The following is a 57,671-nucleotide window of genomic DNA, read 5'->3' as shown; positions in this document are numbered from 1 at the left end:
ATGGCCTCTTCTTTTGTCTATCCAATGCCTTACGCAACATTTGCTTGTTGAGTGCGAACAGCTTCTCTTGCCCGGGGACGATGATGAAGAATGTAGTAACCTCCGGCGCAAATAACAGCTATAATACCCGCCACGAGGTACATCATCCGGTAATCCGTCAAGGAAGCGATCATCCCCATGAAATACGAGCCGAGCCCGTAGCCAAGGTCAAACATGAGGAAAAACGTGCCGTTGGCGCTGCCCCGCCGGTGCTCCGGCGACAGCTTGATCGCAAGCGTCTGGAAACACGGCAGCAAGGCGCCGTAGCCGATTCCCATAATGACGCCGGCGAACAATACCATTGCCGCGGAATGCGCTTGGCTCAGCAGAAACATGCCCACCGCAAACAGGCCAATGCCCGGATAATACAGATAATGCTCCTTGTAACGGTCGAACACTTTGCCGATAACCGGCCGGAAAACGACGATCATCACGGCAAACACCATAAAGAAGGTGCCCGTTACCTGCGACTGGTGAATCTCATCCGTAAACGAGGCCATAAAGCTGGATAAAGAGCTATAGGCAAATGAAAGAATAAAGCCGACAAGCGAGATCGGCAGTGCCGCAGGCTCGAGGAAATGGTTTAGGCGCCAGCCTTTTTTCTCCGGCTGTTCTTGGGCAATCGGCTCAGCGGCTGCGGCAGGAATGGCCGATGTCCTCAGCCCTTTTTCGCCCGGCATCTTCAACACAAAAGCAAAGCCAAGCGACAATGCCGCGATGATGCATATCGCAAGCAGCAGCACGTTAATATTCTGGTCCTTCCACAGGAACAGTCCCAGAGCCGGGCCGACAACCATCGCGATACTCATAAACATCGTATAATAGCCCATTCCTTCACCCTGCCGGGATACGGGAACGATCGTTGCCGCAACCGTGCTCATCGCCGTTGAAGCAACCGCGTAGCTCATGCCGTGAATGAAGCGGACAATAAGGAACAGAATAATGCCTTTTGTGCCGAAATAACTAAGGCAGGCGAGCAGGAAAATAACCATTCCGATAATCGCCATTTTCCGTTTGCCGAAGCGGTCGACCCACTGGCCGGAGAATGGCCGGATCAACACGCCGCCAATCACATAAATCGTAATGACAAGACCCATCTGCTGCTGGCCGCCGTGCAGACTATCCCGTACATACAGCGGAAAAGCCGTCGTCAGGACGTAAAAGGTCAGGAACATAAAAAAACTGCTCACGCAAATAGTGACGAAGTTTCTCGTCCAGATTTTATCTCTTAGCAAGGTCAACGCTCTCCAATCCCTGTTTGAAACTTTCTGTATATGCTGAATCATTATAAAATCTCAAATTTATAAAGTATAATACTTATTTTATAATGAAATCATCACATGAAAGTTATATAAGGAGAGTGACCCGCTTGGAGTTTCTCCAGTTAAAATATTTTCAAGCCGTCGCCCGGCATGAGCATATTACGAAAGCCGCCAAGGAACTCAACGTCTCGCAGCCGTCGCTCAGCAACTCCATCAACCGGTTGGAGAAGCGGCTCGGCGTGCCGCTCTTTGAACGGCAAGGCAGGCATGTGAAGCTGAATGCCTTCGGCAAAACCTATCTCAATCGCGTCGAACGGGCTTTTCTTGAGCTTGAAGAAGGCGAACGCGAAATTACGGATATGGCCGGGCTCGAGTACGGCACCGTTTCGATTTCCGTTACACTGCCCTATGTGCTGCCCCTGATGCTAAAGGAGTTTCTGACGATGCATCCGCATATTCGAATTATCCAACAGCAGTTAGGCTCCGTCTCGGAGATGAGAAGCGAGCTGGAGAATGCCGACATCGATTTTTGCATCTCCACGACTCACATTAACGGGCCGGACATCGTGTGGTTGACTCTTGCGGAGGAAGAGCTTTGCTTGACCGTGCCGAAGGGACATCGCTTTGCCGCGCGGGAGAGCATCTCCTTGATTGAAGCGGCGGACGAGCCGTTTATCGCGCTTTCCTCCCGCTCCAACTTCCGTGAAATAACGGACGGCTTCTGCCGACAGGCCGGCTTCGAGCCACGGGTCGCCTTTGAACTGGAGGAGGCCAGCTCCATTCAGACGCTTGTCGAGATGGGCCTTGGCATTACCTTCACGCTTCCGCTGTCGCTGGGCAATCGGGCATCCAGCCCGGGAACCGTGCAGCTCAAGATCACGGATCCGGTCTGCCGCCGCACCTTCGGCATCGCCTGGAACCGCAAGCATTACCTGTCGCAGGCGGCTGTTCATTTCCGCGACTTTGTGATCGGCTTCTTCGGGAAAATGTAGCTGGCTTAAGACATCCCCACTTGCACCAATTTCGCATGAAATAAGACCCTGCGGGATCTCTATCCAGCTATCTGTTGGCTTTTTGAGTTGGATAAGACCCTGGCAGGGTCTTATCGTTTAAAGTGGTATGGTTAGGGTCCCTTAGGGACCTTATCCTCCTACCTAGCCAGCTATTTCGCTAGGTTAGGGTCCCTTAGGGACCTTAACGACCCTGTAGCGGCCGAATATCGGCAGGTTTTGCTGTTTCGGCGGACTTTAAGGTACCTAAGGGGCCTTATCCTCTTATCTAGCCAGCTATTTCGCTAGGTTAAGGTCCCTTAAGGACCTTAACCTAGCAACCAGCGACACCACGCCGCAGCGTACGTTGGAATCTCTCCAGTAATATTGGGCTGTACCGCTGCTACGAAGACTCTATGCTGGATTCATTCCAGCGTAATCAACCAAAAGCGAGGTTACTGGGCGATATAATCGAATTTTACTGTACGGAATCCACTGTAGACGGGGCAGCGATAAGTTTTACCCACGCTACGCTGGATGAAATCCAGCGTAGCGTGGAATGACCATTCGGCATAGGACATTCTCCGGTCCACTGCAGTCCACCGCAGTTCACTACCCTTCTCTATAACAAAAGCAAGTCCCTTTGCGATCCGCCCGCAGGACGGCGTTATCTTCCCCGTATCTGGCAGGGCTTCTGCTTTAACGAAAGCAAATGTATGCGAATACATTAATGTATGATCTACGCATAGGAAGGGGTTGTCCCCGTGAAAATTGCCGTTGCTGTCATACATGGGATCGGTCAAAGCAGGGAGAATTTCCACGCCGAGCTGGCCAACAATCTATGTACCCAGATGGCTATTGTGAATCCGAGCGTAAAGCTGCATGTGGAAGGCATCTATTGGGGAGATATCGTAAGCCGGCTGGAGGAGCGGTTATGGAGCCGGATTCGCGGCAAGCCGCTGCGCTGGGCCAAATGGATGCGGTTAAGACCCTTCTTCGTTAACCAGCTGGGCGAAGCCATTGCCTACCAGGCTGTCCCCCGCGACAATGATCCCTCCCCGGACGATTATATTTATGACGAAATTCACCGGCGTTTTGCCGTATGCCTGCAGCGCCTTTCCGATCTAGCGGGACAAGATGCGCCGCTCTGCATGATCTCTCACAGTCTCGGGTCTATCATATCGAGCAACTTCTTTCACGACTTGCAAACGAACCGGCTGACGCCCAAAGTCTCGGAGGTTATCGGAGCAAGCAAGTCCAAGCTGGTGCATGGCGAGACGTTGACTCACTTCTATACGCTTGGCAGTCCTCTTGCCGTATGGGCTTTGCGCTTTAAAGACTTTGGCATGCCGATTGCGGTTCCCGCGCCCCCACTGCAGGGACTAGGCATTGGCGAGTGGGTGAACTTCTACGACACCGACGATGTCATCGCCTATCCCATCAAGCCCTTAAACGACCGCTATAAAAAAGTCGTCACCGCGGATATCGAGGTAGAATGCCCGGGTCTGCTAAGCTGGACGCCCTTATCTCATCGCAAATATTTTCAAACGCAAGCCGTCATCGACCGGATCGTTCACTCTCTAAGCACGCTGCAGGTCTATTACGAAGAATAAGCCCGGCCGTAGGAGGCAGGGCTTCTTCTTTTATATAGAAAAGGCTAGAGCTTAAATTTGCCTACCGCGGCTTCCAAGCCTGCGCTGCGGCTTTTCAACTGCTCGGTTGTGTCGGCAATCCGCTTGGCCGCTTCCAGCTGATGCTTCGACATCCCCTCCAGCGTGGCCGAGCTTTCCGCGGTTGTGCGGGAAATCTGGGCGATCTGTTCCACCGAAGCGGCTACTTCCTCCGAGCCGGCCAGCACTTCTTCGGCAGCTGCCGAGATCTCCTGAATCTTGCTGTTTACGTCAATGAACTGATCCATCGTCCTGTCGAACAAAGCTTCTACCCGGCCCGACAGCTCCGTGCCTTTGGCCATCTCCATGCTGCCCGCCTGCATTCTCTCTCCGATATTGGCGGACTCCTGTCCAATCTGCTCGAGTAAAGAGGTTACCTGGGAGGCAGAGACAGCAGACGCTTCAGCCAGCTTGCGCACTTCCGCGGCTACAATGGCAAAGCCCGAGCCGTGCTCGCCTGCGCGGGCCGCTTCGATGGAAGCGTTCAGCGCAAGCAGCTTCGTCTGGTCCGAAATGCTTGCAATCGACTGAAGCACCGGCTCAATCTGCTGCATATAAGTCTGAAGAAGCTCCACCGAGTCTGCCGTCTGCTGGGCTACCGACGCCATCAGCTCGACCTGCTGCCGCAGCCCGTGAATCGATTCCCTTCCATGCTCGGCCGACTCCAACGCCTCATGGGATACGCTCGAAACCTGCATGGAAGCCTCGGATACGCGCTGGATCGCCTGCGTGATATCCTCCATCGAGCTGGCGCTCTCCTCCGCTCCAATTCGTTGATGACGCGCGCCATCGGCCATCGTCGTTACGGAATGCTCAAGCTGCTCGTTCATCGCTACCATCTGTGCCGCTTCGGTTCCGAACTGCTCCGTGGAATGAACAATGCTTTGCGTTGTTAACGCCATATCGCGGACGACATCCTCAAGCGTAACGCCAAGCCGCGCGATCATCTGCGTCATGGCCGAATAGACCTGCCCAATCTCGTCCTTCGACTTCACCTTCATCAGTTGAAGCTGATGACGCGCCTCCGCAAGATTGCCGTGGGCAATCGCTTCGGCTCCTCTTACGATAACCCCCAGCGGTCTTAGCGTACGTGCCAGGAAGAAAGCAATAAACAGGAATACGAGCAGAGTGAGCACTCCCATAATGATAAAGAGAGGCACGCTGTCCCCGATAACGTCCTTATAGATCGTTTTCGATACCGATACGTCGGTATCGATGCCAAGCACGCCGATCATCGTCCCGCCTGCATCGCGCAGAGGGGCGTAGGAAGAAATATAGTCCCCATACTCCTCATTGCGGATGATGCCGGATTTGGCGGTCTCTCCGTTTTTCAGCTTCCCGATAGCGTCCACCGGAATATCCGTTACTTCGCCAATCGGCGAAGCGGAATCCGAATCCTTCGGCTGCCCGTCGATTAGCAGAATGGGCTCTCCCTTATCATTGATTTGCACCGTATAAACGTACATCGCCCCGATACGTTCCCGGTACGCATTCATCTGCTCCCGGATTGCCCAATACAGATCGGTTTCCTTCTGGTCCTTCAAAAAATCCGCATAAGCGCTTACATCAAACTGCCCGGCATAAGCCTCCGCCATATGAATATTGAAATTGCCGATCGCTTCCTCGCTTGCCTTCTTGGTGTTCTGAATCTGCATGTAAATCAAGGCGGATGAGAGGAGAACAAGGATCGCCAATATCATCACAGATAACTTCAGTATTAACCGGCTTCGAAACATATACATGCTGTCTTTACCCCTTCGACTAGTTATTCCAAATGCTATCCTACAAATTTCCCTAATTTCCCTTAGATTTCGACATAGGCCTGACATTTTCCTCCATTAGACATAACTCTTTCTTAACAAGCTATTTCCGAATCTATATAAATAAGTAAAAATCGGGTAATAAACAGTTCATCTTAACGAGATGTAATTAATTACTATATAAATACTGTAACTAAAAGGTATTTATGTATTTAATTAAGTGGCTATCTTCTTCAAAAATCATATTATTAATTGAATATTTTTAGGGGGATAAAAGAAAATGAAAGTTTGTCAAACATGTGGCCATAAAAATGTGGACACGCATAACTTCTGCGAGAACTGTGCAGCTCCATTAGGAGTAGCCGGAGAGACACCAGCACCGACGCCAAAATGGCTGACAGCTCAAGCACAAGAAGAAACCTTAGCCCGATTGAAAAAAAAGAAAAAGAAAAAAGGCCAGTATATTGCGATTTTTATTGTAGTAGCATTTATGATTCTAATAGGTATTATTGGAGCCAACTCTTCGCCATCTACTGAAACCAATGCATCCAAGACTATTGAAAAAACCAAAACCGCTGCCCAAACAGTAGCCAAGAAAAAAAATGAAGTACGCGAACAAGACAAAATCGTTTGGGAATACTTCAATCACATTGTGGATGCCCATAACAAACTAATGGATGCTTTGAACTCATATTCTGATGACAAAATGACAAAACTGAACTTCTATAATTACGCGAAAGAAATCGAAAAATATCAGGGCAATATGAGTGTTTCGCCGCCAGGCAACGTTCCTGCGATTGCAAAAGAATATACACGATCCGTTGCAGACATGGCCTTATTCTCGCAAACCGCAGCTCAGAAGCTCAAAAAATACCTCGACAGCGGAAAAACATCCGATCTTTCAGCCGCACAAAGCGCTATCCAGCAAGTAACAGGCTCCATCAACGTTATTGCCAATAATCGTGTTAAAGTGTTGAGCGATGCGGGTTTTACCCAAGCCGAAATTAAAAAAATTACTTCAGAGAATTAGCTTAAACAAAAATAACAGCCACGTCCGAACTATATGGACGTGGCTGTTTTCTTGAAGTACAATTCTTATCTTTTAAAGGCTATGAAAGCCATGATGGGCTTAGTTTATATCTCAACATGATTATTCCTCTTAGCTTGTATTACAAAACCAAGTATTGGATCAGGTCAAACAATAGCATCAACCCCGCCATCTCTGCTGGCTTGAGTAACTTTACCTCTGCTCCGTTTTTAGAATTAAGCTCCGCAGCACTTCTTGTATTTTTTCCCGCTTCCGCATGGACAAGGCTCATTCCTGCCAACCTTGGCCGATCCGGCACGCTGTTGCATCGGCACGACGTTGTTGACAGGCGCCACTCCTGCGCCGGACGAATCCAGTTCGTTAGGCTTAAAGCCGCCATTCGACCACATCCGGGTATTGTTGTATACATTGATAACCAGATGAACAACCATCTCCAGCTGTTCTCTGGACGGAATCTCGATTCCGCGGGCCTCGAAGCCCATCATGATCTCTTCGAGCGGTTTTGCCATGGAGCAGTCGAATTGAATCTCCGAGATGAGATCCCGGACAACCCCTGTCTCCGGGCACAAATATTGGAGAACATATTTCTCGAGTCCGGCCAATTGAGGGGTTACCTCATAATAGCCATAGTCCGCATAGCGGAGAAACTCTTGTCTGTCCGGGGTATAGTAAGGCTTGCCGGCAACGCTCGCCAGCAGCTCCTCCAGCTCCTCCTGATTGTCCTCGTCAAAATAATCCGCAAGCAGTCTGTTGCCCTCCACATGCCAGCTCTGCTCCCGGCGGGTCAGCAATTGGCAGATGCGGTCAAGCTCCGCTTCATTCAGCTGATCCTTGTTCTGCGCATTATGGATCTCGATCAATAAATTAAACGAGCATGCGCCGTATAAATTCGTGGCCGCAAGGATGTAGTCGAAAACCCGCCGGCAGCGCTCGCGCTCCTTCAGCAAGGCCGGATTCACAACCTTCGCGTAGGTCTCCTTCACTTCCTCGGGCAGCACGTAATACAGTTTGTCCTCTTCGTAGAACGAGTAGACAAGTCCTGCGTTCATCAGAAAAATATACGCTCCGGGAGCCAAAGCATCATCCTGCAGCGACGGAACAGGCAGAAGCCTCTGCAGAAGCTCCCACTCCTGGGAAGTGGCCATCAAGAGAGCCATGCTTAATTCTTCAGAAGCCATGATCGATGCTTGAACCGCATCCGCCAGCTCCTGCTTCTTTAGCTTGGAACGTCCCTTAATCTCGTAATTGCCGGCCAGCAGATTCAGCTTGTCCTTGGTCAGAAGCTGCAAAATCTCCGCAAGCCTAGTCTTAACCTCGCCTTTAATCGCATACTGGATGTTCATCTGCTGCAATTCTTTTATTAATAATTCCAAGACTTCACACCATTCCTTTGTACGATATCGGTAAAAATCCCTTATCTGCTGCTTCTACCATACACGGACAGCTCACGAATTTCAAATAAAGCCGTAAAAAAGAGATGCCCCAAGGCATCCCTTTCGCATACGTACAAACGGTAATTATTCCTGCACGAACTCAATCCGGTCAATCTGCATGCCCGGCTTCACGAAATCAAGCTTAAGCTCATATAGGCCTGCCGCAAGCTCCACCTTCACCAGCTTCTGGCGGATCCAGGCGCCTTCCGTGCCGTTCGTCTGAACGGTCGTCATCAGCTCGCCGTTGATCAGCACGTTGCATGCGCTTTGCGCCCACGCGAACTCGGTCGACATTAGATGCACCGTAATCCGGTAAACGCCGCTTTGCTCGACCTTCATCACGGCCGGCTCCCCCGCCGTAAACGTCACTTGAGCGCCGTCGGTCAGCGACTGCGCTTGCGGCGCGGACAGCTCCGCGCTAGCGCTAGGCTCGAACCGGGCTGCCTTCTCTTCCGTCACCAGCTCTCTTCCGAATACCGGCGCTTTCATAATAAAATCGCAAATATTCATGGCGCTGCGCTGCAGCTCGCCGCGGGTTAACGTTCCGTTCTCCAGCGATTCCAGCGTATTGTCTCCCCATACGTTGGATTCCGCGCCGTAGTTGGACACCACCATGTACAAATCGTTCTGGGAGCGGACCATCCAGTTCGTGAACCTGCGGTCAGCCGGGCCGCCAAGGACAACATCGTTCATAACCGCCCACCAGTCGGTCATGACGATACCCTTGAAGCCCCATTCGCCGCGCAGAATCGTTGTGTTCAGATCATAGTTCGAGGCTGCCCAATGGCCGTTAATCGGATTATAGGAGGTCATGATCGAATTGGCTCCGCCTTCTTTGACCGCAATCTCGAACCCTTTCAGGTATATCTCGCGAAGCGCGCGCTCCGATACAACCGCGTTTACGCGGTGACGGTATTGCTCCTGGTTATTGCAGGCGAAATGCTTCAGCGTCGCATTCGAGCCGCCTCTCATGATCCCGCGCGTGCATGCTGCCGCGAACGCCCCGGATACCAGCGGATCCTCGGAGAAGTATTCGAAGTTGCGTCCGTTGAGCGGACTGCGGCGGATATTAAGGCCGGGTCCAAGAAGGGCATCGATATCATTGCCGAGCAGCTCCTTCCCTTCCAGCACATACAGCTCTTCTACTAGCTCCGTATTCCAGGTAGCCGCAAGCAAGGTGCCGATTGCAACCTGCGTCGCTTGATGCCCGCTGTCCATGCGGATACCCGATGGACCGTCCGCCGTACAAGCTACCGGAATGCCGTAGCCAAGCAGATTTTCGCTGACGCCGCCGAAAGCCGATGCCGTGCCGGCCGTCACCTTCGGGCTGGACATGCCTTCGCCCCGGACGATAGCTGCCAGATCCTCATCGCTTAGCTGCGCGATGAAGGCTTCCATGCTTATTTTGCCGTCCGCTACATCCTGCAGCTTGTAGCCTTGGTCACCGGTCTGCGCGAGGCTTGCCGGCAGGTTCTTCTCTATGCGTTCCGCCAGCAACGTTTTGCGGACCGGCACCTCCGCGGAAGTCGGCTCGTAAGTACCGTCTTCCCTGCGGGCACCAGGCTTCAGCCGCGTGAAGCTGACCGTTGGAGCCATCGCTTCCTCCAGCTGCTGCACCACTTGAAGGGATTCTGCGGCAAAGCCTTCTTTCCCGTCCACGGAAACCGCAGAAGCATTCCGCACGCTATTCCCAACATAAATACGGTACGTCCCCGCTTCCAAGACGTAAGCGGAAGGATGACCCGTTACGCCTGCATCATCATAAGAAGCCATCGCATGAACGGGGAAACTTAAGAGAAGCTTCTGCGATTCGCCCGGCTTAAGCTCCTTTGTCTTGGCGAATGCCGCCAGCGCTTTCGCAGGCTTGCCGAGCTGGCCTTGCGGTGCCTCGTAATAGACCTGCACCGTTTCTTTGCCCGCATAGACCGTACCGGTATTGGTAACCGTTATGCCAAGCTCGATATATTCCTTCCCGTCTCTGACAGCTACCTGTGCTTGCTCCGGCACAATGGTAAAGGCCGTATAAGACAGGCCGTAACCAAATTCGAACTGAACCTTCTCCGGCGCAAACGTCTCGAAATAGCGGTAGCCGACATAAATATCTTCCTCGTACAGGTTGTTCAGCTCATTGCCGTAGTTGCGCGTCGACGGATAATCGTCAATCGAATAAGCAATCGTATCGGTTAATTTGCCGCTTGGCGTTACGTCTCCAACCAGCACATCGGCAATCGCGTTTCCTCCCTCCATACCGCCTTGCCATGCATAGATAACGGATGGAATCGATTTCATTTCGCTTCTGTTTAACCAGCTCATATCGATAATGTTGGATACGTTCAGCACAACGGCCGTTTGCTCGAATTGCGCAGTAACGGCTTGCAGCATAGCGATCTCTTCATCCGTAAGCAGATAGCTGCCCGGCTTCGCCGCATTGTCCTGATCTTCGCCGGCCGTGCGTCCAATCACAACAATCGCCTTATCCGATTGGCTTCTCGCTTGCGATACAAGCTCTGCCGAGAGCGGCATTTCCTTCTGATGCCAAGGCTCCGCAGCCCAGCCGCCTCCGCCGTTGTCGAAAGGATTTTGCTCAATCCATTTCTCGTAAACAGCTGCCAGCTGTTCGTTAACTTTAATCTTTTGCTTGCTTCGCATGCCGTCCAGCAGATTCGTCGTATGGGTAACGTTAACGCTGCCGCCCGACCCCGTACCGCTGCGATAGTAATTGACCTGCGTCCGGCCAAAGATTGCAACGCTTTCACCGGTGCGAACCGGAAGCACTTGTCCATCGTTCTTAAGCAGTACCGCGCCTTCCGCCGCTACCTTCCTGCTAAACGCCGCAAAACCTTCTAATGGAATGCCATGTGTATTCATTATGTGATCTCCTAACTAGTTTCTACATGCACTAAGTATTATCATAACAAATTCTATATCGCGACAACATAATAAACATTCAACTATTTTCCCTTGTTCCTTGCATATTACATCCCGTTTGTAAGGCGAAAAAGAAAAAACACATATATAAAATGTGTTTTATTCCGAAGACAACCGGAGCAGCCTTATAATCTTTCTATAATCTGCTTGATATATTGGGGCAAAACAAAGCTTGTCTTAAAGATCTCAGGATTGATATATTTGGCGTTCTGCCACTGCAGGCGATTGAGGTCGGCGGCCAAGGGATCCCATGTTTTCGATGCGACCACAAAACTCCAGATACCTCCGGGAAACGAAGGAATGGAACATAAATAGGCGTGTACAATCGGGAAGTATTTCCCTAAATTGTTGATGGTTTTGCTTAGGCTGCCCAAATTGTAATATGGGGAACCGGACTGGAAAACGGCGATACCGTCCTTCGCCAGGCTTTCGTACACATTCTGATAGAACTGCGGCTTATACAGACTGACAGCCGGTCCATAAGGGTCCGAACGGTCGACCAGCAGGACGTCCCATTTCTTTTTTTGCCCCTGAATCCATGTTGCTCCATCCTTATGGGTCATCCGGATTTTGTCCGAATCCGGCTCTTTGGTCATCCAGGCCTTGCAGACCTCCGTAACCCGCTCATCAATCTCCACAACCTCAACCTGCTGCACGCTGCCGTACTTTACCGCTTCGCGGGCCGGGCCGCAATCTCCGCCTCCGATCATTGCTACGTACTTGGGCTCGGGATGAGTCGTCATCGCAATATGCGTAATCATCTCGTTATATATAAAGCCGTCCTTCGAGGACACCTGGGGAGTCCCGTCCAATACGAGCATACGCCCAAAGCCTTTTGTCTCGACAATGCTGATCTCCTGAAAGGGGGATTGCTCGTAGTGCAGCAGTGCTTTCACCTTATAGCCGACCTCCATCTCCAGTTCGGGCAGATCATCCCACAACCAGACATCCTCATTACTTTCTATTTGAAATCCTGTTAACGATTTTCTTTTCATTGCTTGTTCTCCCCACCCTTATATTTTCTTGAGCCGGTCGAGCAGAAGCCCGTCCGTTCCGCTGTTCTCGCCTGTCACAAAATGCTTCATATAATAGGACAGGTACTGTCCGTAACCGGAATCCGTCTGCAGCAGCAGCTCGTCTACGAAATAAACGCCATCCGGAATGTCATCCAGCAGAAGGGTCGATAGCGCGCCGTAAATACCGCAGGCTACCTGAAAATAAGTGGCGTTTGTTCTATACTCGTCAAACACTTCTTTATTGCTCATGACATTGTACATATACCGCTCTTTATCTTTATAAACGAGCAGTACGCCAACCAGATCCGACCCTGTCAGCTCGCCGTCAAGCGGGTCAAGCACCTGATGCTTCCAATTCCATAGATCATTGGCGTTAGCCAGATTCGCCTTGATCGTATCCGTCGTATGGTCATTCACCCGGTAAATGAAGCCAAGCTCCATATCAAATGCTTTGCCAAGCGTAATGACCTCTTCATGCGGCATCAGGCAGCCGTAAAACTGCTTCCCGCCTAGCGACACCTTGAACTCAAGCTCGTACACCTCATGGTATAGAAACATCGGCATATGCTGCTTCATAAACATCGGGTAATTTAGAATCGCTTCATCCAGAAAACATTCCGGAGACCATGTCGAATACACCGTCTTCTTCTTAGCCTTCGAGGGATCCGCATAAAAGGAATCATCCTGCTCCACAATAAAGCAACCTAGCGGAAGCTCGTCCGGCACTTGCTTCATCATCTCCAGTACCATCCATTGCACGACGCCGGGATTCATTCCCGAGCCGATAATCGCTTTCGTATGCGTAAAGCGTCCTCTGTTTTCCTCGAAAATGCGGTACCGCTCAAGCAGTGTAAAGCCTTCGAGCTCTTCTTTTTCGTCAACCATCGCGTTCTCCAGGGCCGTATTGATATACATAACCCCAAGCTCGTCGCAGCATTGCAGCATCTCTACCGTATCCGCCCATGACACATCAATGACGACCTTGGTCTTGGTGTCTTTCAAATACCGGCGGAACCGGTCCAAATCCCCCAAATCAAGCTGATGTAATAGAAAGCCGACACTAGGAATAAACTGCTCGTAATAGGTCTTGTCCTTCTGCTTCTTGTCCACCAAATGGAGCTCCACCTGACGGATGCCTGCATAAATCGGATTATTTGGATCCTGGACCGCTTTGTTTAATAACGAAAGAACCGACTTTGCCACACCGCCTCCGCTTCCTAAAATCGTGAGAACTAACTTGTTATCCACTTGAACCTCAACTCCTTTACATCAAGGTATTCAAGCGGGATTTGGATGAACTATATCATAACCTAGACAATCTATTATTTTATGAACCCATAACTTTCCCGGTGTTTGTTAACGATCCAATAACAATTGGGATATATACTGGAGCCGTGCAGCAGAATATAAACTACCTCATTCCAAGAAAGGAATTCAGCTTATGGGAATTCATACGTACTTTCAGTCGTTAACCGACCTAGAGAGGATTATTCGCTGCCCGGGGAAATTCAAATTTCAGGCGCATAGCGTAGCCGAGCATTCCTGGAAGGTCGTGCAATATGCGAAGACCTTGGCGGATATTGAAGAAATGAACGGCGTTGCCGTGGATTGGAAGAAGCTCTATGAAATTACGAGCAGCCATGACTATGGCGAAATTTTCATCGGAGACATTAAGACCCCCGTCAAGCATTATTCCATGGAGCTGCGCTCAATGCTGCTGCAGGTGGAAGAAGGAATGGTCGCGCATTTTATCGACGATCATATTCCGGAGGAGTTCAAGCCAACCTTCCGCAGACAGCTGCGCGAAGGAAAGGATCAGTCCGTGGAGGGCCAAATTCTTGAGGTGGCGGATAAGCTGGATCAGATTTACGAGGCTTTTATCGAGCTGCAGCTTGGCAATACCGAGAAGGAATTTATCGTGATGTACCGGTCGGCGCTGATCAAAATCAAAGAAATAAAGCTTCATTGCGTCGATTACTTCCTCGCGCATATTCTCCCCGACCTCGTCGCGCAGGGCGTTAAATCCCCGATTGACATCGAAAGGATTACGAAAGAGGCTTTAGCCGAGTAATCTCCGCTCTCTTTACCCAAACGCACAAAAGCCAGCCTCCTGCGGCTGGCTTTTTGATATTCAGTTCCAATTCAGCTCCAATGGAGCAGCAAGAACCCGGTGGCCTGGCCGCAGTCGATGTAGTATCATAAAAGCAACGCTGGACAACCGAAAGGAGAAGCTTTATGTGCCGAAATATTAAGACGCTGTATAATTTCGATCCGCCGGCATCCGATGAGGAAATTCAGGCGGCAGCGCTCCAGTTCGTCCGCAAGTTGTCTGGATTCAACACGCCGTCTAAGGCGAATGAGGAAGTGTTCCATCTGGCGATCGGGGAGGTCACGGAGGCGGCGCGCAAGCTGCTCGGCTCGCTGGTCACGAATGCCGAGCCGCGCAATCGCGAGGTTGAGATCGAGCGCGCGCGGATTCGAAACGCGAAGCGCTTTGGCACCGCTTCCGAGTAGATGCGTCTCCGAAGGGCAGCCGCAGCCATGTTCCATGCGATGCTTAGGCTGCCTCTTCTGAATCGGCACCAGCCAGATAGGTTTTCATTCGATTGCCGTTATATGATTACCTTTACGGTCTCCCCGGGATTCACTTTAATCCTTTTCCACTGTACGTATCCGCATGGTCCAAGCGGCTGTGCGGCTTCCTCCTCCGTTTCCGCCAGCAGCTTCACTTCCGCCGGTAAGGCCGACGTATTCGTTATACGGAGCTGCCCCTCCTCCAGAAGACACTCGACTTGGTCGATCGCCGTCAGGCTGCCGGTCGTCTTATTGACATAGATACCCGGAAGCTCCGCGTAGGACAGCATAAGCGACACTTCGCACCAGCAGGAATAAGGGATCACCTCGCCAACGTTGGCTTGCCCTTCCCAATCGCTCATATTCACGCGTTCGCTCATGTAGCCGGGCGGCATATCCCAGCCCTCCCAGCCTCTGACCGGACGGTCAGCCCTGGACAAATATTGCGGCAGATTGCCGGCGATTTCCCGCAGCAGCCCGAGGTATCGCTGATTGCTCGTTGCCCGGTACAGCTTCAATAACGAATCTCCGGATAACGTACAGATTCCGGGCGCGCTATGCTTATTTTGCACATTCGCGATCACCGAGCCGGTGGTCCTTATGCCAAGCTGAGCGAACGTAGACCCTTCCGGAAAACGGAAGTCGTAGGACACGCACCAAGTCATCGCCTGCAGCGCCGCTTCTTCCGCCATGGCAAGCCATTGCCCGTCTCCGCTAGTTTCATAAAGCACAATATAGGATTCGAGCAGGGCGAACGCGGATTCGCTGTCCGGACCTTGCAAAATCTCGCCCGGCCCGCCTGTCGTGATGCCTTTTGCGGTGAACTGCTCGTAATAATACCTCGCGGACCGCCCGGCAATGGCTGTATAGCTGCTCTCGTTGAAATATTTTCCGCATAACGCGAGCCCTGCCGGAGCTATTCCTCCGCCTGCCGAACCGCCGATAATAATATCTCCGGTTGCGGTGTGAACCCACTGCCCGAACTGGCCGTACTTGTGCCATAACCGGACGAAAGCATTCGCAAGCCTTCTCGTCCCGTCCAGCCATGCATCGGGAATAGCAAACGCCGGGCGCACCTCCTGGAGGACAAACAGATGCTTCATAATAAAATACAAGGCGTCCGCGCTTTTGCGGAGAATATGCCACTGTTCGGGATACAAGCGATCCGGCGCATCATTAAACTCGTCGCCATACCACTGACCCTTGTAGCACACCCCGCGGAAAAAGCCCGACTCCGCTTGGCTGCTGAACAGGAACCCCAGCGTTTGCAGTGCCCGGCTTACGGACACCTCGCTGCCTTCTAGAAGCATTGCAAGACTCGACATGCCTCCGCCTACCCAGCCAACCTGCCAGTCCTGATGCTTCATATCGATCGTGCCTACGGCATAATAACCCAGCTCCGCGTTCCAGTTCATCGCATTGTATTTCCGCTCCTGGATCTGCCATGCTGCGGAGAACGGAAGGCTTCGCGCCAGTTCCACCGGGGACAGCCCCGCCTGCCGGACAGCCGCAAACCGCTCGAATAGGGTCTGGACGCTGGGACAAGGGAACCGATAAATTCGACAGCTTAGCTCAACCGTATCTCCCGGTTTAAAGTCATGGCCTCGGTCCGTACTGGGTACCTTGGTCGTTGTCATCTCATATTTCACGGACGGCCGGACTCCCGGTGCCTGGAACGAGATACGCGCCGAGCTTCGGTCATCGTTTTCCGCAACGTGAATGGAGCCGTCGCCAAGCGCCGTGCCCTGCTGCGTAACAAACAGCCAGCCTGTTGCCGACGCTGCATCGATAATCCCTACGGCAGGCGTAGCAGCATCTCCGGTCAACAGATGAAGGGCGGACGGAACCCCTTCCTGCAAGGAAAGCCGGGGGACATCCGTAATCAGCTGAGGCACGTCAGGCCCGATATCCGAAAGCCTCGACCAGCATGGGGCGTAAGACAGCTGCCGCACTTCAAACCGGTTACCCGCATAGATCGCGCCCGGCACCAGAACGTAATTGTGAGCCGACCATTCGTTCCACAGAAAAGATATCGCAACGGCGGATTCATCCGAGATGCCATGCGACCGGAATTGCACGTCCATGAGCTGGCCATCCGGATGGTCAACGCTGCCTGCAATGTTTACTTGTGCTGACCAATCCCGGCTGAGAACCGTTTGATTGCTTGCTTCGCGGTGAAGCGGAATATCGAAGGTCTCGAGAATTTCGCTGCCTCGATATCGGGTTACGCTGCCGGCATAAGCGACTAAGGACTCCATAGGTACGCCCCTTCCACTGCTTGTTGAAGGTACGTTAACACGCTGCCGGCAGGCCGGTCTATTGTGAAATATCCGAATCACTGTACAATGTCCGATGCCTCGTTTACAGCATTAATATAGAAAGAAGACATCTGCCCAAACGGCAGATGTCTTTCTTTTTTACAGCACGCCTAGCGCAATGAGTACCCAGCCCGCAATAAAGGACAAGCCGCCAAGCGGCGTAACCGGGCCAAGCATTCGCACTCTTTTTAGGCTGAGCACGTACAAGCTTCCGGAGAATAAGACAATCCCCACCGCCAGGAGCCAGCCTCCCGTTACGATGATGCCGGAATCCGGATAACGGTCCGCGAGAAGACCAACGCCAATTAATCCGAGCGCGTGAATGATGTGATACTGCACGCCGGTCTCATACACCTTCAGCTTGTCCGGCTCGACTCGGCTCTTCAGCGCATGCGCGCCAAACGCGCCAATGGCTACCGCCACGGCCATCAAAATACAACCCAGCACAACAAACGTCTGCATTCTGTTCCCTCATCTCTTCGGTTTTCTTCCTTTAGCATATCATGATCCTCAATAATTTCCGATTGCTTTACGGACCGACCGGTAGTATCGTAGTTGGTTGGAATAGCGTCAGGAGGCACCTACATCATGAAATTCATTCACTCTACCACAGCGGAATGGAGAGGCTGGTCCCGCAACATCCGTCTCTTCTTCCTGTCGAACATGTTATATCAATTCGGTACGGGCTTGTTCTCGGTACTCTACAACTTATATATCCACGAGCTGGGCTACCCCGACGCGATGAGCGGAACGGTCGTCAGCATGCAGTCGCTCGCTACGGCGATCTGCTTCATTCCGATCGGCCTGTTCGGCGACCGCATCAGCCGCAAGCGGCTGCTAGTTATCGGCGCCTTATGCAGCGGCATCATTCTCGCTGGCCGTTCACTGTTCGAGTCGGAGAGCAGTCTGGTGACGATGGCTGTTCTGACCGGCATTTTCGCGACCGTATTTCAGGTGCTGGCCATCCCTTTCCTCGCCGACAACGTGGATAAAAAAGACCGGCTGCGCATCTTCAGCATCTACTCCGCGTTTGTCCTGGCGGCCCAGGTGGCCGGCAGTCTTGGCGGCGGTGTCATCTCGGATGTGCTGCAGGATGCCGGGTTAAGCACACTGCTCTCGTTCAAGCTTGTCCTGCTGGCAGGCGGTATCGCGACCATCGGAGCGTTCGTGCCGTTGCAGGCGATGCGGGAAAGCAACCGGCAGGCAAGCACGGTTGAGGAACCGCGGCAACAGCCTGCCGCATCTCCACCCGTTCCGGTTAACAAAGAGCTCCGCTTCATCGCTGCCTTTGCCGCTGTAGAGCTGCTGATCGGCATTGGTTCCGGGCTTGTGATCCCCTACTTGAACCTGTATTTCACGAACCGCTTCGAAATTTCGCTCAGCGGCATGAGCTTCCTGCTCTCGCTTGGGCAAGTGATGACGATCTTCTCCATGCTGATTGGTCCAACGCTGGCCAGCCGGGTCGGACAGGTGAAGGCGATCGTCATCTTCCAGACGTTGTCGCTGCCGTTCCTGCTTATTACCGGCTTTACGAATATGCTGCTTGTCGCTTCGGTCAGCTTCCTCTTCCGCCAAGCGCTGATGAACGCGGCAAACCCGCTTCTGTCCGCGACGCTTATGAACCGGGTCTCCGCCCGCAGTCAGAGCTTAGCCAACTCGGTCATGCAGACCGCTTTTATGATGGGCTGGGCCACCATGGGCCCGGTGCAATCGCATATTATCGCGTCCCACGGCTACTATTGGGGCTATGCGATTACGTTCAGCATCACGGGATGCTTGTACGTGACGGCTTCGCTGCTCTTCTTGGTGCTTTTCCGCGAAAAGCGGAAGAAGCTAGCCCGTTAAAAGGCGGGATGCCATGTGCCGCATCACGCCTCGGCAGTCTTAACGATGCGGCGCATCGTTAAGGGCAACTCCTCCGGCCGCTGTGGCGTCCTTAACGATGCCGCGCATCGTTAAGGCTTCTGCTCGAGCACGAATTACCTCCAAAAACGCCTTTTCCTCATGGCTTTACGATACCGCGCATCGTTAAGGACCTTGCTCGAGCACGAAGTACCTCACACGCCTTCACTCATTGCTTATGTGTCCGACTACCTCCCCAACTTCAACTGCTCTGCCCCGCGGCCCCCTTTTTTACACGAAATGTTAAATAAGTACAGTAAGTCATTTAGTTCTTATAGTAACTCCAAGTTTAATAAAAGCTATAATCTCTCTAGGAAAGGAGGGGCCACTACAACGTTGTTTTGTAAGCGCTTAATAAAAATTCTTTTCGAAGGGGAATGCAATACATGATGAGTAGATCCTTGAAAAAGTTCGTCTCGATCCTGCTCGCGGCAGCCCTGCTGATTCCGATTGGCAGACTGGCACCGGTTGCGGAAGCTGCGGCAACGGAAACGACCGTTTATCATGAAGATTTTGCCGGCGGAGCAGGCATTGCCGCACAATCCGGCAGCGCCAGCTTGACTCCGGTCACAGGCAAGGTCTTTGCCGGCAATGATGATGGAAGCGCTTTATCCGTAACAAACCGTACGAATGATTACGACGCGGCTGACTTCAGCTATGCCGATCTCGGCCTCGAGAACGGTAAAACCTATACCGTCACCGTACAAGGCTATGTGGATGCGGACGCAACCATTCCTGCCGCTGCGCAGGCTTATCTGCAGACCATCAGCAGCTACGGCGTTGTAGCAAGCGCCGATTACGTGGCCGGAGCAGCCTTCACCTTAACCAACTCCTTTACGGTGGATACCAGCAAAGATACCAAGCTGCGAGTTCAATCGAACACAAGTGGCAAAACCGTTCCTTTCTACATTGGAGACATTCTCATCACGACCCCGCAAACCACAACGACAACAACGATTTATCATGAAGACTTTGCTAACGGCAAAGGAATCGCCGCGCAATCCGGCGGCGCCAGCCTGACGCCCGTAACCGGCAAAGCATTTGAAGGCAACGAGGATGGTAACGCATTGACCGTCACCAACCGCGCGAATGATTATGACGCGGCTGACTTCAGCTATGCCGATCTCGGCCTCGAGAATGGCAAGACCTATACCGTCACCGTAAAAGGCTATGTGGATGCGGATACAACCATCCCTGCCGGCGCGCAGGCGTATCTGCAGACCATCAGCAGCTACGGCGTTGTTGCCAGCGCCGATTACGCGGCCGGAGCTGCTTTCACCTTATCGAACTCCTTTACGGTGGATACCAGCAAAGATACCAAGCTGCGCGTTCAATCGAACGCAGCAGGCAAAAACGTTCCGTTCTACATCGGAGATATCTTGATCACCGAGACCGTAAGCTCGGGCGGCGGACAAGAAGAGCCTCCTAGACCGCCAGCCTTGCCTTTCAATACCCTTACGTTTGAGGATCAAACAACCGGGGGCTTTACGGGCCGTGCAGGTACCGAGACTCTGACGGTTACGAACGAAGCTAACCATACGGCAGACGGTTCTTACTCTCTCAAGGTAGAAGGCAGAACAACAAGCTGGCATGGCCCATCCTTGCGCGTTGAGCAATACGTCAATAAAGGCTATGAATATAAAGTAACCGCTTGGGTGAAGCTGCTGTCTCCCGAAACCAGCACCAAGCTCGAGCTTGCCTCCCAGGTGGGAGACGGCGGAAGCGCCAACTACCCAAGTCTGGCAAGCAAAACGATTACCGCAGCCGACGGCTGGGTTCAGCTGCAAGGCACTTACCGCTATAACAGCGTAGGCGGCGAATATCTGACCATTTACGTGCAAAGCTCCAATGCAACGGCATCCTACTATATCGACGATATCAGCTTTGAAAGCACGGGCTCCGGTCCTGTCGGCATTCAGAAGGATCTGGCTCCGCTTAAAGACGTATATGAAAACGACTTCCTGATCGGCAACGCCATCTCCGCCGAAGATCTGGAAGGAACACGTCTTGAGCTGCTGAAAATGCATCATGATGTCGTAACCGCGGGCAATGCGATGAAGCCGGATGCCCTGCAGCCAACGAAGGGCAACTTTACCTTCACGGCAGCAGACGCCATGGTCAACAAAGTACTAGCGGAAGGCATGAAAATGCACGGTCACGTCCTCGTCTGGCACCAGCAGTCGCCAGCATGGTTAAATACGACAACCGATTCCTCGAACAACACGGTACCCCTCGGACGCGATGAGGCGTTGGTTAACCTGAGAACGCATATTCAGACCGTTATGGAGCATTTCGGCAACAAGGTTATCTCGTGGGATGTTGTCAACGAAGCGATGAACGACAATCCGTCCAATCCGACGAACTATAAGGCTTCGCTGCGTCAGACTCCTTGGTATCAGGCCATCGGGCCGGACTACGTGGAGCAGGCGTTCCTCGCCGCAAGAGAAGTGCTTGACGAAAATCCTAGCTGGAACATCAAGCTGTATTACAACGATTACAACGAAGACAACCAGAATAAAGCGACAGCCATCTACAACATGGTGAAAGATATTAACGACCGCTACGCAGCTGCCCACAACGGCAAGCTTCTGATCGACGGCGTTGGGATGCAGGGCCATTACAATATCAACACAAATCCGGAAAACGTAAAGCTGTCGCTGGAGAAATTTATTTCTCTTGGCGTTGAAGTCAGCGTAAGCGAGCTTGACGTTACGGCCGGCAATAACTACACCCTTCCTGAAAATCTGGCTGTCGGGCAAGCTTATCTGTACGCCCAGTTGTTCAAGCTCTATCAGGAGCATGCGGATCATATCGCACGCGTAACGTTCTGGGGCATGGACGACAACACGAGCTGGAGAGCCGAGAACAACCCGCTCCTGTTCGATAAGAACCTGCAGGCTAAACCGGCCTACTACGGCGTTATCGATCCTGAAAAATATATCGAGGAACATGCGCCTGAGTCCAAAGATGCCAACCAGGCAACTGCTCAATACGGTACGCCGGTTATTGACGGCACCGTAGATTCAGTCTGGAGCGGAGCACAGGCCATGTCCGTCAACCGTTACCAAATGGCTTGGCAGGGAGCAAGCGGTACGGCCAAAGCGCTGTGGGACGATCAGTACCTGTATGTACTCGTACAGGTCAGCGACACTCAGCTCAACAAGGCTAACGCCAATGCATGGGAACAGGATTCCGTTGAGGTCTTCCTGGACCAAAACAATGGAAAAACGGCCTTCTACCAAAGCGATGACGGGCAATACCGGGTTAATTTCGACAACGAGACTTCCTTTAGTCCCGCAAGCATTGCAGCAGGCTTCGAATCTCAAACCAAGAAAACGGCTAACAGCTACACCGTTGAGCTAAAAATTCCGCTCACGGCCGTAACGCCTGCCAATCAGAAAAAGCTTGGCTTTGACGTACAAATCAATGACGCAACGGACGGTGCGCGCACCAGCGTTGCCGCATGGAACGATACGACCGGCAACGGCTACCAGGATACTTCGGTATACGGCGAGCTTACGCTCACTGGCAAAAGCACAGGCGGAACCGGCAATGTCGGTACCACCGTACCGCAAACCGGCAATATGGTGAAGAATCCGGATGGCTCCACAACGCTGAAGCCTGAGGTCAAAACCACTAACGGCAATGCCGTTGGCACGATTACCGGAGACGATCTAAAAAAAGCGCTCGAGCAAGCAACTCCGGCAGCAGGCGGCAAGAAGCAAGTCATCATTGACGTGCCGCTGCAGGCTAATGCCGCTACGTATGCCGTCCAACTGCCGACGCAAAGCTTAAAGAGCCAAGACGGCTACCAGCTGACGGCGAAAATCGCCAACGCTTTTATTCAAGTCCCAAGCAATATGCTGGCGAATACGAACGTGACGACGGATCAAGTATCCATTCGGGTAGCGAAAGCATCTCTGGATAACGTTGATGCCGCTACTCGCGAGCTGATCGGCAGCCGTCCGGTTATCGATCTGAGCCTTGTTGCAGGCGGCAATGTGATTGCATGGAACAACCCAACTGCGCCTGTAACGGTTGCTGTTCCTTATGCGCCAACCGCGGAAGAGCTCAAGCATCCGGAGCATATCGTGATCTGGTATATCGATGGCAACGGCAAGGCAACTCCGGTTCCTAACAGCCGCTATGACGCAGCGCTTGGAGCCGTCGTTTTCCAAACGACGCATTTCAGCACTTATGCAGCCGTATCCGTCTTCACAACGTTTGGAGATCTGGCAAAAGTACCTTGGGCCAAAGAAGCGATTGACGCTATGGCCTCCCGCGGCGTGATCAAAGGCACCGGAGAGAACACCTTCTCCCCTGCGGCTTCGATTAAGCGGGCTGATTTTATCGCTCTTCTGGTAAGAGCGCTTGAGCTCCATGGTACCGGAACCACGAATGCCGCCATGTTCAGCGATGTACCGGCAAACGCTTATTACTATAATGAACTGGCTGTTGCGAAGCAGCTTGGCATCGCGACCGGCTTTGAAGACAACACCTTCAAACCGGACAGCAGCATCTCCCGTCAAGACATGATGGTGCTGACTACGCGCGCACTTGCCGTAATCGGCAAGCAGCTGCCGGCAGGCGGTTCGCTGAACGCATTCTCCGACGCGGCAAGCGTTGCTGGCTATGCGCAAGACAGCGTAGCAGCGCTTGTGAAAGCCGGCGTTGTTCAAGGCAGCGGCAGCAAGCTTGCTCCGCAAGACCAACTGACCCGCGCGGAAGCAGCCGTTATTCTGTACCGCATCTGGAAGCTGTAATACGAAAAGGGCTAGCCGCAAGTCAACAAGTTGACTCGGGCTAGCCCCTTTTTCCGTTAAGGCCTTTTTTGGGCCTTATTCGCCTGGCGTATTGCTCTCGTAAGCAGGTTAAGGTCCCCAAAGGAACTTAACCACTCGCACATGGATGAAACTACGCATTTCTACAGCCACTTCTGCCTGGTTAAGTCCCTGGAGGACTTTAACCGGCTCTTTTACCATCTACCTTAACACGTTAAGGTCCCTAAGGGGTCTTAACCCCCTCGCTCCCTACTTCACCCAATCCGCAATCAGCGCTTCCGCATCGGCATTTAATACGGCTTTGGCTTGCGCTTTCAGGTCGCCGCTTTTCGCCTTATCCAGCTGCTTGATGAAGTCCTGCATCTGCTTGATCGCCTGATCCCGATGTCCTTTGTCCAGGTGATGCTGCGCCTGCTTCAGACTCGCCGAAAGCTGGGATGCCAGAGACTTGCCGACCTCACCCGAGGCCTTGTACCGGTCAACCAGCTTGCTCATGCTTCCGGTACTCGTCTTCACCTGAATGCGAACCGTCTTCTGCAGCTTGTTTCCTGCAGCATCCTCGACGGCTATAACAACCGCCTTCGCTCCCAAATGACCGGCGAGCTCAATGCTAAGCTTGGTTCCGTCATACGTTTTGCCGTCAAAAGCAAGGCTGGCCGAACGGATCGCCGTCTTGCCGTCCCCGGCCTGAAAGCTCAAGAAAGCATCATCCTCAAGCACGGCGCCTTCCTCAAGCTTCGATCCGTTAGCTGTCAGAGAATAGACTGGCACCGCCGGGATCTCCACCGTAATACCCGCCGACACGTTGCCCGACTTATCCGCAGCGCTAATGACAAGCGTATAGCTTTGGTCCGCTTCGATTCCGCTTAGCACAGCCGACTGAATACCCCGCTTCACTTCAGCGGCGTCGCCAACCTGCTGGCCATTGTGAAGCAGCTTAAGCCGCACCACATCTCCATCCACCGCGTAAGGACCATCCCAATGCACGGTCAGCTTGCTATTATCGCGCGTGAACCGGACATTCTCGACCTCTCCCGGCGGAACCCCGTCATCTACCGGATCTGGCGGCAGGGTTGGCGCGGTGAAGACGGAGGAGTCGCCAAAGGTAAACTTGTCGAAGTTGTACAGCCAGTCATTCCCCTTGAACAAAAGGTAGACCAGATGCTTGCCCGTAACCGGAGCCGCAGCCTTAATCGTTCCGTCAAACACCTGGAACGTCTGCCATCCGCCCGTGCCGCTTACCTCAGCTGTAGCAATGACAGGCCCGTTAATGCCGTCAATTCTGGCCTCAATGGTTCCGCCGCTTGTTGCGCTTGCCGCCTGAACGTGGAACTGCGTTGGGCCGGCATCGCCAAAATCAACATAATTGTACATCGCGTATGGATTATTCGGGCCGTATACGCCAGCCAGATAAGTCTGGTTGCCGCCGTTTTCCGTACCCACGTTGACGCTGTTCGTGAAATTTTCAGCCTCCAGCTTGCCGTAGGCATCTCTAGCCGTGCCTTTGATCTGCGAGAAGGTGAACCAATCAAGGTTGCAAGGATAGTCGCTGCCATCCGCCCCATGGAAAATAAGGTACACATCGTGAACGCCAACAGCCAGCGAATCATCGATGATGGAGGTTACGTCCACCCAATTATTCCAGCTGCCCATGGCAGGAACCTCGATCATGCCGGCCGTCGGACCGTCAAGGCTGTCCAGCTTCACTTCAATGGATCCGCCTTTATTGCCGCTCGCGACATGTACCGTAACGCCGGCGGCTCCCGAGCCAAAATCAATGTCCTTATAAGACGCGAAAGCATTATTATGAATGCCGTCCGCAAATTGTCCGGAGGAATTAACGCTGAGTCCGTCGCTGCTTGCAAAATTCTCGGCCTGCAATTTCGCGTAAGCATCCGTCTTCGTTGGATCGGTCTTCGTAAACTTGAACCAGTTCAGGTTAAACAGATACGAGTCATTGGTTTTCTTAAACAACAGATATACATCGTGTTTGCCGGTCACATGGCTCGTATTCCCCTGGTCATCCTTCAGCAGCGTAACGGCATCCATAAAGTTATTCCAGCCTCCGGTGCCCTCAACGTTCAAGGTTCCTGCCTTCGGACCGTCCAAAGCATCCAGCCTAACCTCGATCCGACCGCCGCCCGTGCCGCTTGATGCCCTCGCAATGAAACCGCTTGCACCTTGTCCCGAGCCAAAATCCACGTTTTTGTAAGCCGCATAATAGCCGTCCTGAATACCGCCTAATTGCAGCGAGCCTTCGATGCTGCCCTCCATGCCCGGCCCGTTTACGATATTGAAGCTTTCCGCCTCGACCTTGTTATACGGATTTTTAACGGCATACTCCAGGTGCTCCGCATCCAGCGGCTCCAAAGAGGTCAGCGCTTGCACGGCCGCTGCCGAGCTCCACGACTCGAAGGTACCGGATAACTGCTGGCCCGCCCAGTTGCTGTCGACCAGATTGGCCGCATTGCGATTGTTCCACGCCATATCCGTATTAAACGCCAGCCACTCGTTATAGCCTTCAGCGAAGGTCTTGTACTTGCTCTCGCTGCTGGCATTCACTGCCTTCTGCAGGTAGCCGAGGTTACGGACGAGAATGGTCTTGCCGCCCTTCAAGTCTCCGTTGGGACCTTCGTAACGCAGCAGTCCGTTCGAATCCACCAGCTGCTCCTTGGTAAAGGTTGCCCCCTTGAGCGCATCGTCCAAATAAACCTCGTCTCCCGTAATCTGATAGAGACCCACGGCCGCCCCGATAAACGTGCCCTGATTATAGTGAGTCGCGCCTTGGATCGGGCCGTTTTGCGTTTCAATCCGGTCGAATACTTTGCCGTTGCCGTCCGTGAGCATCGTTTTGCCCCAACGGTAGATCTTTGAAGCGGCATCCAGGTAGTCGGCATTCCCGGTCGCGTTATACAGGAATACCGCGGCTTCGGCAGCCGGGAAGTTTATGCAGGCGTTTTTCGTCGTGCGGTCATCGCTCTTCCACCAGATGCCGCCGCCCGCAAATTCATCATCCCATTGCGTATCATAGACGTAATTAAAGTAATATTCCGCCCGTTCGAGGTACTTCGCATCATTCGTAATCTGGTAGGCTCTTGTGCTCGCCATCGCCCACCACATAATGTCGTCGTTAAACGTATTATTCGTCCAGTCCTGGCCATACTTCGCTACCGCCCCGTCGAACACATCGTCAATCTGAGTGCGCAGCTTCGCCTTCAGCTCCGGATCCGTTGCCTCCTGGTAAGCATCCATCACCAGCTCCCACAGCTCGGCCTCCACCCAAAAGTCCTGATACCCGTCATGCTTGGAGGTTTTCCAGAAGTACTTCGCACTAGCATCCCAGAACGCGTTATTGTAGGCTTCGATCGCGGTCTTCGCATCCGCTGCCTCAAAGGCATGGGCACGGGGTGTTCCGTTTGGAATCAAGGGACTAACAGAGAGAGCTAGAGCAATTGGCAATACGATAAGCTTTGACCTTCTTCTTGTCTTACCGGTCACAAACATCCCTCCTGAAAAAATATGAATTGGCAAAAGAAAAGCCGATTCGCATGCGGGTATACGATCGGCTTCAGTCACCTATTAATATAAAGTCATACTAATATTATGTCAATATATCATATTTAATTAAATCCTTTAGACTACTTATAAATAATATAACATGTCATAACATTTGTGAAGGAAGAACTACTTACCAGCGAATTTGTCGAATCAAGGAGAGCATCTCTTTCCGCTCGTTTTCGCCTAACGGCCACCCCTTCATCTCGTTTTGCAGACGCTCCAGATTGAGGAACCCCTTCGCCACTCCGTTCAGCCTTGCGGCCAAAGTGGATCTCTCCAGCTCCTCCTCTGACGGATAAAGAGACATGAGCTTCTCCACGGCATCCGGGAACCTCTTCAAATAATATTTTTGATGCCGGGATTCAGCGGGATAAAAAGCCCGGAAAGGCGCCAGCTCCGTATCCAAAATGCTCTTCCCGTCCTCCATACGGCTCTTTATCCGCCGGAAAGCCTCCGCCTGTTCGTTATCCCGATAGAGCAGCAGGGACTGATATTGCCTATCCTTATAACCGTTTATGTTATAGGGATTATGGTTGTTCCAGAAAAGCTCCAGCAGCTCGTCATAGGAAACAAGGGCAGGGTCGAACTGCAGCTCAACCGTTTCGGTATGATCGCCCATGCTCCGGTAGGACGGTTCTTCCGTTGTCCCTCCGGCAAAACCGACGCGTGTCCGGATCACGCCGGGAACCGCGCCAAACAAGGCTTCCGGGCTCCAGTAGCAGCCCATGCCAAGCGTAATCGTTTTCTCCGCGTTATTCTCTTTCATCTTGTCCCTCCGCTGCCTAAGGAATGGTTTCGATACATTATAATTTCCGTAAACGGTTTATCTCAAGCAGGAACGGCAACGCTATGGGAAGAAAAAGTTAGGAAGTCCAAATTTGGGAGGGTTATCATGGGAAGAGTCGTTCATTTCGAAGTTCATGTCGACGACATGGAGCGTGCAAAGAAGTTTTACGGTGAGGTATTCGGCTGGACATTCGAGGATTGGAGCGAATACGCAGGCGTGCCTTATTTCGGAGCTACGACGGGCGATGCCAATGCGATGGGGATCAACGGGGCGCTGATGAAGCGCATGGGTCCTCCCCCGCAGCCGGGACAACCGGTAAGCGGCTTTGCATGCACGATGGGCGTGGAAGATTACGATGCGACGGAAGCCAAAATCCTTCGTCTTGGCGGCCAGGTAGCCCTGCCGAAATACGCGCTGCCGGGCATGGCTTGGCAAGGCTATTACATCGATACCGAAGGCAATGTAATCGGCATCCATCAGCCGGACGAGAACGCGAAATAAGCTTACGCCTAACTAAAGGCCCAACCGCGCATGGTTGGGCTTTCCAGCGTAAACAGCTAGCTCAAGAGAGCCCTGTTACGCCTTTATCCTGATGCACGCTACTCCACCCCGTAAGCCCCGATAGCACCTGATGCTTCGGATTTACTTCTCCCCTCCCCCGATAAATATCGTTCTTCCCGTCGATCAGACCGTTCCTCTGTTGAGGAATGATTTGCGTGGCCAATAATAACAACAAGAAAAAGTGAGGGATATGATGTCCGATTTTCCGGTTAAGGGAGTTTTGTTTGATAAGGATGGAACCTTGATTCAATTCCATTCGTTCTGGGTTCCGATCGCGGAGGAATTAACGGATCACTTGTTATCTAATATGAATGTGAATGAGCCAACATCCGGTTTAAAGGCAAGACTGCTCGAGTCGATTGGTCTCGGCGAGAACGGGAAGGTAGATTCGACGGGGTATCTGGCTGGGGGTACAACCGCGGATATTTCCGGGGCTTACTTGAAGGTTCTTGCGGCGTATGGTTTCGGGCCGGAACAAACCGCAGGGCTTCATGAATGGATGACGGACGAAATTTACCGGCTTACCCAAGCTCATCGCGACCAGCTTCTGCCTACGGCGGATTTGGCAACCCTGCTGCCGCGGCTGAAGGATAAAGGGTTGAAGCTGGGAATCGCTACGGCCGATGACCATGAATCGACCCTCTTCTTCCTGAACAAATATGGGATTGCGCACTACTTTGATTTCATTGGCACCTCGGACCGTTACGAGAAAAAGCCAAGTCCCGTCATGATGAACGAATTTTGCGCCTTAACCGGATTGCACCCGAGCGAAGTCGCCGTTGCCGGCGATACGTTAACCGATATGAGGTTCGCCCAAAACTCGGAGGCCGGACTTGCCATTGGCGTTCTATCCGGCACAAGCGAGCGGGAAGAGCTCGCTCCTTACGCCGGACTCATCCTGCCATCCGTTGGCGACCTGATTGATGAGCAAGACCAATTGGCCTGGCATGCAGCCCGCCAGGAATAGCCTGGGAACAACAAGTAGACCCTTAAGCCACATGCTTGGGGGTCTTCTTAATGATGCTTATGCGAGGAACAGAGCGGTGCTTGCGATATCATCAACCGATAACGGCATGCTTGGACATCGTGTAAGCCGCGCCGCAGGTCTTTATCCGGCAGCATTACGGAAAATTCAGCTAAAAAACTGGATAAACACCGTAATTGAGCTGTCAACCTTTTTGTTATATGATAAGAGAGGTTTAGGCGGCTTAAGCCCGCTAAAGGACACATTGTGATCGCGATAAGAGAGGAATATTACCTAATATGAATCCTAAACAATTGAACTATACAATGCCGGCCGAATGGACGGCGCATGAACGCACCTTTATCTCCTGGCCGGTACAAGCCTCGATGGTCTATCCGGAGCATTACGAGCAGGTAAGCGCGGGTTATGCCGAGCTTGTTACCGCGATCGCGGAATTCGAACCGATTACGGTTGTAGTGAACCCGGCGGACCTGGAGAAGGTCAGCGCCCTGTTCGCAGGCAACGATGCCGTGGAATGCCTGCCCATCGAGCATAACGATGCTTGGCTGCGCGACAACGGCCCAACGTTTGTCGTGAATCCGGACGGCGAGCTGGCCGGCGTGAACTGGAAGTTCAACGCTTGGGGCGGCAAATATTCGCCATGGGACTTGGACGATGCCGTCGCGCCGCAAATTTTGAAGCATGTTGACGTGAAGCAATTCGATGCCCCGCTCGTCATGGAAGGCGGATCTATCCATACGGACGGCGAAGGCACGCTTCTGACCACCGAGGAATGCCTGCTTAACACGAACCGCAATCCGGAGCTCAGCCGCGAGCAAATCGAAGGCTACGTCAAAGAATTCGTTAACGTGGATACGATCGTATGGCTGAAGCGCGGCCTGAGCGGCGACGAGACCGACGGCCACGTCGACAACATCGCTTGCTTCGCGGCGCCGGGCAAGGTGATTCTCCAGGTTTGCGACGATCCTTCCGACGAGAACTACGCGATCACAGAGGAAAATCGCCGTATTCTAAGCGAAGCGGTGGATGCAAAAGGGCGCAAGCTCGAGATTATCGAGATTGGTCAGCCTCCTTACGCGGCATACGAGGACACTCGTTTGACGCTGAGCTACCTGAACTTCTATTTCGTGAACGGCGGCATTATTTTGCCGGTATTCGGCGGCGCGGCTGAGGAAGCCGACCGCAAAGCAATTGAAACCCTGCAGGCTGCGTTCCCTGATCGCCGCATTCGTCCGATCGACGGCATGGCGGTTATCCGCGAAGGCGGCAACGTACACTGCACAACGCAACAGATGCCTGCTCGCCGGGCTTAATATACGCTATTACTAAAGCTTACGAAGCAGGTTTTGCTTCGCAAAACTTTTAAGGAGGCATGCAAATCCATGAGAACGGTCAAAGTAGCAGCCACGCAGATGAGCTGCACATCGAATATAGAAGAGAACATCCGTAAAGCCGAGGCACTAGTGCGAGAAGCGGCAGCGCAAGGCGCGCAAATTATTCTGCTTCAGGAGCTGTTCGAGACGCCATACTTCTGCCAGAAGGAAAAAGCGGACTACTACGTCTACGCAACCGAGCTGGAGGAGAACAAAGCGGTCAACCACTTCCGCGGCATCGCCAAGGAGCTTGGCGTCGTGCTTCCAATCAGCTTCTACGAGAAGAAGAACTGGGCACGCTACAACTCCCTTGCCGTTATTGACGCCGACGGTGAAGTGCTCGGCAAATACCGCAAGAGCCATATTCCCGACGGTCCCGGTTATGAGGAGAAATTCTACTTTAATCCGGGCGATACGGGCTTTAAAGTATGGAAAACGAAATACGCCAAGATTGGCGTTGGCGTATGCTGGGATCAATGGTATCCGGAAGCGGCGCGCAGCATGGCGCTGATGGGCGCGGAACTGCTCTTCTACCCGACCGCTATCGGTTCGGAGCCGCAAGATGGCAGCATCGACTCGAAGGATCATTGGCAAATGTGCATGAGAGGCCACGCGGCCTGCAATCTGATGCCGGTTATCGCGTCCAACCGTATCGGCGAAGAGGTCGACGAAGACTCGTCGATTACCTTCTACGGCTCGTCGTTCATTGCCGGTCCTCAAGGCAATCTGATTGCCGAAGCCGGCCGCGACGAGCATGGCGTGCTCGTTGCCGAATTCGATCTCGACCAGCTGGAATCGCAGCGCATCGAGTGGGGCATCTTCCGCGACCGCCGTCCGGATCTGTATGGCGTTATCGCATCGTATGACGGAGAAACCCGGATTAAATAAGCCGTAATAACAGAAGGACCCTCGGGCTAAACTAAATGAGCCTGAGGGTCCTTCTGTTGTTATAAAGCAGCCCGATTCGCTACGATCTGATCGATTTCACTCTTTAATAACAGGTATCTATGAACATTTCTCATGATGGGAACTTTGGTTAACTGGTTTTTATCCACGAAAACTTTCATTTGATCTTTGGAGAGACCTAGTAACTTGCCTGCTTCCGCGACAGTAAATACAACGAGATTGCTCGTTGCGTTAAAATCTCTTTTTAATTTCTGGTTCCAGTCTTCAAATGCATTCATATGCCGTTTCCTCTCTCGCTTCTTAATTGATCGGATACTTCATTATAACACGTCTTCAGACAAACACTTCAGTTCGAACCGATTCCTTCAAAAACATTTGTCACGAGCTGCTTTACATAAGAATCGTCCAACGTGCCGCCCGTCATCAGCAAGCGATAAAAGATCGGCCCGTAAATCATGTCAATTCCTAAAGAGATATCCTGCTTATTATTTAATTCGCCGCGCTCCACTCCCCTCGCGAGCAGGGTTCCTGCCTCTTGACGGCGGGGCTCAACATACCGGGTGCGAATAGCCTCTGACAGTCCTGCATCAAATTGTCCGCCGCCGATTAAATCCTTAATAATTCTTCCCTCAGGACTTGTTAGGAAACGCACCAAATCTGAAGCATGGATAACTATATCATTGAACGCGACGCCCGTGTCGGGTACGGGAAGCCTTGCTGCGGCAGCAAACAGGAACCCGTCCATGACTACGGCCGCCTTGTTCGGCCACCATTTATAAATCGTAGCTTTGCTTACCTTCGCTCGTTCAGCGATTTTCTCTACGGTGACCGTTTCGAAGCCGCTTTCCAATAATAGATCATATGAAGCGGTAAGGATCGCCTTGTGCGTTTCCATATTACGCGGCCGCCCTCTTTTTGCTTCCACTTGAACCATCCCTTTCATCTGAATGTGCACGCACCGAATAAATAAAAACGATACGTTTAGTATACTAAAAACAAAGATCAAAGAAAACGAAAATTGCCTATTTACAAAACGATACGTTCAGTATATTATTTAGCTATTAATTAGTGAACGTTACGTATAGTAATTGATTCGCACAAAAGTGAAACCAAATAGGGAGTGGTCTTTATGGAAGCTTCAAATCAGCAACCGCGCGAAAAAAATATTCCGGCCTGGTTAACGATACTACTGGCAACGGCATGCGGCATTATTGCTGCTAATCTGTACTATGCGCAGCCCTTGGTCGGGTTAATCAGCTCCTCCATTGGCCTGTCCGCCGGCAGCGCCGGCCTGATTGTAACCCTGACTCAGATCGGCTACGTTGTGGGACTCCTGTTTATCGTACCGATGGGTGACATCGTGGAAAATCGCAAGCTGGTTTTCACCGCCTTGCTCCTAACCGCTGTCGCGCTGGCCACCGCGGCGATGGCGAAGCAGCCGTTTCTTTTCCTGGCCGCTACTCTCGTCATTGGCTTAGGTTCGGTTGCCGCCCAAGTACTCGTACCGTTCGCTTCTTATCTTGCATCCGATGCTTCACGCGGACGCGTCGTCGGGAATGTGATGAGCGGGCTTCTTCTTGGCATTATGCTCGCACGGCCTTTATCCAGCCTTGTTGCGGATTTGCTCGGCTGGCATGCCATCTTTGCGATTTCCGCCGTAGTGATTGTTATTCTAGCCATTGTACTGGCTAAAGTACTGCCGGTCAGAAAACCAACGGCAGCCACGAGCTATACGGCGCTGCTTGGTTCCATGTGGAGATTGCTGCGGACTACACCGATTTTACGCCGCCGAGCTTTTTATCACGCAACGCTGTTTGCGGCGTTCAGCTTGTTCTGGACTACGGTGCCTCAGCTGTTGGCCGGCCCAAAATTTCATTTCTCGCAGACAGCGATTGCCCTCTATGCGCTGGTTGGGGTTGCGGGCGCCGTTGCTGCGCCGCTCGCCGGCCGTCTGGCAGACCGCGGCTGGACCAGACCGGCTACCGCAATCGCTCTTATAACCGCTATCGTCTCGGTGCTTCTGCCTCTTCTCATACAAACCGACTCTCCACTCGGCGTTGCGGTTCTCGTTATTGCCGCCATTCTGCTCGACGCCGGAGTATCGGCCAATCTCGTCCTCAGCCAACGCTCGATCTTCTCGCTGGGAGCGGATATCCGCAGCAGGCTTAACGGATTGTTTATGGCGATCTTCTTCTTTGGCGGAGCGATCGGATCGGCCGCCGGAGGATGGGCTTACGCGGCGGGCGGATGGAGCGCGGCATTATGGCTGGGAATCGCATTTCCTATCCTTGCTCTGCTATACTTCGCTACAGAACGGAAGTAAGACTCAAGCAGTCAGGCCTTGAAGCCTGGCTGCTTTTTTTGTGGTGTCTTCATCCCGGCTTATAATCATTAGCTCAGAAAACGCCGCGAACGCCGGGCGATATGTGCAAATGATTGTTTCGGAACCGCTCCTGGGCTTGTTATGCTGTGGATGTTTCACGGCTCTTAAGCATCCGAATAGCGAAGGAGGTGTCTAGCGAGGCTTTGCTACGATTTGCAAGCGGTTCCAATTAGAACGAAGGTGGAGGGACTACTATGAAGAAAAGAATAACAAGCCTAACAGGCTTCGCCCTGGCGATTGTTCTTACCTTATCCCTATTGGGAGTGGGATTGCCTAATCCAACGCTGCATGCAGCGGGGCTTGCCGTCACGGGCAGCGGAGGCTCGAACGAGACCGCCTACGCCGAGTGGTCGCCCGTAAGCAATGCGCTAGGCTATAACGTTTATGTGAAGCCGACAAGCGCGGCAGACTCCCAGTACCAGCAGCTCGACAACGAATTGATCCGCAAATATCCTTCCAACTGGCGGGCGGATGCGGTTGGTCTCGCTGCCGGCAGTTATGTCTTGAAGGTGGAGGCGCTTCTCTCCGGAGGCTCCCGCGAGTCGGTTGTTACCGGACCGTTAAACGTAACGGCTTATGACCGGTCGGGCTTTGCTTTTTCGTCCGACTCCCCATACGGCTCGGGTTCGGGGGCTTATGCCGACAACGGGATTCTGAAGCCCGGTGCCCAAGTGATTTACGTGACGCCTGATACGGCTCAAACCGTCACGCTTGACGTGAAAATCGATAGTTCAGGAACGCTGCAAACCGCTGTTGGCCTTGGCCAAATTATGACACTCCGGCAAAAAGGCTACGACAAGACCCCGCTCGCCATCCGATTGATCGGCAAGGTTACGGAGGAGGACTTGAGCGGGCAGCTGAACAGCAGCGGCTATCTCGAGGTAAAAGGGAAGAGCAATTACGCCGAAATGAACATGACCATTGAAGGTATCGGCACTGATGCGTATGCCTATGGCTGGGGATTGCTGCTCCGTTACGCCGGCAACGTGGAAGTCAGAAACCTCGGCGTCATGTTATTTCCGGATGACGGCATCTCCATGGATACGGGCAACGTCAACGTATGGGTTCATAACAACGATATTTTCTACGGAACGGCCGGCGGCGATGCGGATCAAGCCAAGGGCGACGGCTCCACCGACCTCAAGAAAGGCTCTACCTACATTACCGTCTCCTACAATCATTACTGGGATTCCGGAAAAGCGGCTCTTGTTGGCCTAAGCGAATCCTCCGAGTTTTTCGTCACCTTCCACCATAACTGGTTCGACCATTCCGACTCCCGTCATCCGCGAATCCGGGTGGCCTCCGCTCATATCTATAACAACTTCTATGACGGAGTGTCCAAATACGGGGTTGGCGTCACCACCGGAGCTTCCGCTTTCGTGGAATCCAATTCCTTCAGACATACCAAAGATCCGATGATGAGCTCCCTGCAAGGAACCGATGCATTAGGCGAAGGTACGTTCTCGGGCGAGAGCGGCGGCATGATTAAAGCCTATGACAACGTTGTTGTGGACGCGGCCAGCCTTATCTATGCCAACTCCAATGCCGGAACCGCGCCGGCTAACGCCACTTCGTTCGATGCGTACTTAGCTTCGTCGAGAAACGAAGCCGTTCCCGGCTCTTACAAAGCATTGGTTGGCGGAACTGCCTACAATAATTTCGATACCAGCGTCGATACGGGCGTTGACGCCGCCGACGTTGACAGAGCAAGCGACGTTGAGCGGATTGTTGCGGCAGAAGCCGGAAGGCTCAATGGCGGAGACTTCTCCTGGACTTTTAACGACTCGGTGGACGATGCCTCCTATACCATTAATGAAGCGCTCATGTCTCAAATAAGAAGCTATTCTTCCCGGCTTGTATCCATTGGAGGGAATTCCGATTCCGGGGGATCCACCCCAACGCCAACGCCAACACCAACGCCTGCTCCAACAACGACACCCGCTCCAACTCCAACTCCATCGCCAACAAGCACGCCGGTTCCTACCGAAACTCCCGCGGCCGGAGAGCATATCCATAACTTCACGACGGACGGGACAGCAAGCGGTTTCTTCACCATCCAAGGCAATCTGTCGACCTCTAAGGGGACGGTAGCCTATAACGGTCTAACCCTGACGCAATGCCTGAAAATCGAGAGCGCAACCAGCATATCGTTCACGTCTCCGGCCGCCGCGACCTTAACCTTGGTATTCAACACGGCAGACGGAACGAGAATCAAGATTGACGGAACAAGCTACGCCATGACAAACGGCATCGTGCAGGTTGCTCTTGCGGCCGGAGCCCATACGATTACTAAAGACAGCGTTACGAACTTGTATTATATGGCGCTCAAGTAAATGATATAGAAGGACCCTCGGGCTTTACGGCCCAAGGGTCCTTCTTCATTTAAATATGCTATAATGATAACCGGCTATTTTAAACGATTACAAATCCGGAGGATTCTATAATGGGACAAATCAACCGATCGTGGCCTCGAACGGAGCCTGTCAGCAAAAAAGTCATTCTTTCGGCAGCGATATTCCTCATCATCGCCATCGCCGGGCTTACTTACGTCAAATGGTGGCCCTATTATCTCAAAGCGATTCATGCGGCTGCCGAGCATACCATTGGCTCGTCGATTGTCTCCGGCAAGAACCAGGCTGCTCCCGATCCGTCCTGGCAATCGGCTTGGGACTATGCGAAGGCTTACTACAATTCGGTCTGGAAGGCGGCCATTCTCGGCATTCTGCTAGGCTCGCTGCTTCAAGTGCTTATTCCGTCCAGATGGCTGCTTAAAGCGCTTGGCAAAGCGTCCTTCGGCAGCACGCTGGTTGGCGGCGCGGCTTCCATTCCGGGCATGATGTGCACATGCTGCGCGGCTCCCATAGCGATTGGCCTGCGGAAAAAGAACGCTTCCGTCGGAGCAGCCTTGGCCTTCTGGCTTGGCAATCCGACCATTAACCCGGCAACGCTTGTCTTTATGACCTTCGTCCTGTCGTGGAAATTCACGGCGATTCGTCTGGTGTTCGGACTGCTGCTCACGTTTGGCGTCAGTTATTTCGCTAACCGGTTTGCATCAAGTCAGACTCTTCCCGAACAGGTTGCGGCCGCACCGGAGAAAGTGGAGCAGGAAGAGCATTCCGCCCCGCTTCTCGTTAGATGGATGAAAGCAATCGGCAGCATGCTGCTTCACGTCGTGCCTGCTTATTTCATTGCGGTGCTTGTGCTCGGCGCCTGCAGGGCATGGCTGTTCCCGGCCATTGGCGAGACCGCGTCCAACAACGTTCTGCTTATCCTATTGTTCGCCATTGCCGGCATGCTGTTCGTTATTCCCACGGCGGCCGAAATTCCGATCATCCAGACCATGCTCTCCTTCGGATTAGGCACCGGACCCGCTGCGGCGCTGCTGCTGACGCTTCCTTCGATCAGCCTTCCTTCGATCCTTATGATCCGGAAGTCGTTCCCTCATAAGGTTCTGCTATTCGTCGTCGTATCGGTTGTCGCGCTGGGAACCTTAAGCGGCCTTGCAGGAGTGCTTTTCTTGTCATAAAAGCAATGGATATCCATAATAAACAAAGGGAATTCTACCTGAAGGACTGGTTTGCTTACGAAAGGAAGGTTCCCTTTGGTCATTGTTCTTTTTATTTTTTACGCTTGGTTTTGCATTCAAGTGCTGATGAATCTGCGCCTTAAACTGCCGCTTGCTGTCAACGCCCTTTTATTCATGGCCATAGAAGTCGTGCTTACGAACAAGTTAACGATTAGCGGTCTCAACCTTCAACTATTCCAAATCAATCAGAATATCCCGCATTTTATCGCTTTGATTCTGCATAATGACTTCACCATAACGTTTATCCTGATTGCTTTCGCTAACGTTTTTCTCTTATCGTCAAAAACTAGCGTAAGGATCGGTATAGCCGTCTACGCGTTTGGCATACAACTGCTGCTTGGTATGGAACTGCATCGGAATCAGGTTCTTATTTATAAAGAATGGGACTACCTCAATGAGTCCCTGATGATTCTCCTGCTCATGCTATATACCTTGCTATTCGGAAAGCTCTTTCAGTGGATGGCTTCAAGAGAAGGATGGATTCGATAATGGAAGCAGTCATTTATGACCAGCATTTCAATAGTAATGAGTTGTATGTCATCGTTCTGATGACAGTAGGCTTCACCATCTATCGGCTGCTGCCGCGAACACTATCCCCCTTGCAGACCGCCTTTACCATGCTTATAAGCGTCACGTCAGGGCTCATTTTTGACCATACGATCGCTATACCGCCATTCGATTTATACGACATTGGGGACAATTCAAGTTATGAGGTGTTTGACTTTATCTCTTATCTGATGTACGCCCCTTACGGATACTTGTATATCTATGGGTTTGAGCGTTTCCGGATCTCCGGGATTGCAACCATCGGATATATGCTTGTATGGGCCGCCATCGCCCTCCTGTTCGAATGGCTTGGAGTCAAGTCTGGCGTATACCACTATAAACACGGATACTATATCCTCTACTCCATTCCCATCTACCTGGTCGTGCTCAGTATTCAGCTAGAGGCGTACCGGGCCGCTTTTTCCAGTCACCGCTGGCAAAAAAATTAAAGAACCACATCCCGGCAGGATGTGGTTCTCGTCTTGTTACTCCTTCACGGCGCCTAGCATGATGCCGGATACGAAGTATTTTTGCAGGAACGGATAAACGACCAGCATCGGCACCATGGCGATAAATACCTTTGCCGAGTTGAGCGTCCGGTTGGATAGCTCCGAGAGCTTCTTGTACTGCTCCGGCGTCAGGTTGGTACCCACCGGAATATTGACGACAAGCTGCTGAATATAGGTCTGAAGCGGATAACTGGACTGGGTATTGCTCAGCACAAGCCCGTTGAAGAACTCGTTCCAGTGGTAGACGCTGATGAACAACGCTACCGCGGCCAGCACGGGGATCGAGCATGGGACATAGACCCGGAACAGAACCGACCACGGACCCGCTCCGTCGACAACCGCCGCCTCATTCAGCTCCTTCGGCAGATTGCGGAAGAAGTTCATAATCAGGATGACGTCGAATACCGGTACCCCGCCGCCTAGCACCAACGCCCAGATCGAATCGATCAGGTGATAATTCTGAATGGTAAGATACCATGGAATCAGGCCGCCGCTAAACAACATGCAGAAGACCAGGATCCACATGAATATATTGCGCGTTTTGAAATCCTTCTTCGGCCGTGCCAACGGATAAGCCATTAATACCGTCATCAGCAAGGCGAAGCTTGTGCCAAGCACGGTACGCTGGATCGAAATCCAGAAAGCGTTAAAGAACATGCTGTCGTTGATAATTTCCTTATACGGCGTCAGAGAGAAACCGATCGGGTATATCGTTACCAGACCCGCGTTAGCGGCGGATTTCTCGGAGATGGATACACAGAAGGTGTACCACAGCGGATAAACGCAGCTTATAACGAGCAGCCCGAGGAGGATGATATTCGCAATATCAAACGCCCGTGAACCTAATGTTGTATTCCTGACCACAGCAGCGCCCTCCTCTTAGAATATCGTGTAATCGGCATAACGATAGGCCAGACGATAAGAGATATAAATCAACACGAAGCTAATGACCGACTTGAACAAACCTGCCGCGGTCGCCAGCGAGAATTGAAGATTTTGCAAGCCCAGCCTGTAGACCCAGGTATCGAGAATATCACCAGTCGAGTACACTAGCGGGTTATACAGGTTATAGACCTGATCAAAGCCGGCGTTAAGCACGTTGCCAAGGCTTAATACCCCTAACAGGACTACCGTAGTTATCAGTGCCGGGAGCGTGACATGCCGGATTAACTGCCAGCGGTTAGCCCCGTCAATAGCGGCCGCTTCGTACAGATTAGGATTGACGCCTGTCAGTGCCGCCAGATAGATAATCGCGTTATAACCAAATTCCTTCCAGACATCCGTACCTACGATCAGCTGCCGGAAGATCCCCGCATCCGCCATAAACAGCTGCGGATCCGCTCCGAAATAACCGAAAATTGTATTTACAACGCCATAATAGCCGAAGATTCCGATAACAATGGTGGACATAATAACCCACGACAGAAAGTGCGGCAAATAAACAACCGTCTGAACCAGCTTCTTGTAACGCAAGTTGCGAAGCTCGTTCAGCAATATAGCAAAGACAAGCGGGACGATCAGATTAAGCGCGATTTTGCCCACGGCAATAATTAAGGTGTTCCTGATCACGGTCTTGCTGTCATTCAGCTGAAACATATACTTGAAGTTCTCAAGCCCAACCCACTCCGATTTGAACAAGCCCGATCCCGGATTATAATTCTGAAATGCCATCAGAATCCCGAACATAGGCACAATACTGAACATGACAAGCCAGACCATACCCGGCAGCAGCATCAAATAATAATGCTTCTGATGGCCTAATTTCCTCATAACGGCTAACCTCCTGTCACTCTAGTGAGACAAGCGTAAACGGCTGCGCCGTCCTTAGGAGGAGCAGCATACGTTTCGCGGATGAAATATAAGCGTAGTATAATGGAAACTTATACTTTCTTATATTTTGAGAAAGCTTGCGAAAAGCACCGAAACGCCTGTGCCTTTCGCAAGCTTTACGTATCCTTATTTCTTCAAGAGTTCTGCAACTTCCGCCGTGATCTCGTCTCCGCCTTGCGCCTTCCAGTCCTTCACGAACTTATCGAAGGAGTCGAGCGACGCTTGCCCAAGGATGATCTTCAGAACCGTCTCATCCTCCATCTTCTTCAGGTTCGCCCATTTGGTTTCCATCGTTGGCGTCTGGTTGTAAGTCACGCTGTAGACCTTCTTGTCGATAGGAGTTGTCGCAAACGGACGGTCGCCGATCAAGAGAGAATAAAGCCGTTGGAAATCGCCGAAGTTAGCCGTGCTGAAGTTAGTTACGCCCAGCTCGTCAAACGGTGGTTTAACGACGTCTCTTACTTTTTTCGCATCGGCATACATCAGTTTGTACAAGCTGTTCGGTACGTTATAAGTTTCAGGTTCCGACTCGCCTTTCAAAACTTTCATCAACTCGGTATACTCGTATTCCGTTTCGTTCGCCGCAGCCATTACGTTACGGAGCGGATACCAGCCCACCGCAACGGACAGGTCGAAGGTTGCTTCATCACGCACAAGGGCGTTGTTCATGATCAGAATGGCTTTAACAACGTCCGGCTTCGCGTTTTTGCTAATCACGGTGTACGTGCTGCCCGTTGTTTTCATATGCGTATTCCATTTGCCGTCATCGGAGTAGACCGGATACGCCTGCCAGTTGGCCGTCGGGTCGTTCTTGAAGGAGTCCCCGTTGCCGTAACCGCCTGCCCACCATGGTCCGAAGAAAATACCCGTCTGGTTCGCGTTGATCGGATCGCCCGTGTTATCGCGCGTACCCACCTCAGGGTCGATAAGTCCTTTTTTGTACCAATCGGCCAGCAAAGCCAATGTTTTCTTCGTGTTCTCCGATGTTGTTCCGTACGATACCGTCCCGTCGCCATTGTCGAGCCAGTAGCCCGGATAAGCATCCATCGCGCCGAAGATCGGGTCAAATCCGGCCATATTGTTGGAAGAAACGAGGAACGTGGAATAAGGGAATGAATTCTTGGATGGGCCGGCAATACCAATGGTTTTGTCGCCGCCCAGCTTATTATCGATAAACGCTTTAGCCGTTTTTTCGAGATCCGCCACCGTCTTTGGTACCGGCAGACTCAGCTTGTCGAGCCAGTCCTTGCGGATCCACATAACGTGAACGCCGTCGGTGTCTACCGTAATGTTCGGGAGCGAGACCATTTTTCCTTTGTAGCTGGCATTTTCCAGGGCGCGTCCTTCGGTACTTGCCATAATGTCCTTCACTTGCTTGGACGCATATTGATCAAAGAGATCGCCAATATCGTACAGCAGACCCGAGCTTGCGGCTTTCGTCATGAAGGAGCGGTCGTCGACCACCATGCCGTCAGGCAGCTTGCCCGATGCGATTGTCAGGCTGACCTTCTGCTTGAAGTCGTTGCCCGTAGCAGCCGTCCAATCCACAATGACGTTAATGTTGTACTTTTCCTTTAAGTAACGCGTGTATTGATTGTTGCTTACGCTGTCGCCTTCCGGCAGCGTTTTGTCCGTCGGGTCCACCACCATGCCGATGTGAACGTCAACGGGCTTCGGGAATTTGGAGAAGGCGAGGTCATCCCCGGACAATGCGGGACTCTCGGAGCTGCTTGCATTCGAACTTGCCTCAGGGCTTGAAGACGCTTTCACATTGTTGTTTGATGAATCATTGGAAGAAGAACATGCTGTCAAGCTTACACCTAGTAATGCAGCAGAAAGCATCAGTGCCATATTCCTTTTCATCTAACCCCTCCTAAAACTCTTCGCTTGTTCCTTGCTTACCCATTGTACAATGAAAGCGCTTAAAAAAAGTCGGACGGATGTGCCCTGTTTTGTGTTCAATCAAGAAACGGGGGTAGATATTTGTTCGATTAGTTGTAGTCAATCTTCCCCCCTATGAATTGCGCGCGGAACTCGGAAGGCAGGAGACGGGTCTGCTCATAGAAAAGCTGGGAGAAATATTTGGAGTCGTTATAGCCTACGGCATGGGCAACCCACGCGATGGACTGATTCGTCTCGCACAGCAGCCGCTCGGCCGATCTAATCCGCTCCTGCTTCAAATAATCGTTAAACGTCGAGCCTGTCAGCCTCTTGAAGCATTGGCTGAAATAGCTTCTGCTCATGTGTACGTGATCGGCGACATCCTCGGCGTGCAGCGTACCCGAAGCCTGCTCGCGAATGAACAGTACCGCCTTCAGTATACTTGTGGTTGTATTGGTAAAATCGGTGGTTGCCGCCACCTGCGCATATACGCGCTTTCGGAAATCCCGCATCCATTCGACGGCCGAACGGATATCGGCCGCATCGGAGCCCAGCTCGGCAGCAAGGCCAAGGTCGGTCTCGAGCTGAGACAACACGCGCATAAACAGCCCTTCCAGGCGACGGAAGGACACCTTGGCTTGCGCGGTCTGCTTGCATAGCCGTTGAAAGACCGATTCATTATAAAGCCAGTAGTTAGAGCGCCATTCCTGCTCCAGCCCGCTCCAGCTCTCCTCCTCCTGCGCACGGACGTTTTGCTCGGGTGCGGGCGCAGGATTCAAGGCCGCCGGAAGCTGGCTGGACGGTTGCTGCGTTGCCGTTCCCGACATCTGCTGCCCAATCCTTTTCAAAATCTGCTCGTCATCCTCCGATTCCAGACGCACCTTGGAAATATAATCGAGCACGCCCATACGGTAAGCCGTCTGCACATTCTCGAATTCCTCATGGAACGACAGGATAACGGAACGAAGGCCCGGAAACCTCTGGCGCGTCACCTGAAGCAGCTCCATTCCCGACATGACGGGCATGGACAAGTCGACAAACATGAGATCCACCTCATGCTGCTCCATGAATTCAAGCGCCTTCGCGCCGTTCGCCGCCTCTCCAACGACAACCATGTCATGATTGGCCCATGGCATGATGGAAATAAAGCCTTTGCGCGCAAGCTTGTCATCGTCAACGATTAATACACGAATCACATGGCTCTCTCCTTTCGTTGTTCGAGAAAAGGAAGGTACAACGTAACCGTCGTCCCTTGATTTGGCGTGCTATCTATGCCCATCCGGGCTTTGTGGCCATAAAAGGATTCCAGCATGGAGCGGACGTAACGGAGTCCGATTCCCCAGCCGGTCTGCTGCTGGTCAGGCGTGTCGCGCTGCAGCAGGGCCAACGTCTCCTGGCTAAGCCCCTTGCCGTCGTCGCGGATCATAATGCGCACCATCTGCTTCGCTTCGTCCGGCAGCACGCTGATCTCCAGCATACCGTTGTCGTCGAGGCCGTGGCAGACGGCATTTTCCACGATTGGCTGCAGGATGAACCTTGCGACCGGGCTGTCCAGATAAGCTCCTTCGGCAATATCCAGCTTCACTTCAAAATCATGTCGCATCTGCTGCAGCTCAAGATAGGTTCTCATGACCTGAATTTCTGATCGGAAGGTCGCTTTTTCCTCGGATTTGCCCAGGTTGTAGTTCAGCAAAATAATAAGCGAGGAGATAAACTTCTCGATTTCCTCCTGCTTATGCATAACGGCCAGCCAGCGCACCGAATTAAGCGTATTCATTAGAAAATGCGGGTTGATCTGGTAGGCAAGCTTTTCGATCTCCAGCTGATGCCGGCGCTTTTCCTTCTGCTCCACGTCGATAATAAGCTTCTGAATCTGCCTTTTCATAATGTTGAACTGGTCGAAAATCCGGTCAAACTCGTCGATTCCCGTATGATACTGCGTAGTGCCCATGTATCCTTTGCCAAATGTCCGCATCTCCTTCTCGATCAGCCGGAATGGCCGGTTAATGAGCCGCCGCAGCACAAGCGTAAGCATAAACATCATCAGGAGGGCGATGGCGAGAATCCAATACATATGATTTTTCCACGTATAAAGCTCATGATTGTAATAAGAGACGGGGAGAAGCAAGGTTATGTCATAGCCGTAATCCCCGGTCATCCGGTTCCAGACATAATCGTCGGTCGCGCCCGACTGCCCCTCAAGCTCAAGGTGCTGGCCCGCTTCAAATGCAGCCGTATTGCTGCTATACGTTACATTGCCTGCAGAATTCGTAAACACAAGCGTATACGGCATGTTCAAACTTTCGGTAACCGAGCTCATATCCGTCGGAATATCGGTCTTGGCCTCCACGTAGACAACAAGCTTGGTTCCGTCCGAAAAGGTAACTTCCCGGGTCACGGACACCACCAGATCATCGCTGAACCGGCATAAGGATTTATGCGGAGACTGGTATCTCAGCTCCCCCATACCGGCAACATCCGGCAAGGATTCAAGCTTAAAGTCCGTACGCACCGGCAAATTCGAATAAGCTGCTTGCCCGCTTGCGTTATTGTAGTACATCACCAGCTGCATAGCCGGGTTCGAGAACGTAATCAAGCCAATGTTATAGGAAATATCGCGGGAGAGAAGACGCTGACTATAAATGTCCGCGGTGTATACATACGTCTCCATCAGATGGCCTACCGTGCCTTCCGGCGTCATCTGCTGGGTAACCTGGAGCAGATTGTTGTACATTTGGTTCTGCTTTGTCGTTTGCTGGTACAGATCAAATGCCATAGAGGTTTTGATTTTATCGTGCTGCATCGTGTAGATCGCATTGTAGGAGACGGAAGCCATCAGAATGGCACAGCCTACAAAGCCAATGGTCAGTAACACCATAATGCGTTTGCGAAGAGAGGAGAACAAAAACCGGTTGCGCAGCATGGACAAGATGCCCGTCTTTCTAATATGAGCCGTTCTCGGAGACTTAAACAAGCGTTTGCCGTGCACCTCATCACCTCACAACAAGTATGGGACAAGACAATATTCGATGCTTTATGAGTTTATCCTGCCTGACGGGGAGGAAAGCTGCAAGAGGGAATCGTATCCAAACACGAAAAAGCCCTTTATCCAAAGATGGATAAAGGGCTTTTCTATATAAGGCGGGCTTGCTGTATCCGCAATATGAACAAAATGGTCGGGATGACACGATTTGAACATGCGACCCCCTGGTCCCAAACCAGGTGCTCTACCAAGCTGAGCTACATCCCGTGGAGCGGAAGACGGGAATCGAACCCGCGACCCTCGCCTTGGCAAGGCGATGCTCTACCGCTGAGCCACTTCCGCGTATGGTGCGGTCAAGAGGACTCGAACCTCCACGTCATTGCTGACACTAGAACCTGAATCTAGCGCGTCTGCCAATTCCGCCATGACCGCATTTTTCGTAACGCGTAATGAAGATTATAGCCCAACATTCCCGGTTATGCAACAGTTATTTTTCACAAGCTTCGTTGCTGTCTTCAGCAGCAAAAAAGGCCCCCGCGACAGCCGTTTCGGCTGTCAGCGGGGCACCCTTTTATGCGATTATATGCGCGTTGTTACTTGTAAATGGTAAAGATCAAATCGCGGTTGCCGCCGTTCTCGGTGGTCCAGGTAGCCCCTCCGTTTGTTGACAGCCGCTCGAGCCCGCCGGCGTACGGATTGCTGTCGTTATAAGCAAACCCGTACTTGTTATCGGTTGAATTGTCGTCAAGCGTCTGCGGCGAGCGGAGAATTAGCCCGTATTTTTTCGTGGTATCCAGCCCCGTCAGTCGCGGATATACCGCGTAAGGCGTGGCAGCCCCCGGAATATTGTTCGGATTAAGCGAAGCGCTGAACAGCTTTTGCACCGGATTGTTGTTGGCATCGAGCTGAACGATATCCAGATAATAGTTATCCTCCGGCACCTTGTTTACATAGCTTTCGTACAAGTAGACATCCAGCCTTGGCAGGCTTGATTGGGTTAACGTAAACGTCTGCATCCTTTGAATACCCGCACGGATATCCGAGTACGTGGAATACGAGGCGCTGCTGTTATCCTGATCGATCACATAACCCGTATTGCCGCTCACATTATACGCTTCGATCTCGTTGATCGATGGAATAAATCTCGCCTTGTTGATATAAAGCCGGATTTTGGACGTATTGACGGTCGGGAAGTCGAATATTCGCCTGTCGCCAATCGTGAAGCCTTTCGTCAGGTTCACGTAGCTCGAGCCGTTCCAATATTGCAGGGTATACGCATCGATCTGGAAGTTCTGGCTGCCGTAGGCATACTCATTCACAACAACCCGGTTAACGCTTGTGCTGGAGCCAAAATCAACTTCGATCCACTGGTTGTTCGCGGTGCCGTTCTCCCCGCTCCATCTCGTCGCTTGGCTGCCGTCCGTCACCTTGCTTGCCTCGTAACCGGCTTGCGCGGACCAGGTCGACGATGCCGTTGCGGTCTTGCCGGAGGCGAGATTCGCCGCAGCAGTCGGCCATGCGCTCGCTTGCGAGGAGACGCGCACGATAACCGATTCGCCCGGCTTCAGCGTGCGGCTATAGCTGCCGGAGTAAGTGCCAAGCTTCGTCTTGCTGTACAGCTCCGTCAGCGTATAGGTTGCGCTCGGGCTAAGACCGAGATCGCTGAACGCTACGGATGCGGACTGCGAATTGTTCATATCCCAGTTGGAGAGCCCGACGTATTTATCTCCGTTAGCTGCCGTTAAATAAAGGGCCGTTGGGGGGTGTTCGAGCTTATGATAAAAGTTCGTCATCGACACCGGCCGCGCCGCCTTGCCGGCCTTCACCAGATTAAGCAAATCGGAGTTGAACAGCGTCTTCATCCGATCCTCCGAAATAAACGGCACGTTGTCGCCAATAAGGAGATGACCGCCTCCCATTATTATCGCCGTGGACAGCAGCGTTCCTTCGTTCAGCGTTACTTTATTAAAGCCGTCTATGACGCTTTCCGGGAAAAGCATGTCGGGGTCATTGTACGAATACAACGTACCGTTCGTCCACCAGGAAGCCGCCGTGTTAAGCGCTTGGCGCTCGATGCCCGGATAAGACTCCAGTCCGATTGTCGTATCGACGCCCGTTCGGCGTCCATGCGCATAACCCGATGGCAAGAGCGGTGCTATCGATTCGTTGATATAGATGTCCTGCGGCGCGGCGAGCAAGGTATCGCGCATGATCCGCATGCCGATCCGGTAAGCTTCCATCCCGTTCTTCGTGGAATCATAGAAGCTGCCTTCATACATGCCGAGGTCGATAAAATCGAGCTTGACGTAATCAAAGCCCGGGTCGATATGCTGCGTCTGCATGATCCATTGCAAATACGCCTGGCCGCCGGGATGGGTCGCATCCACGATGTACGTATTGATGTACGACTTGATCGGGTTGCCGGAAGCATCCTTGAGCGCAATATCGCCAAACGTATACGAAGTCGTTGGCACCGTATCCGTCAGCGGATCAAAGATCGCGAACGGAGCGGAGTATGTGCCGGCTTTCATCCCTTTGCTGTGCACGTAATCGGCGAAGTCCTTCAGATTCTGTACCGGCGTCTTGGTAGGGACGCCTATATAGCAGCAGTCGAGATTCATGTAATTGTAGCCAAGCGACTTCAGGTGCGTGTAGAAGTAATCCGTTGTCGGCAGCATCGCATCCGCCGTGCCGTAGGTGTAATACGCATACCACGTGTTGAAGCCGATCGGCACGTCGCCGGTCCAATTCAGCTTTGGCTCCCCAACGGCGTAGGCTTGGCCAAACGTCTCCAATCCGTCGCGGTAGTCCGCGAAATAACCGAGGAAAAACTTATCGCTCGCCACGGACGTACCGCTCTTTTTCCCTCCGGCGTTGTAGACTGAGAACCCGGTGAGCGGACCGTTTGCCGTGCTGGCCGGGGCCAGGTATTGCATGCTCTTCCACGTCTTTGTCGTAGCCGCGCCGGCGACGACTCCCTTCTTGCTTGCATTGTCGAACATGGCCGCCACCCAGTAGCTCTTGCCGTTGAACGCCGACCAGGTTTCCCCCGCACCGTACGGACGGTCGTCGCCGTTCTGGCTGTTGCCGAAATCGTTAACCGGCGCTACGCCAAAGTCATAGTTGTTCGTATAAGGAGTCGTATAAATGCGTTTGTCGCTGCCGGAGCCGATGTCGAGATTATTGGCTGCGATTGGCTCGAGGAAGTCGATCGTCTGCGAGGTCCCTTTGCTGACCGTCATATCCGAGAGGATATAGGAACGGTTCTCGTACATGGTGATGCGCAGCGTGATTGTGGATCCCGAAGCAAGCGCGTTTGTAATCGTCAGCAGCTTGCCGTTTGTGCCATAACCGTCGGTACCGGTTGTCGTCCAGCTTGCGGTCCTTGTAGCCGAATCGGTCGACTTGTACCTGGTTGAGCTTCCGCTGATCGCATAGTCCGAGTAAAAATCGCTGATGAGTGTCGTGCTGCCTTCCTTGAACGTGCCTTTGCCCGTCGACAGGTCGTACGCAACGGTAATCGCACCGTTGGTAGCGGTTACAATATTGCCCGTCTGAGAGATTGACACGGCTGCCGCATACGTCATGCGGGTACCGACAGGCAGCAATACCGACAAGAGCAGCGAGAGAAGCAGCACAACCTTCAAGCCATTCCTTCTCATTATTTTCCCTCCCAATGAGTGGTGATGAGCAGACAACCCTGCTCTCGCCACCCATTGTACGACAGTCGACCGTCCAAAATAATCCAATTATTTGTGTGATCGATGTACGCTTTTTTGCTTACCGAGGTTTAAGCGCGATTGCGTTTCAGCCTTTGATCGCTCCGGCCGCAATCCCTTTAATAATGAAGCGCTGCATGAACAGGAAGAAAACGATAATCGGGATAAGCCCCATCACCGCGTACGCGAACGCAAGGTTCAAATCGCTGCTGTATTGCCCGAAGAAGAAATACTGCTGCAGCGGTATCGTCCGGAAGTCTTTGCTTTGCAAGTACAATAACGGCAGCAAAAAGTCGTTCCAGATATAGAGCGCGTTAAGCACAAGCACCGTCGCGGTCACGGGCTTCAGCAGCGGCATAACGATGCGGATAAAAATCCCCGGCGTAGAGCAGCCGTCAATGCGTGCCGCCTCCTCAATCTCCCGCGAAATGCCCCGTACGAAGCCGGTAAAGAACAGAACTCCCGACTGAACGCCGAATCCGCCGTAAATCAGGACAATCCCCCAATAATTGTTCAGCATGTCAAGCGATTTGCCAAGCTGGTAGAGCGGCAGCATCGTGACCTGAAACGGCACCATCATGCCGGAAAGAAACAGCAGGAAAAAGAAGTTGTAGAGCGGTTTGCTGCCGCGCGCAATCGCGTACCCGCTCAAGGCGGAAATGATCAGGATAAGCAGCACCGAAAGGACGGTGATGATTGCGCTGTTCAGAAAGGCGGTCGGATACTTGGACGTATCCCAGGCATGAACGAAGTTAGCCAGATCCAGGGACGGCGGCAGCGCGTAAAAGGAATCGAAGGTCTGCTTCGCCGATTTGAGCGCCATAAGCATGGCGACGTAGAGCGGAAACAGAAACACGGCGGCAACGGCCGCAACGGCAATAAACACAAGCAATCGCGTGCTTCTCATTACATCTCCACCTCCCGTTTTCTGAATATGGTTACCTGCACGACCGTTACGATGACCAGAATGACGAAGAAGATCATCGATAGCGCCATGCCGTAGCCTGCTTTAAACGAAGAGAACGCATTCTTATAAATAAAGGTCGCAATAACCTCGGTAGCAAAGCCCGGTCCGCCGTTTGTCGTAACAAGGACGAGATCGAACACTTTCAGGGAGCCGGTCAGCACGAGCAGCATGTTGATCGTCACCGACGGCGCGAGCAGCGGCAGCGTAACGTTGCGGAAGACGCGGAGCGGACCCGCTCCGTCGATGCGCGCGCTCTCCGACAGCTCGGCCGGAATGCCCTGCAAGCCGGCAATATAGATAATCATCGGCGAGCCGATGCCCTGCCAGACGGCGATGATGATGAGACCGTATAACGCGCGGTCGGGATTGCCTAGCGGACTGGTTACGTCCATCCCCAGATGGGCGAGCAGCCTCGGAAACCCTTGGCTGTAGTTATAGCTCCAGATGAATCCGGCGAGTATAACCGAAATGACGCTTGGCAGGAAAAAAATCGTGCGGAACAAATTCCGCAGCGGCAGGTAGCTGTCGAGCAGCAGCGCAAATAAGAGCGCCACTAAATTGACGAGCAGCGTAAGAATAATCGCATATTTGAACGTGTTGCCAAGAACCGTCCATAGATCGGGGTCTTGGATCGCATTCACGTAATTGTCCCAGCCAATGTAAGTCAGCTTGCGCGAAATGCCGTCCCAGTTCGTAAACGAATAACGAATGCCCGTTACAAAAGGCACGATGACGGCGAAGGCGAACAACAGTACGCCCGGAACAAGGAACAGGACGTACCACATCTCGCGTCGAATCGTTTTTTTCAAGCTTTCCATCGGTTCCTCTCCTTCCCGAAAAGAACGGCATAAGCTGCGCCTATGCCGTTCGCGTGGCCAATCCTGCGTTATTTATGGTTTTTGGCAACCCAATCATCAAGATCCTTAATAATGTCATCCGCCGTTGCCTTGTTGAAGAACACTTTCTGTACGTATTGGGAGAACTGCGTCGTCCAGTCAATCGTTGTTGTAATATACACTTGCGAGTTGTACAACTGACCGTTATCGAAATAAGGCTTCAGGTCGGAAACGGCCGGAGCGATGTCTGCGGATGCGCCTTTTACGTACGTTAAGGTCTTCACGTTCTCTACCCACGTGTTTGCCGCAGGTACGCTAGCCAAGTAGGCGAGGAATTTGAACGCGGCATCCTTATGCTCGGACTTGCTGTTCACCGCTACGGAAGCATCCGGGTTGAACTCCAGCTTGTTAAGCGCCGGATCATTGCTGAACGGATACGGGAAGTAGCCCATGCCGGTTGCGAACAGCTCCGGATTCTTCTTCTCGATATCCGGCAGCGGCCAAGTCCCCATGTACATCATGGCCGCTTCTTCGCGGGCGAACATGTCGACCGCGCCGTTGTAGTCCACGCCAAGCTGGTCCTTGTTGCCGTATTTGAACATGTCGAGCGCATGCTGAATCGTCGTCTTCGTTGCCGGATTGTCCGCGAATTTCGCTTCGCCCTTCTCCAGCTTGTCGAAGAAGTCGGTCTGCTTGTCAACGAGCACCGTGTTGCTCGGGAAGTCGCGGCTAAGCCACATGCCAAGCGGCCAGCCGTCTTTCCAGCCAAGCGCAAACGGGGTTTTGCCCGAGTCTTTGATTTTTTGCGCAGCCGCGATTAGCGCATCGTATGTCGTAGGAATCTCGATACCGAGATCGGAGAAAATTTTCTTGTTATAAAATACGGCGATTGGTCCTGCGTTCAGCGGCATGATATAGTTGCGGCCGTCCGTTGCTTGCTCGGCGAGCACGCTCGGATCGAAGGTCTTCATAAATTCCTGGTCGGTTAAGTCTTCTAGGTAACCGCCGTCCTTGTACAGCTTAGTCGTGCTGCCGGCATTTAAGGTGAATACGTCAACGATATCTCCGCTGGCTAGCTTGGTCTTGAGCAGCGTAGCGTAGTCGTCGAATTTGACCGGCTGTACGTCCACCTTGATATTCGGATTTTCCGCTTCGAACTGATCGACGATTTTGTTAATGCCGTCCGTTGCGTCACTCTTGAAATGCATGAACGAGATGGTAACCGGCTCGGTATCTTCCGTTGCCGGCGCGCTCGCCGATTCCGTTGCCGAGTTGGCCGGCTCCGATGCCGAATTCGCCGGGCCGGCGTTGTTGCCGTTATTTCCGCCGCAAGCGCTCAGCAGCGCGGTCATCAACGCAATGCTGAGACCAAGGCCGAGTTTCTTGTTCATATCCATATCCCCTTTGTCTGATGTTCTCGGATCGAGCTTTCTCGTCCTGATGCTCAGTTTACTGGTTGTCGGCGGCCGCAGGAATAAAATAAATTGGAGATGCGATGTTCAATTTTTTGCAGGCTGGGAAAGAGGCGCCGGCGACTCCCGGAATTCCGATGGCGTATGTCCGGTAAATTTCTTGAATACCTGACTGAAATACCGCTGATTCTCGTAACCGACCAGTTCGGCAATATCCGATACCTTATGATTGGATTCCCGAAGCAGCTCGCATGCCTTCTCCATGCGCTTACGCGTTACGTATTCGATGAAATTTTCCCCGGTTGCGGCTTTGAATTGCCGGCTCAGGTAACTCGGGTCCATATGATAGCGGGTCGCCATGTCGATCAGGCCAACATCTTCGAAATAATGCCCGTCCAAATACGCCACGATCTCGGCCATTGGATTGCCCGCATCCGACGATCCCTTTGCATGGATGTGCGCTTCTATGGCCGCTGACAGCTCCGATACGTAGGCGTGAAGCGCGGAGAGCGTCATTACGCTGTCGATCGCCCGTTGATCGGACAACAACGGACTAGCTGCCGCAATAGCCGGCCACTCGCTTCCGGCGGCAGCACTAAGCTTGCGCAGCTCTTTCTGGGCGCTCCGGATGGTCAGCGATTCCGACATCTCCGCTTTGCGCGCAAACTCGCCAAGCATTCTGCGGGCGGAGGCAGCCTGTCCGCCAACAATCGCTTGCTGCAGCAGCTTCGCGTCGAATCCGCCGAGCATCTCGCCGCTCTCCCGCATCTCCTGCGGCATATCGGCTGCCCTTACCGCGAACTCGCTTCCGCGCAGCAGACTGCCGTACAGACGCTCGCTTGCTTCCTCGAACGCCTCCGGCAATTGGTCCAGAAGGTCGCGCGGATCGCTTAGGCCAACAACGGCAGATAGCTGCAGCATACGGCTGGCTGTCTCATGGAAAGGCAGCAGCAGCTCCCGCACTCCCCCGCCGTCCATAGCCGGTTCCGGCAACAGCAGGCAAAGCCGCTGACGGTCGTCCGATTTGAATACGTATAGAGGTGCGCCGCTCGTTAGTTCGCTCATCATATTTTCGATACTGAACATTAGCAAGTCCGCATTGCCGTTAAACTTGGTTTCCGCCAGCTCGCGGAATCGACGCATCATGCATACAGCAAGCCTGTAGCGGCCTACCGGCGGACTCGTGAGCAGCTCCGCTGCCTGGGAGACAATATCGGCGCTGTAGGCGATACGCCGTCCCGTCACGTTCTGCAAAAACGTCTCGGTACGCAGCTTGCGCATTTCGCTTGCGAATTGCTGGCGCTGCTCCACGCTCATATGGCTGCGGCTTGCCTGTATGGCTTTGACCATGGCATCCTTCAAATCCGCAAGCGATACCGGCTTCAGCACGTATTCGCATGCCTGGTAGGCAACGGCTGCCTTCATATATTCGAATTGCGAATGACCGCTGATCACCACAATCTTGATATGGTTATACCGGTGATACAATTGCTCGAGAAACTTCTGGCCGTTCATAACCGGCATATTCATGTCCGTGACGATGATATGGGGCTTGCTCACCGGAATAAGCTCCAGCGCTTCCGCGCCGTTGCGGGCCTCCGCGACAACCTCAACGTCCAGCTGCAGCTCTTCGATCATTTTGCCGACCGACTTGCGCCCCCATGGCTCGTCATCGACGACCATTACTTTAAACATGCGATTCTCCCCGCTTTCTGCATGGAATTCGGATGCGTATAACCGTTCCTTCACTCGGTTTACTGTCGATTTCGAGGCCATACGACTCGCCATAGGCAAGCCGTATGCGCTCGTGAACGTTCTTCAATCCAATCGAAACCCCTGAGAATACTTCCATCGACTTCTTCTCCATGTCGCCGCGCAGCTCCGCGAGCTTGGCCGGCGCTATGCCCGGGCCGTTATCGCTAACCGACAATACGATCGCGCCATCGTACGTCTCCGCCCCAACGCGAATAAGCAGCTGACCGTCATCCGGACCGCCAAGCGCATGGATAACGGCATTCTCGATAATCGGCTGCATCACGAAGCGAATGGTGGTTGCCTCCATTAGCGACTCGGGTACGTCAAACTCCGTGCGAAGCGACTCCTCGAATCGGAACTGCTGGATATACAAATAGTTGGCGACATGGGCCAGCTCCTGCCGGATCGTGGATTCCGTATTTCCCTCATAAAAGCTGTATCGGAACAAATCGCCGAGGGAACGGCACATCTCCGGAATTTCATAGTCACCGATCAGCACTGCCTTACCGCCAATCGTTTGCAGCGTATTGTACAAAAAATGGGGGTTTATCTGCATTTGCAGGGCAAGCAGCTGCGCTTCCTTGTTCCGAAGCTGCATCTGGTACCGCTGCTCGATCAGCTCCCGTATTTTTTCCGTCATGAAATTGAAGCTGCGGTTCAGCTCGGACAGATCATCCCGATAGCGGTAAGGCTGGGACAGCGTAACATGAAAGTTGCCGGTGCGTACCTTCTTCATCGCTTGGCCAAGCCGCTTAATCGGCCTAGTCAGGTATTGCTGGGCAAAGAGCGACAGCAGCGAAATACACACAACCGCAAATACCAACGCCCCGATTGCGATGAGGAGCGTATTGTTGCGATGGCGAGCCAGCTCTTCGTTCGGATAAATAATGGTCAGCGTGGAGTTCCCGTTATCCAGATAAGAGGTGCTGACGAGCAGATCCTTGCGCTGCTCAAATCGGAGCTCCTTCGGCTTTTTTTTCAGCTTGGCGTCCGGCACCTCGAATGTAGGCACAATACCGTCGTACTTGTCACTCGTATGGTAGAAGGTCTCGCCCCGGGAGTTGCGCAGCACGATGACATTCGGTGACTGGTTGTTCGCCTCGATGACTTTGGTAAGCTCCTTCATCTGAATGTAAAAGACAAGCGTTCCGATTTTACTATGGTAGAAAGGATCATAAATCGTAATGGCAAATACGAAAAAGTCCTGGTTAAACGCAGCGTCCTTGTAGGAGAAGGAGAGCGACTGCTGGAACGGCAAATCGAGCATGTCCCCGTAATGGGGAATGCTCTCGTTAAAAGGGATGGAATCGTAACTGGCTGCTCTCGACCAAAAGTCCCTCAGCTTGTTGTCCTTGCCAAAGACCATGATCTTTATAACGGTATCCTTGTTCTTATTGGATACAAGCGCATAATAATTTTTCAGCGACTCGCCAAGAGCAAAGAAATCTTCGTCATTCACCTTGCGGCCATGCTCCATCAAATTCATGACACGGGAAAAACCGTACACCTGCAAGGCCGATGAAGACAGATCGCGAAAATATTGATTCAAATAGCCAGCCACATATTGCGCATTCTGGCTGGTGCTACGGTACATCGTGCGCTCCAGCGATCTCGTGCTAGATTCGTAAAAGAGATAAGACAACACAAGCATCGGAACAAGCGATGTAATTACGCTGCTCCAAACGATTTTCGTTCTGATACTCCGGTTGACGAACAGCCACTTCATCAGTTTCATGGCTGCGGACCTTCCTGTTTCTTGCTCTTAGAGGAAACGGGATCAACGCTTACCGCGGATATCCGATTGGTGAATCCTATCCTTATTACTTCCTGGCCAACCTGTCCAGCGTTCGTCCAAACGATCATGCTATCCCTCGCTTTTTCATGTAATCGATGCCATATGATGATGATGCATTATACCGTCTGGACAGAATACCCGCAATTCAATTTATCGTTAATTCCATGTTCAATTTTTTGATGCAGCTTTCGGGATTTTATCCTTGCGAAAATTACAAGCTCAACATTATGAAAACAACAAAAAAGAGCCTTGCTAAGCAAGGCCCTGTAAATTTCGAATGATATGGTGCGGTTGATGGGACTTGAACCCATACGCCCGGTGGGCACTACCCCCTCAAGATAGCGTGTCTGCCGTTCCACCACAACCGCAAAAAGCAAGGTAAAGTGAGCCATGAAGGACTCGAACCTTCGACACCCTGATTAAAAGTCAGGTGCTCTACCAACTGAGCTAATGGCTCTCAATAATGAGAAATGGTGGAGGGTGATGGATTCGAACCACCGAACCGTTAGGAAGAGATTTACAGTCTCCCGCGTTTGGCCACTTCGCTAACCCTCCGTAAAAATGGTGCCGGCGATAGGAGTCGAACCCACGACCTACTGATTACAAGTCAGTTGCTCTACCAACTGAGCTACACCGGCATATGAATTTTCCAACCATCTAACATGGTGGCTCGGGACGGAATCGAACCGCCGACACGAGGATTTTCAGTCCTCTGCTCTACCAACTGAGCTACCGAGCCTGATGTTTGATTAAATGGCGGAGCTGACGGGATTCGAACCCGCGGTCTCCTGCGTGACAGGCAGGCATGTTAGGCCTCTACACCACAGCTCCACATCGTATTCTCGGTAAAACACCGAAGATAAAGTTTTGGTTGCGGGGGCAGGATTTGAACCTGCGGCCTTCGGGTTATGAGCCCGACGAGCTACCGAGCTGCTCCACCCCGCGTCATTTTTAAAAAATATGGTGGAGGCTGAGGGGATCGAACCCCCGACCCTCTGCTTGTAAGGCAGATGCTCTCCCAGCTGAGCTAAGCCTCCATGTTTTTTTACTCTTTAGTGTAAGTAATGGTGACCCGTAGGGGATTCGAACCCCTGTTACCTCCGTGAAAGGGAGGTGTCTTAACCCCTTGACCAACGGGCCATATCGTATTAAAAGTTGTATGGCAGAGAGGAAGGGATTCGAACCCTCGAGACCCGGTTAGAGCCTACACGATTTCCAATCGTGCTCCTTCGACCACTCGGACACCTCTCTATATGGCTCCCCGAACAGGACTCGAACCTGTGACAACTCGATTAACAGTCGAGTGCTCTACCAACTGAGCTATCAGGGAACATTAGAAATAAGGTAAAGCCCAATAAAAAACCCACTTCTGGGTGGGTGTTTATTTATGCTATAAACATAAAACACCGTAAGAAACTGAATATGATTCACACAAAACATTAGCTGGTTTCCATTTCCGAAGTATATCTATTTCAGAAACGTTGTAGGATAAGCCCTCGACCGATTAGTATTCGTCAGCTCCACACATTGCTGTGCTTCCACCCCGAACCTATCAACCTCGTCGTCTTCAAGGGGTCTT

Annotated in this window: 39 protein-coding genes, 14 tRNA genes and 1 rRNA gene; 16 read left to right on the top strand and 38 right to left on the bottom strand. The window is 52.4% G+C overall.

Going from position 1 to position 57,671, the window contains the following annotated elements; genetic code table 11:
• Positions 1-29: 29 nt before the first annotated feature.
• Positions 30-1,325: an MFS transporter gene (locus FHT67_RS12295; RefSeq protein ID WP_132312716.1), complete on the bottom strand. Its 1,296-nt coding sequence runs from the start codon at positions 1,323-1,325 to the stop codon at positions 30-32.
• A gap of 83 nt (positions 1,326-1,408) precedes the next feature.
• Between FHT67_RS12295 and FHT67_RS12290 the strand changes: the two genes are divergently transcribed.
• Both FHT67_RS12290 and FHT67_RS12285 read left to right on the top strand, forming a co-directional pair.
• A complete protein-coding gene (locus FHT67_RS12290) occupies positions 1,409-2,293 on the top strand; it encodes a LysR family transcriptional regulator (RefSeq protein WP_132312714.1) in 885 nt (294 codons plus the stop codon).
• A 761-nt stretch (positions 2,294-3,054) separates the two neighbouring features.
• Positions 3,055-3,903, top strand: a complete 849-nt coding sequence (locus tag FHT67_RS12285; protein WP_167198501.1) for a chemotaxis protein — start codon at positions 3,055-3,057, stop codon at positions 3,901-3,903.
• Between the two features lie 44 nt (positions 3,904-3,947).
• On the opposite strand, the gene FHT67_RS12280 is transcribed toward FHT67_RS12285, so the two are convergent.
• The gene (locus tag FHT67_RS12280) at positions 3,948-5,660 is read right to left on the bottom strand and encodes a methyl-accepting chemotaxis protein (protein ID WP_208403272.1); all 1,713 of its coding nucleotides are present in this window, start codon (positions 5,658-5,660) and stop codon (positions 3,948-3,950) included.
• A 340-nt stretch (positions 5,661-6,000) separates the two neighbouring features.
• Between FHT67_RS12280 and FHT67_RS12275 the strand changes: the two genes are divergently transcribed.
• Entirely contained in the window at positions 6,001-6,750 is a 750-nt protein-coding gene (locus FHT67_RS12275) for a zinc-ribbon domain-containing protein (RefSeq protein ID WP_167198496.1), read from the top strand.
• Between the two features lie 233 nt (positions 6,751-6,983).
• Here the strand turns inward: FHT67_RS12275 and FHT67_RS12270 are convergent, their stop codons facing one another.
• From FHT67_RS12270 to FHT67_RS12255, 4 genes are all read right to left on the bottom strand, one after another.
• Positions 6,984-8,141, bottom strand: coding sequence for a YecA family protein (locus FHT67_RS12270; protein ID WP_167198493.1), 1,158 nt, complete (start codon positions 8,139-8,141; stop codon positions 6,984-6,986).
• 144 nt (positions 8,142-8,285) lie between these two features.
• Positions 8,286-11,069, bottom strand: coding sequence for a glycoside hydrolase family 3 C-terminal domain-containing protein (locus FHT67_RS12265; RefSeq protein WP_167198491.1), 2,784 nt, complete (start codon positions 11,067-11,069; stop codon positions 8,286-8,288).
• Positions 11,070-11,254: 185 nt separating this feature from the next.
• Complete coding sequence (gene speE / locus FHT67_RS12260; RefSeq protein WP_167198488.1) at positions 11,255-12,124, bottom strand: polyamine aminopropyltransferase; 870 nt, start codon at positions 12,122-12,124, stop codon at positions 11,255-11,257.
• 18 nt (positions 12,125-12,142) lie between these two features.
• A complete protein-coding gene (locus FHT67_RS12255) occupies positions 12,143-13,393 on the bottom strand; it encodes a saccharopine dehydrogenase NADP-binding domain-containing protein (RefSeq protein ID WP_132313623.1) in 1,251 nt (416 codons plus the stop codon).
• A gap of 193 nt (positions 13,394-13,586) precedes the next feature.
• On the opposite strand from FHT67_RS12255, the gene FHT67_RS12250 reads away from it, so the two are divergent.
• A complete protein-coding gene (locus FHT67_RS12250; protein WP_132313625.1) occupies positions 13,587-14,216 on the top strand; it encodes a YfbR-like 5'-deoxynucleotidase in 630 nt (209 codons plus the stop codon).
• Positions 14,217-14,380: 164 nt separating this feature from the next.
• The gene (locus tag FHT67_RS12245) at positions 14,381-14,659 is read left to right on the top strand and encodes a DUF2277 domain-containing protein (RefSeq protein ID WP_132313627.1); all 279 of its coding nucleotides are present in this window, start codon (positions 14,381-14,383) and stop codon (positions 14,657-14,659) included.
• Between the two features lie 98 nt (positions 14,660-14,757).
• Here FHT67_RS12245 and FHT67_RS12240 read toward each other — a convergent pair whose 3' ends face one another.
• Positions 14,758-16,977 (bottom strand): hypothetical protein, encoded by a 2,220-nt coding sequence (locus tag FHT67_RS12240; protein WP_167198485.1) that lies wholly within the window; start codon positions 16,975-16,977, stop codon positions 14,758-14,760.
• 159 nt (positions 16,978-17,136) lie between these two features.
• Positions 17,137-17,499, bottom strand: a complete 363-nt coding sequence (locus FHT67_RS12235) for a DUF423 domain-containing protein (RefSeq protein WP_132313631.1) — start codon at positions 17,497-17,499, stop codon at positions 17,137-17,139.
• A gap of 126 nt (positions 17,500-17,625) precedes the next feature.
• Between FHT67_RS12235 and FHT67_RS12230 the strand changes: the two genes are divergently transcribed.
• Positions 17,626-18,882 (top strand): MFS transporter, encoded by a 1,257-nt coding sequence (locus FHT67_RS12230; protein WP_167198482.1) that lies wholly within the window; start codon positions 17,626-17,628, stop codon positions 18,880-18,882.
• A gap of 446 nt (positions 18,883-19,328) precedes the next feature.
• On the top strand, positions 19,329-23,702 hold the full coding sequence (locus FHT67_RS12225; protein ID WP_167199658.1) for an endo-1,4-beta-xylanase: 4,374 nt from the start codon (positions 19,329-19,331) through the stop codon (positions 23,700-23,702).
• A gap of 267 nt (positions 23,703-23,969) precedes the next feature.
• Here FHT67_RS12225 and FHT67_RS12220 read toward each other — a convergent pair whose 3' ends face one another.
• Entirely contained in the window at positions 23,970-27,224 is a 3,255-nt protein-coding gene (locus tag FHT67_RS12220) for a carbohydrate-binding protein (protein WP_167198479.1), read from the bottom strand.
• Positions 27,225-27,408: 184 nt separating this feature from the next.
• Positions 27,409-28,044, bottom strand: coding sequence for a peptide-methionine (S)-S-oxide reductase MsrA (locus FHT67_RS12215; RefSeq protein WP_167198476.1), 636 nt, complete (start codon positions 28,042-28,044; stop codon positions 27,409-27,411).
• 126 nt (positions 28,045-28,170) lie between these two features.
• On the opposite strand from FHT67_RS12215, the gene FHT67_RS12210 reads away from it, so the two are divergent.
• The 4 genes from FHT67_RS12210 (at position 28,171) to aguB (ending at position 31,872) form a co-directional block, all read left to right on the top strand.
• Positions 28,171-28,566, top strand: a complete 396-nt coding sequence (locus FHT67_RS12210; RefSeq protein ID WP_132313440.1) for a VOC family protein — start codon at positions 28,171-28,173, stop codon at positions 28,564-28,566.
• A gap of 250 nt (positions 28,567-28,816) precedes the next feature.
• Positions 28,817-29,593, top strand: coding sequence for an HAD family hydrolase (locus FHT67_RS12200; protein WP_243867179.1), 777 nt, complete (start codon positions 28,817-28,819; stop codon positions 29,591-29,593).
• A 296-nt stretch (positions 29,594-29,889) separates the two neighbouring features.
• Complete coding sequence (locus FHT67_RS12195) at positions 29,890-30,924, top strand: agmatine deiminase family protein (protein ID WP_167198474.1); 1,035 nt, start codon at positions 29,890-29,892, stop codon at positions 30,922-30,924.
• A gap of 69 nt (positions 30,925-30,993) precedes the next feature.
• Positions 30,994-31,872, top strand: coding sequence for an N-carbamoylputrescine amidase (gene aguB, locus FHT67_RS12190; RefSeq protein ID WP_132313445.1), 879 nt, complete (start codon positions 30,994-30,996; stop codon positions 31,870-31,872).
• Between the two features lie 59 nt (positions 31,873-31,931).
• On the opposite strand, the gene FHT67_RS12185 is transcribed toward aguB, so the two are convergent.
• Positions 31,932-32,168 carry a DNA-binding protein gene (locus tag FHT67_RS12185; protein ID WP_132313447.1) on the bottom strand — a complete coding sequence of 79 codons (237 nt, stop codon included), beginning with the start codon at positions 32,166-32,168 and terminating at the stop codon, positions 31,932-31,934.
• Positions 32,169-32,236: 68 nt separating this feature from the next.
• Positions 32,237-32,824: a TetR/AcrR family transcriptional regulator gene (locus tag FHT67_RS12180; RefSeq protein ID WP_167198471.1), complete on the bottom strand. Its 588-nt coding sequence runs from the start codon at positions 32,822-32,824 to the stop codon at positions 32,237-32,239.
• A 195-nt stretch (positions 32,825-33,019) separates the two neighbouring features.
• Here FHT67_RS12180 and FHT67_RS12175 point away from each other — a divergent pair, with 195 nt between their 5' ends.
• The 5 genes from FHT67_RS12175 (at position 33,020) to FHT67_RS12155 (ending at position 38,854) form a co-directional block, all read left to right on the top strand.
• On the top strand, positions 33,020-34,213 hold the full coding sequence (locus FHT67_RS12175; protein ID WP_167198468.1) for an MFS transporter: 1,194 nt from the start codon (positions 33,020-33,022) through the stop codon (positions 34,211-34,213).
• Positions 34,214-34,467: 254 nt separating this feature from the next.
• Positions 34,468-36,606 (top strand): pectate lyase family protein, encoded by a 2,139-nt coding sequence (locus FHT67_RS12170; protein WP_167198466.1) that lies wholly within the window; start codon positions 34,468-34,470, stop codon positions 36,604-36,606.
• A gap of 110 nt (positions 36,607-36,716) precedes the next feature.
• A complete protein-coding gene (locus tag FHT67_RS12165; protein ID WP_167198464.1) occupies positions 36,717-37,799 on the top strand; it encodes a permease in 1,083 nt (360 codons plus the stop codon).
• Between the two features lie 75 nt (positions 37,800-37,874).
• Positions 37,875-38,348, top strand: a complete 474-nt coding sequence (locus tag FHT67_RS12160; protein ID WP_208403271.1) for a hypothetical protein — start codon at positions 37,875-37,877, stop codon at positions 38,346-38,348.
• A complete protein-coding gene (locus FHT67_RS12155) occupies positions 38,348-38,854 on the top strand; it encodes a hypothetical protein (protein ID WP_132313456.1) in 507 nt (168 codons plus the stop codon). Before FHT67_RS12160 ends, FHT67_RS12155 begins: the two co-directional genes overlap by 1 nt.
• 36 nt (positions 38,855-38,890) lie before the next feature.
• Here the strand turns inward: FHT67_RS12155 and FHT67_RS12150 are convergent, their stop codons facing one another.
• The 26 genes from FHT67_RS12150 to FHT67_RS12025 form a co-directional block, all read right to left on the bottom strand.
• Positions 38,891-39,778, bottom strand: a complete 888-nt coding sequence (locus FHT67_RS12150; protein WP_127498350.1) for a carbohydrate ABC transporter permease — start codon at positions 39,776-39,778, stop codon at positions 38,891-38,893.
• A 15-nt stretch (positions 39,779-39,793) separates the two neighbouring features.
• Entirely contained in the window at positions 39,794-40,684 is an 891-nt protein-coding gene (locus FHT67_RS12145; RefSeq protein ID WP_132313458.1) for an ABC transporter permease, read from the bottom strand.
• 186 nt (positions 40,685-40,870) lie between these two features.
• Complete coding sequence (locus FHT67_RS12140; RefSeq protein ID WP_132313460.1) at positions 40,871-42,607, bottom strand: extracellular solute-binding protein; 1,737 nt, start codon at positions 42,605-42,607, stop codon at positions 40,871-40,873.
• A 128-nt stretch (positions 42,608-42,735) separates the two neighbouring features.
• Entirely contained in the window at positions 42,736-43,821 is a 1,086-nt protein-coding gene (locus FHT67_RS30500; protein ID WP_132313462.1) for a response regulator, read from the bottom strand.
• Positions 43,818-45,599 carry a sensor histidine kinase gene (locus FHT67_RS12130; protein WP_165930847.1) on the bottom strand — a complete coding sequence of 594 codons (1,782 nt, stop codon included), beginning with the start codon at positions 45,597-45,599 and terminating at the stop codon, positions 43,818-43,820. The genes FHT67_RS30500 and FHT67_RS12130 overlap by 4 nt, the downstream gene beginning before the upstream one ends.
• A gap of 199 nt (positions 45,600-45,798) precedes the next feature.
• Positions 45,799-45,875: transfer RNA gene (locus FHT67_RS12125), tRNA-Pro, on the bottom strand.
• Positions 45,876-45,950, bottom strand: a tRNA-Gly gene (locus tag FHT67_RS12120). It lies immediately after the preceding tRNA gene.
• A 3-nt stretch (positions 45,951-45,953) separates the two neighbouring features.
• Positions 45,954-46,040 (bottom strand) — tRNA-Leu (locus FHT67_RS12115).
• A gap of 161 nt (positions 46,041-46,201) precedes the next feature.
• Positions 46,202-49,270: a discoidin domain-containing protein gene (locus FHT67_RS12110; protein WP_167198462.1), complete on the bottom strand. Its 3,069-nt coding sequence runs from the start codon at positions 49,268-49,270 to the stop codon at positions 46,202-46,204.
• Between the two features lie 145 nt (positions 49,271-49,415).
• Positions 49,416-50,234: a carbohydrate ABC transporter permease gene (locus tag FHT67_RS12105; protein ID WP_167198461.1), complete on the bottom strand. Its 819-nt coding sequence runs from the start codon at positions 50,232-50,234 to the stop codon at positions 49,416-49,418.
• On the bottom strand, positions 50,234-51,112 hold the full coding sequence (locus FHT67_RS12100) for a carbohydrate ABC transporter permease (protein ID WP_132313470.1): 879 nt from the start codon (positions 51,110-51,112) through the stop codon (positions 50,234-50,236). The genes FHT67_RS12105 and FHT67_RS12100 overlap by 1 nt, the downstream gene beginning before the upstream one ends.
• A gap of 68 nt (positions 51,113-51,180) precedes the next feature.
• The gene (locus FHT67_RS12095; RefSeq protein ID WP_167198459.1) at positions 51,181-52,521 is read right to left on the bottom strand and encodes an ABC transporter substrate-binding protein; all 1,341 of its coding nucleotides are present in this window, start codon (positions 52,519-52,521) and stop codon (positions 51,181-51,183) included.
• A gap of 108 nt (positions 52,522-52,629) precedes the next feature.
• Positions 52,630-54,237 (bottom strand): response regulator transcription factor, encoded by a 1,608-nt coding sequence (locus FHT67_RS12090; protein WP_167198457.1) that lies wholly within the window; start codon positions 54,235-54,237, stop codon positions 52,630-52,632.
• On the bottom strand, positions 54,230-56,032 hold the full coding sequence (locus FHT67_RS12085; RefSeq protein WP_167198455.1) for a sensor histidine kinase: 1,803 nt from the start codon (positions 56,030-56,032) through the stop codon (positions 54,230-54,232). Before FHT67_RS12085 ends, FHT67_RS12090 begins: the two co-directional genes overlap by 8 nt.
• Positions 56,033-56,375: 343 nt before the next feature.
• Positions 56,376-56,460 (bottom strand) — tRNA-Leu (locus FHT67_RS12080).
• Positions 56,461-56,476: 16 nt separating this feature from the next.
• A tRNA-Lys gene (locus tag FHT67_RS12075) sits at positions 56,477-56,549 on the bottom strand.
• A 14-nt stretch (positions 56,550-56,563) separates the two neighbouring features.
• A tRNA-Tyr gene (locus FHT67_RS12070) sits at positions 56,564-56,647 on the bottom strand.
• Positions 56,648-56,654: 7 nt separating this feature from the next.
• A tRNA-Thr gene (locus FHT67_RS12065) sits at positions 56,655-56,730 on the bottom strand.
• A gap of 25 nt (positions 56,731-56,755) precedes the next feature.
• A tRNA-Phe gene (locus FHT67_RS12060) sits at positions 56,756-56,831 on the bottom strand.
• A gap of 15 nt (positions 56,832-56,846) precedes the next feature.
• Positions 56,847-56,923, bottom strand: a tRNA-Asp gene (locus FHT67_RS12055).
• A 37-nt stretch (positions 56,924-56,960) separates the two neighbouring features.
• A tRNA-Met gene (locus FHT67_RS12050) sits at positions 56,961-57,037 on the bottom strand.
• Between the two features lie 16 nt (positions 57,038-57,053).
• Positions 57,054-57,129 (bottom strand) — tRNA-Val (locus FHT67_RS12045).
• 28 nt (positions 57,130-57,157) lie between these two features.
• Positions 57,158-57,232: transfer RNA gene (locus FHT67_RS12040), tRNA-Glu, on the bottom strand.
• A gap of 20 nt (positions 57,233-57,252) precedes the next feature.
• Positions 57,253-57,343, bottom strand: a tRNA-Ser gene (locus tag FHT67_RS12035).
• Positions 57,344-57,346: 3 nt separating this feature from the next.
• Positions 57,347-57,422, bottom strand: a tRNA-Asn gene (locus FHT67_RS12030).
• A gap of 154 nt (positions 57,423-57,576) precedes the next feature.
• Positions 57,577-57,671: ribosomal RNA gene (locus FHT67_RS12025) — 23S ribosomal RNA — on the bottom strand; the annotation flags it as partial.

It is taken from the genome of Paenibacillus sp. BK720 (genome assembly GCF_011761545.1).
Classification (GTDB): domain Bacteria; phylum Bacillota; class Bacilli; order Paenibacillales; family Paenibacillaceae; genus Pristimantibacillus.
This window is presented reverse-complemented; position numbering and strand designations above follow the sequence as displayed.

What these genes read in the sequence shown, in the direction of transcription:
- FHT67_RS12295 (WP_132312716.1), bottom strand. Translation starts at nt 1,325, where the DNA reads ATGATTCAGCATATACAGAAAGTTTCAAACAGGGATTGGAGAGCGTTG.
- FHT67_RS12280 (WP_208403272.1), bottom strand. Translation starts at nt 5,660, where the DNA reads ATGATATTGGCGATCCTTGTTCTCCTCTCATCCGCCTTGATTTACATG.
- FHT67_RS12275 (WP_167198496.1), top strand. Translation starts at nt 6,001, where the DNA reads ATGAAAGTTTGTCAAACATGTGGCCATAAAAATGTGGACACGCATAAC.
- FHT67_RS12265 (WP_167198491.1), bottom strand. Translation starts at nt 11,069, where the DNA reads ATGAATACACATGGCATTCCATTAGAAGGTTTTGCGGCGTTTAGCAGG.
- speE (WP_167198488.1), bottom strand. Translation starts at nt 12,124, where the DNA reads ATGAAAAGAAAATCGTTAACAGGATTTCAAATAGAAAGTAATGAGGAT.
- FHT67_RS12250 (WP_132313625.1), top strand. Translation starts at nt 13,587, where the DNA reads ATGGGAATTCATACGTACTTTCAGTCGTTAACCGACCTAGAGAGGATT.
- FHT67_RS12245 (WP_132313627.1), top strand. Translation starts at nt 14,381, where the DNA reads ATGTGCCGAAATATTAAGACGCTGTATAATTTCGATCCGCCGGCATCC.
- FHT67_RS12240 (WP_167198485.1), bottom strand. Translation starts at nt 16,977, where the DNA reads ATGGAGTCCTTAGTCGCTTATGCCGGCAGCGTAACCCGATATCGAGGC.
- FHT67_RS12235 (WP_132313631.1), bottom strand. Translation starts at nt 17,499, where the DNA reads ATGCAGACGTTTGTTGTGCTGGGTTGTATTTTGATGGCCGTGGCGGTA.
- FHT67_RS12230 (WP_167198482.1), top strand. Translation starts at nt 17,626, where the DNA reads ATGAAATTCATTCACTCTACCACAGCGGAATGGAGAGGCTGGTCCCGC.
- FHT67_RS12225 (WP_167199658.1), top strand. Translation starts at nt 19,329, where the DNA reads ATGAGTAGATCCTTGAAAAAGTTCGTCTCGATCCTGCTCGCGGCAGCC.
- FHT67_RS12220 (WP_167198479.1), bottom strand. Translation starts at nt 27,224, where the DNA reads ATGTTTGTGACCGGTAAGACAAGAAGAAGGTCAAAGCTTATCGTATTG.
- FHT67_RS12215 (WP_167198476.1), bottom strand. Translation starts at nt 28,044, where the DNA reads ATGAAAGAGAATAACGCGGAGAAAACGATTACGCTTGGCATGGGCTGC.
- FHT67_RS12210 (WP_132313440.1), top strand. Translation starts at nt 28,171, where the DNA reads ATGGGAAGAGTCGTTCATTTCGAAGTTCATGTCGACGACATGGAGCGT.
- FHT67_RS12200 (WP_243867179.1), top strand. Translation starts at nt 28,817, where the DNA reads ATGATGTCCGATTTTCCGGTTAAGGGAGTTTTGTTTGATAAGGATGGA.
- FHT67_RS12195 (WP_167198474.1), top strand. Translation starts at nt 29,890, where the DNA reads ATGAATCCTAAACAATTGAACTATACAATGCCGGCCGAATGGACGGCG.
- aguB (WP_132313445.1), top strand. Translation starts at nt 30,994, where the DNA reads ATGAGAACGGTCAAAGTAGCAGCCACGCAGATGAGCTGCACATCGAAT.
- FHT67_RS12185 (WP_132313447.1), bottom strand. Translation starts at nt 32,168, where the DNA reads ATGAATGCATTTGAAGACTGGAACCAGAAATTAAAAAGAGATTTTAAC.
- FHT67_RS12180 (WP_167198471.1), bottom strand. Translation starts at nt 32,824, where the DNA reads ATGGTTCAAGTGGAAGCAAAAAGAGGGCGGCCGCGTAATATGGAAACG.
- FHT67_RS12175 (WP_167198468.1), top strand. Translation starts at nt 33,020, where the DNA reads ATGGAAGCTTCAAATCAGCAACCGCGCGAAAAAAATATTCCGGCCTGG.
- FHT67_RS12170 (WP_167198466.1), top strand. Translation starts at nt 34,468, where the DNA reads ATGAAGAAAAGAATAACAAGCCTAACAGGCTTCGCCCTGGCGATTGTT.
- FHT67_RS12165 (WP_167198464.1), top strand. Translation starts at nt 36,717, where the DNA reads ATGGGACAAATCAACCGATCGTGGCCTCGAACGGAGCCTGTCAGCAAA.
- FHT67_RS12155 (WP_132313456.1), top strand. Translation starts at nt 38,348, where the DNA reads ATGGAAGCAGTCATTTATGACCAGCATTTCAATAGTAATGAGTTGTAT.
- FHT67_RS12145 (WP_132313458.1), bottom strand. Translation starts at nt 40,684, where the DNA reads ATGAGGAAATTAGGCCATCAGAAGCATTATTATTTGATGCTGCTGCCG.
- FHT67_RS12140 (WP_132313460.1), bottom strand. Translation starts at nt 42,607, where the DNA reads ATGAAAAGGAATATGGCACTGATGCTTTCTGCTGCATTACTAGGTGTA.
- FHT67_RS12110 (WP_167198462.1), bottom strand. Translation starts at nt 49,270, where the DNA reads ATGAGAAGGAATGGCTTGAAGGTTGTGCTGCTTCTCTCGCTGCTCTTG.
- FHT67_RS12105 (WP_167198461.1), bottom strand. Translation starts at nt 50,234, where the DNA reads ATGAGAAGCACGCGATTGCTTGTGTTTATTGCCGTTGCGGCCGTTGCC.
- FHT67_RS12100 (WP_132313470.1), bottom strand. Translation starts at nt 51,112, where the DNA reads ATGGAAAGCTTGAAAAAAACGATTCGACGCGAGATGTGGTACGTCCTG.
- FHT67_RS12095 (WP_167198459.1), bottom strand. Translation starts at nt 52,521, where the DNA reads ATGAACAAGAAACTCGGCCTTGGTCTCAGCATTGCGTTGATGACCGCG.
- FHT67_RS12090 (WP_167198457.1), bottom strand. Translation starts at nt 54,237, where the DNA reads ATGTTTAAAGTAATGGTCGTCGATGACGAGCCATGGGGGCGCAAGTCG.
- FHT67_RS12085 (WP_167198455.1), bottom strand. Translation starts at nt 56,032, where the DNA reads ATGAAACTGATGAAGTGGCTGTTCGTCAACCGGAGTATCAGAACGAAA.